The organism is Frankia sp. AgB1.9, from assembly GCF_016786355.1.
Taxonomy (GTDB): Bacteria; Actinomycetota; Actinomycetes; order Frankiales; family Frankiaceae; genus Pseudofrankia.
This window is the reverse complement of record NZ_JADWYX010000012.1, coordinates 1-54,068: the sequence shown is the minus strand read 5'-3', so window position 1 is coordinate 54,068 and position 54,068 is coordinate 1. Positions and strand designations below refer to the sequence as shown.

The 54,068-nt window shown below is 70.1% G+C and carries 41 protein-coding genes; 22 read left to right on the top strand and 19 right to left on the bottom strand.

The window, feature by feature from the left end; translation table 11 throughout:
* Nucleotides 1-1,043: CCA tRNA nucleotidyltransferase (locus I6A60_RS06490; RefSeq protein ID WP_203055574.1), on the top strand; the 1,043-nt coding region annotated here is incomplete at its 5' end.
* Here I6A60_RS06490 and I6A60_RS06485 read toward each other — a convergent pair.
* The 3 genes from I6A60_RS06485 to I6A60_RS06475 all read right to left on the bottom strand — a co-directional run bounded on the left by I6A60_RS06485 (nucleotide 1,040) and on the right by I6A60_RS06475 (nucleotide 5,140).
* Nucleotides 1,040-1,849, bottom strand: a complete 810-nt coding sequence (locus I6A60_RS06485; protein ID WP_238434891.1) for an AfsR/SARP family transcriptional regulator — start codon at nucleotides 1,847-1,849, stop codon at nucleotides 1,040-1,042. The genes I6A60_RS06490 and I6A60_RS06485 overlap by 4 nt on opposite strands.
* Nucleotides 1,831-3,309, bottom strand: coding sequence for a hypothetical protein (locus I6A60_RS06480; protein WP_203042249.1), 1,479 nt, complete (start codon nucleotides 3,307-3,309; stop codon nucleotides 1,831-1,833). The genes I6A60_RS06485 and I6A60_RS06480 overlap by 19 nt, the downstream gene beginning before the upstream one ends.
* A gap of 445 nt (nucleotides 3,310-3,754) precedes the next feature.
* On the bottom strand, nucleotides 3,755-5,140 hold the full coding sequence (locus I6A60_RS06475; protein ID WP_203024776.1) for an MFS transporter: 1,386 nt from the start codon (nucleotides 5,138-5,140) through the stop codon (nucleotides 3,755-3,757).
* Between the two features lie 286 nt (nucleotides 5,141-5,426).
* Here I6A60_RS06475 and I6A60_RS06470 point away from each other — a divergent pair, with 286 nt between their 5' ends.
* Complete coding sequence (locus I6A60_RS06470; protein ID WP_307873549.1) at nucleotides 5,427-7,199, top strand: substrate-binding and VWA domain-containing protein; 1,773 nt, start codon at nucleotides 5,427-5,429, stop codon at nucleotides 7,197-7,199.
* Nucleotides 7,200-7,211: 12 nt separating this feature from the next.
* Here I6A60_RS06470 and I6A60_RS06465 read toward each other — a convergent pair whose 3' ends face one another.
* Nucleotides 7,212-7,646 (bottom strand): DUF5318 family protein, encoded by a 435-nt coding sequence (locus I6A60_RS06465; RefSeq protein WP_203024774.1) that lies wholly within the window; start codon nucleotides 7,644-7,646, stop codon nucleotides 7,212-7,214.
* Nucleotides 7,647-7,954: 308 nt separating this feature from the next.
* Here I6A60_RS06465 and I6A60_RS06460 point away from each other — a divergent pair, with 308 nt between their 5' ends.
* The 3 genes from I6A60_RS06460 to I6A60_RS06450 all read left to right on the top strand — a co-directional run bounded on the left by I6A60_RS06460 (nucleotide 7,955) and on the right by I6A60_RS06450 (nucleotide 13,257).
* Nucleotides 7,955-8,629 (top strand): PadR family transcriptional regulator, encoded by a 675-nt coding sequence (locus I6A60_RS06460; RefSeq protein ID WP_203024773.1) that lies wholly within the window; start codon nucleotides 7,955-7,957, stop codon nucleotides 8,627-8,629.
* Nucleotides 8,630-8,705: 76 nt separating this feature from the next.
* On the top strand, nucleotides 8,706-9,779 hold the full coding sequence (locus I6A60_RS06455; protein ID WP_203024772.1) for an inositol-3-phosphate synthase: 1,074 nt from the start codon (nucleotides 8,706-8,708) through the stop codon (nucleotides 9,777-9,779).
* Nucleotides 9,780-10,689: 910 nt separating this feature from the next.
* The gene (locus tag I6A60_RS06450) at nucleotides 10,690-13,257 is read left to right on the top strand and encodes a transglycosylase domain-containing protein (RefSeq protein WP_203024771.1); all 2,568 of its coding nucleotides are present in this window, start codon (nucleotides 10,690-10,692) and stop codon (nucleotides 13,255-13,257) included.
* A 108-nt stretch (nucleotides 13,258-13,365) separates the two neighbouring features.
* Here the strand turns inward: I6A60_RS06450 and I6A60_RS06445 are convergent, their stop codons facing one another.
* Nucleotides 13,366-13,884 (bottom strand): hypothetical protein, encoded by a 519-nt coding sequence (locus tag I6A60_RS06445; RefSeq protein WP_203024770.1) that lies wholly within the window; start codon nucleotides 13,882-13,884, stop codon nucleotides 13,366-13,368.
* Between the two features lie 433 nt (nucleotides 13,885-14,317).
* Between I6A60_RS06445 and I6A60_RS41325 the strand changes: the two genes are divergently transcribed.
* Entirely contained in the window at nucleotides 14,318-14,740 is a 423-nt protein-coding gene (locus I6A60_RS41325) for a hypothetical protein (RefSeq protein ID WP_238434890.1), read from the top strand.
* A 90-nt stretch (nucleotides 14,741-14,830) separates the two neighbouring features.
* Here I6A60_RS41325 and I6A60_RS06435 read toward each other — a convergent pair whose 3' ends face one another.
* The 6 genes from I6A60_RS06435 to I6A60_RS06410 all read right to left on the bottom strand — a co-directional run bounded on the left by I6A60_RS06435 (nucleotide 14,831) and on the right by I6A60_RS06410 (nucleotide 20,411).
* Nucleotides 14,831-16,102, bottom strand: coding sequence for a cytochrome P450 (locus I6A60_RS06435; protein WP_203024768.1), 1,272 nt, complete (start codon nucleotides 16,100-16,102; stop codon nucleotides 14,831-14,833).
* 9 nt (nucleotides 16,103-16,111) lie between these two features.
* Nucleotides 16,112-16,561: a nuclear transport factor 2 family protein gene (locus I6A60_RS06430; RefSeq protein WP_203024767.1), complete on the bottom strand. Its 450-nt coding sequence runs from the start codon at nucleotides 16,559-16,561 to the stop codon at nucleotides 16,112-16,114.
* Nucleotides 16,558-18,180, bottom strand: coding sequence for a long-chain-fatty-acid--CoA ligase (locus I6A60_RS06425; protein ID WP_203024766.1), 1,623 nt, complete (start codon nucleotides 18,178-18,180; stop codon nucleotides 16,558-16,560). Before I6A60_RS06425 ends, I6A60_RS06430 begins: the two co-directional genes overlap by 4 nt.
* Nucleotides 18,181-18,222: 42 nt before the next feature.
* Nucleotides 18,223-19,038 (bottom strand): phosphopantetheine-binding protein, encoded by an 816-nt coding sequence (locus I6A60_RS06420; protein WP_307873548.1) that lies wholly within the window; start codon nucleotides 19,036-19,038, stop codon nucleotides 18,223-18,225.
* A gap of 245 nt (nucleotides 19,039-19,283) precedes the next feature.
* Nucleotides 19,284-19,616, bottom strand: a complete 333-nt coding sequence (locus I6A60_RS06415) for a hypothetical protein (RefSeq protein ID WP_203024764.1) — start codon at nucleotides 19,614-19,616, stop codon at nucleotides 19,284-19,286.
* 408 nt (nucleotides 19,617-20,024) lie between these two features.
* Entirely contained in the window at nucleotides 20,025-20,411 is a 387-nt protein-coding gene (locus I6A60_RS06410; RefSeq protein WP_203024763.1) for a hypothetical protein, read from the bottom strand.
* 888 nt (nucleotides 20,412-21,299) lie between these two features.
* Here I6A60_RS06410 and I6A60_RS06405 point away from each other — a divergent pair.
* The 13 genes from I6A60_RS06405 (at nucleotide 21,300) to I6A60_RS06345 (ending at nucleotide 36,592) form a co-directional block, all read left to right on the top strand.
* Nucleotides 21,300-25,034, top strand: coding sequence for a hypothetical protein (locus tag I6A60_RS06405; RefSeq protein ID WP_203024762.1), 3,735 nt, complete (start codon nucleotides 21,300-21,302; stop codon nucleotides 25,032-25,034).
* A 280-nt stretch (nucleotides 25,035-25,314) separates the two neighbouring features.
* Nucleotides 25,315-26,187 carry an AMP-binding protein gene (locus I6A60_RS06400; protein ID WP_307873555.1) on the top strand — a complete coding sequence of 291 codons (873 nt, stop codon included), beginning with the start codon at nucleotides 25,315-25,317 and terminating at the stop codon, nucleotides 26,185-26,187.
* Nucleotides 26,188-26,195: 8 nt separating this feature from the next.
* Nucleotides 26,196-26,564 carry a nuclear transport factor 2 family protein gene (locus I6A60_RS06395; RefSeq protein WP_203021231.1) on the top strand — a complete coding sequence of 123 codons (369 nt, stop codon included), beginning with the start codon at nucleotides 26,196-26,198 and terminating at the stop codon, nucleotides 26,562-26,564.
* A gap of 160 nt (nucleotides 26,565-26,724) precedes the next feature.
* Complete coding sequence (locus I6A60_RS06390) at nucleotides 26,725-28,767, top strand: glycosyltransferase family 87 protein (protein ID WP_203021230.1); 2,043 nt, start codon at nucleotides 26,725-26,727, stop codon at nucleotides 28,765-28,767.
* Nucleotides 28,764-29,954 (top strand): hypothetical protein, encoded by a 1,191-nt coding sequence (locus tag I6A60_RS06385; protein WP_203021229.1) that lies wholly within the window; start codon nucleotides 28,764-28,766, stop codon nucleotides 29,952-29,954. Before I6A60_RS06390 ends, I6A60_RS06385 begins: the two co-directional genes overlap by 4 nt.
* A 396-nt stretch (nucleotides 29,955-30,350) precedes the next feature.
* Nucleotides 30,351-30,893: a hypothetical protein gene (locus tag I6A60_RS06380; RefSeq protein ID WP_203021228.1), complete on the top strand. Its 543-nt coding sequence runs from the start codon at nucleotides 30,351-30,353 to the stop codon at nucleotides 30,891-30,893.
* A gap of 244 nt (nucleotides 30,894-31,137) precedes the next feature.
* Nucleotides 31,138-31,467, top strand: a complete 330-nt coding sequence (rpsF, locus tag I6A60_RS06375) for a 30S ribosomal protein S6 (RefSeq protein ID WP_255355191.1) — start codon at nucleotides 31,138-31,140, stop codon at nucleotides 31,465-31,467.
* A gap of 53 nt (nucleotides 31,468-31,520) precedes the next feature.
* A complete protein-coding gene (locus I6A60_RS06370; protein WP_203021227.1) occupies nucleotides 31,521-32,123 on the top strand; it encodes a single-stranded DNA-binding protein in 603 nt (200 codons plus the stop codon).
* 89 nt (nucleotides 32,124-32,212) lie between these two features.
* On the top strand, nucleotides 32,213-32,449 hold the full coding sequence (rpsR, locus tag I6A60_RS06365) for a 30S ribosomal protein S18 (RefSeq protein ID WP_007516941.1): 237 nt from the start codon (nucleotides 32,213-32,215) through the stop codon (nucleotides 32,447-32,449).
* A gap of 16 nt (nucleotides 32,450-32,465) precedes the next feature.
* Entirely contained in the window at nucleotides 32,466-32,912 is a 447-nt protein-coding gene (rplI, locus tag I6A60_RS06360; RefSeq protein WP_203021226.1) for a 50S ribosomal protein L9, read from the top strand.
* Nucleotides 32,913-33,586: 674 nt separating this feature from the next.
* Complete coding sequence (gene dnaB, locus I6A60_RS06355) at nucleotides 33,587-34,945, top strand: replicative DNA helicase (RefSeq protein WP_203021225.1); 1,359 nt, start codon at nucleotides 33,587-33,589, stop codon at nucleotides 34,943-34,945.
* Between the two features lie 3 nt (nucleotides 34,946-34,948).
* On the top strand, nucleotides 34,949-35,965 hold the full coding sequence (locus I6A60_RS06350) for a GTP-binding protein (protein ID WP_203021224.1): 1,017 nt from the start codon (nucleotides 34,949-34,951) through the stop codon (nucleotides 35,963-35,965).
* Between the two features lie 126 nt (nucleotides 35,966-36,091).
* Nucleotides 36,092-36,592, top strand: coding sequence for a GNAT family N-acetyltransferase (locus I6A60_RS06345; protein WP_203021222.1), 501 nt, complete (start codon nucleotides 36,092-36,094; stop codon nucleotides 36,590-36,592).
* Between the two features lie 1,064 nt (nucleotides 36,593-37,656).
* On the opposite strand, the gene I6A60_RS06340 is transcribed toward I6A60_RS06345, so the two are convergent.
* Together I6A60_RS06340 and I6A60_RS06335 are read right to left on the bottom strand one after the other, a co-directional pair.
* Nucleotides 37,657-38,316: a hypothetical protein gene (locus tag I6A60_RS06340; protein ID WP_203021220.1), complete on the bottom strand. Its 660-nt coding sequence runs from the start codon at nucleotides 38,314-38,316 to the stop codon at nucleotides 37,657-37,659.
* A gap of 29 nt (nucleotides 38,317-38,345) precedes the next feature.
* Nucleotides 38,346-38,699: an antibiotic biosynthesis monooxygenase gene (locus I6A60_RS06335; RefSeq protein WP_203021218.1), complete on the bottom strand. Its 354-nt coding sequence runs from the start codon at nucleotides 38,697-38,699 to the stop codon at nucleotides 38,346-38,348.
* 130 nt (nucleotides 38,700-38,829) lie between these two features.
* Here I6A60_RS06335 and I6A60_RS06330 point away from each other — a divergent pair, with 130 nt between their 5' ends.
* Both I6A60_RS06330 and ilvD read left to right on the top strand, forming a co-directional pair.
* Entirely contained in the window at nucleotides 38,830-41,436 is a 2,607-nt protein-coding gene (locus I6A60_RS06330) for a WD40 repeat domain-containing serine/threonine protein kinase (protein ID WP_203021216.1), read from the top strand.
* A 349-nt stretch (nucleotides 41,437-41,785) separates the two neighbouring features.
* Nucleotides 41,786-43,639, top strand: coding sequence for a dihydroxy-acid dehydratase (gene ilvD / locus I6A60_RS06325; RefSeq protein ID WP_203021214.1), 1,854 nt, complete (start codon nucleotides 41,786-41,788; stop codon nucleotides 43,637-43,639).
* A gap of 95 nt (nucleotides 43,640-43,734) precedes the next feature.
* Here ilvD and egtD read toward each other — a convergent pair whose 3' ends face one another.
* The 4 genes from egtD to egtA form a co-directional block, all read right to left on the bottom strand.
* Nucleotides 43,735-44,964, bottom strand: a complete 1,230-nt coding sequence (egtD, locus tag I6A60_RS06320; RefSeq protein ID WP_203021212.1) for an L-histidine N(alpha)-methyltransferase — start codon at nucleotides 44,962-44,964, stop codon at nucleotides 43,735-43,737.
* A gap of 14 nt (nucleotides 44,965-44,978) precedes the next feature.
* Nucleotides 44,979-45,899, bottom strand: a complete 921-nt coding sequence (gene egtC / locus I6A60_RS06315; RefSeq protein WP_203021210.1) for an ergothioneine biosynthesis protein EgtC — start codon at nucleotides 45,897-45,899, stop codon at nucleotides 44,979-44,981.
* A 50-nt stretch (nucleotides 45,900-45,949) separates the two neighbouring features.
* On the bottom strand, nucleotides 45,950-47,491 hold the full coding sequence (gene egtB, locus I6A60_RS06310; RefSeq protein ID WP_203021208.1) for an ergothioneine biosynthesis protein EgtB: 1,542 nt from the start codon (nucleotides 47,489-47,491) through the stop codon (nucleotides 45,950-45,952).
* A 119-nt stretch (nucleotides 47,492-47,610) separates the two neighbouring features.
* Entirely contained in the window at nucleotides 47,611-49,200 is a 1,590-nt protein-coding gene (gene egtA, locus I6A60_RS06305) for an ergothioneine biosynthesis glutamate--cysteine ligase EgtA (protein ID WP_203021206.1), read from the bottom strand.
* A gap of 441 nt (nucleotides 49,201-49,641) precedes the next feature.
* On the opposite strand from egtA, the gene I6A60_RS06300 reads away from it, so the two are divergent.
* Nucleotides 49,642-50,442, top strand: a complete 801-nt coding sequence (locus tag I6A60_RS06300; protein WP_203021236.1) for a nuclease-related domain-containing protein — start codon at nucleotides 49,642-49,644, stop codon at nucleotides 50,440-50,442.
* Here I6A60_RS06300 and I6A60_RS06295 read toward each other — a convergent pair.
* Together I6A60_RS06295 and I6A60_RS06290 are read right to left on the bottom strand one after the other, a co-directional pair.
* Nucleotides 50,439-52,367, bottom strand: a complete 1,929-nt coding sequence (locus tag I6A60_RS06295) for a conjugal transfer protein TraC (protein WP_238434889.1) — start codon at nucleotides 52,365-52,367, stop codon at nucleotides 50,439-50,441. The two genes, I6A60_RS06300 and I6A60_RS06295, sit on opposite strands and share 4 nt — an antisense overlap.
* Before the next feature lie 26 nt (nucleotides 52,368-52,393).
* Nucleotides 52,394-53,896, bottom strand: a complete 1,503-nt coding sequence (locus I6A60_RS06290) for an SCO6880 family protein (protein ID WP_203021202.1) — start codon at nucleotides 53,894-53,896, stop codon at nucleotides 52,394-52,396.
* Nucleotides 53,897-54,068 lie beyond the last annotated feature (172 nt).

Below are 54,068 nucleotides of genomic sequence, written 5' to 3'. Positions count from 1 at the left end.
CGGGGGCGGCCCCCGACCAGGTGTTGGTCGACCTCTGCGGCGGCAGGGCCGACCGGGCCGGGGGGGTGCTGGGCACCCCCGGCCCGCCCGAGGTCTCCCTCGACGACGACCCGCTGCGCATCCTGCGCGCCATCCGGTTCGAGGCGAAGCTCGGGCTCACCCCGACGCCGGAGCTGGTCGAGGCGATGCGCGCCCGGGTGGACCGGCTGCGGATCGTGGCGCCCGAGCGGGTCCGCGACGAGCTGCGCAAGCTGATCGTGTCCGCCGACCCCGATCGTGGGCTGCAGCGGCTGGTCGACGTCGGGGCGGCGGCCGTCGTGCTGCCGGAACTGCCCGCGCTGCGGATGGAGATCGACGAGCACCACCAGCACAAGGACGTCTACACCCACACGCTGACCGTGCTGCGCCAGGCGATCGAGCTGGAGGACGGCGGCCCGGACGAGGTGCTGCGCTGGGCCGCGCTGCTGCACGACATCGGCAAGCCGCGCACTCGCCGGCACGCCGCCGGCGGCGGTGTCTCCTTCCACCACCACGAGGTGGTCGGTCGGGACATGACCCGCAAGCGGCTGGCGGCGCTGCGTTTCCCGAAGGACGTCGGCGACTCGATCACGCTGCTGGTGTTCCTGCACCTGCGCTTCCACGGCTACGGCACAGGCGAGTGGACCGACGCGGCGGTGCGCCGGTACGTCCACGACGCCGGCCCGCAGCTGGAGCGGCTGCACAAACTGGTCCGCTCCGACTGCACGACCCGCAACAAGCGCAAGGCCGCCATGCTCGCCCGGCACTACGACTCGCTGGAGGAACGGATCTCGGCGCTGGCCGCGCAGGAGGAGATCTCCGCGATCCGGCCGGAGCTCTCGGGGGACGACATCATGGAGGTCCTGGGCCTGCGGCCGTCCCGGCTCGTCGGCGAGGCACGTCAGCACATGCTCGACTTCCGGTTCGACATGGGCCTGGTTGGCCGGGACGCGGCCGTCGTCGAGCTGCTGCGCTGGGCTCGCGCGCGCGGCCTGGAGGTTCCGGGCGAGACCTCCGAACCCTAGGTTGGCGATCCTTCTCGGAGGATCTTCACCTCGAGATCGCGAAGAGTGGGACCGGCGTCGACGCCCAGTTGTTCGAGAAAGTAGCGCCGGGTTTCGCGGCAGACCTCCAGAGCAGCGGTCGTCCGGCCGCAGTCGTGGAGAGCGGTCACCAGAAGCAGCCGCAGTTCCTCGTCGAACGGGAACTCGACCACGGCGTCGAAGAGCTCGCCGATGGCCGGTTCCCGCATGCCCAGGGCGAGGCGTGACTTGGTGCGCCCAAGAAGGGTCCGCCTACGCAGTTCGGTGAAGCGGGGCCGCCAGGTCCGGGCCAGCGCCGGCGCGAGGTCGCCGAGCGGCTCTCCTCGCCAGAGATCGAGGGATCTGCCAAAGCTCTGCAGGGCGACGTGATGGTCGTTGTCGGCCGCGGCTGCCAGGCCCTCGGAGAGGTGCTCTTCCGCCCGCGCGACGTCGACCTCCTCGTCTGTCACGACGAGCCGGTAACCGCCGGGAGAGGTCTCGATTACCTCCCGCTCGCGCGCCGACGTCTGGAGTGTCCTTCTCAGCTCCGCCACCAGGTTTCGAACCTGCGGGACGGCCGTCGCCGGCGGTGCCTCCCAGATCGCCTCGACGAGACGGTCAAGACGTACGACCTGGTTGCGTTGGAGCAGAAGCGAGGCCAGCAGGGAGCGTGCCCGGATGCCGGTCACCGGGGCCCTGGCACCGGCGACCGCCATCTCGAGCGGGCCGAGCATCGCGAACCAAAGGAACGGTCCGTTCGGGTCCGGGAGCCCTTCCGCTGAGAACGACCTCAGTGGGGCGACCGACATTCATCTCTCGCTCTCGGTGTGCAATCGCTGGTTACAGGGAGTGCGATCCGGGATGGTGATGCCGTCTTGGCGTACTGACTGTAACGAGATGAGAGCGGAGTCGCGACTGATCGCCCCAAGCGGTTCCTGGGCCGTGGGCCTCGGCCAGTCTGGTCTATGTCTGCGCCTGCCAGTCCGAAGGTCTCCAAGGAGAAGGCGAGGACCAGGCCGAGAAGCGGGAGAGCCGGCGGGACGTACCGATAGTCGAACCCGGCCGTCATCGGAGGCAACAGAATGGACAGGACGGCGAGCATGAGGACGAGCCCCAGCCGAGAGGACTCCCGGCGGCGGATGCGCCCGACCACCAGACCGATTAGCCCGGCGATCAGAAGAACGCCGATCAGCGGGGCTGGCAGGTAGACGTGGCGCTGGTACGAGGAGATCCACCCGGCGGCCGGATTGTAGGAACGGGTGACGAAGTCGCCATGGTCGTACGCCCGGAGATCGTTCTCGATCTGCGCACGGTTGTTCCTGCCGTCAAGCGAAGGCGGCGGTGTGCCGAACAGGTACTGGCGCGAGACAGACGCGTCGGGGTAATCATCGAGGCGGGAGCGGAACGTCCGTAGGAAATCGTTCACGACGGCCTTGGCATAGTCGTCCGGCTGCGCGCGGATCGCGCGCAGCGCGAAATCCATCGCCAGTCTTTCCTTCGCGGGATCGAACGTGCCGCCGGGAACCCGGTACAGCGGCGAGTCCGCGTGCCAGAGGTAGTACGAAGAGGTCTCGCGGCGCCCCGCCGGCTCGGTCACGCAGAGCACGCGCAGGCGGCGTGGTGGATTCATCCTCGCGCAGTCCGCGAACGGCGCCGTCCGCGAGTACAGAAAGATCCCGGCGCTGCCGGACGTGTTGAACGAGCCGTTTACCGAGGAGTACCAGGCGCAGTAGGACACCACCGGGATGGCGAGCGCGCAGCTGAAGGCGGCGCACGTCCGCCAGCCAGGGCGCCGCGCGAGAAGCCACAGGCCCACCGCCGCCGCCAACGGCAGCCCGATCGACCGAGTGATGGCCGCGCCGGCCAGGCATAACCCCGCGACGACGGCGATGCCGGGCCGTGGCGTGCGATCCCACAGCAGGCTCGCCACGGCCACGGCTATGAACGCCGTATAGAGCGTCTCCGAGAGAACGAGATGTTCCAGCTGAATCTGATATCCGTCGAACAGCACCGGGGCCGCCGCGAGCGTTGCCGACCAGGCGGGGAACGAGTGCCTCCGAAGGAGCGCGTAGATCGTGACGCCCGTGAGCAGCCCGAGGAGATGCTGCGCCACGGCGACCAGGAGAAAGCTGTGGAAAGGCTCAAGCGCCCGCAGGAACAAGGAGTAGCCGGAGGGTCTGACCACATAGGGGGACAGCCGCAACGCGCCGCCGACGTACTCGTAGCTGTCGTTGAACCAGGCGGCCGGCCGATAGCCGGCGACCGCCACCGCTCGCACCAGCGTCGCCGTAGTCAGGGAGAACAGGAACAGGCGGTGGTTCAGGCTCGAGGTGAGGACCCGGCGCCAACGTTCGGATGCGCGTTCCCCGACGCTCTCGGGCGCGCGCCTGGTCAGGACGCCCCCATCAGCGGGCGTCGGACCCTGTCAGGGCGGCGTCTGGTCCGGCGCCGGTTGACGGGCGCGACCCGGCTTGCTCCAGGTCGCAAAAAGGGTGTTTTGCGGGCATCGGGGCAATTTTGTCAGCGCGACATAACCGGAAGATATGTGCGACATAACTGCCCTAGGCGTTTGAGATGTTACCCAAAGCGATCGCCGCCGAAAGAGAACCAGTCGCTGCGGGCGCCGACTCGGGTTCGAGCGTGCCGACATGCGCCGCGGGCGCTGGCCCGGTCCGGGACCCTTTTGGGACCGGGACCTTTGGGTGCGTGCTCGTTCAGGGAACCGAGACGTCCGGGCTGGCCGGCGCACCCGCCACCACGGCGGCCGGTGGCGCCGGCTCGGACGCTCCAGGCCCGGTCGCGGCGCCGTCCATGTGAATCCGCAGGTCGGACGCGTGCCGGCGCGCGGCCAGGTAGTAGATCACGCCGGCGAGCAGGTACCCGGCTCCGGCCGCGACGATCGTGCCGGGCGAGTGGCCGTTCTTCGGCACCACGAGCGCGGCCACGGCGCCGGCACCGGCGAAGGCGACGTTGAACAGCAGGTCGTAGAGCGAGAAGGCCCGGCCGCGGTAGGCGTCGGGGATGTGCTCCTGGACGATTGTGTCCACGCAGATCTTGCTGGCCTGCGCGGAGAAGCCCAGCGGCAGCCCGGCGAGGACGAACAGCACGGAGGAGTAGGGCAGCCCAAAGGCGATCTCGATGACACCGCCACCGACCAGCACGATCAGGATCCAGCGTGCCCGCGGGATCCGCGCGGTGACGGCCGGCGTGGCCACGGCCGCCAGCACCGTGCCGATCCCGCTCGCCACAGCGACGGCCGCGAGCCCCCAGAGACGGCCGTCGCCGCCCTTGAAGTAGTTGGCGTAGAGCAGGATCGTCATGAACAGCACCAGCCCGTAGGCCGCCCGCGACGCGGTCAGCGCGGCCAGCGCCCGCCGGGCCGGGCCGGCCCGCCACAGCACCCGCGCCCCGTCCGCGAAGTCGAACGCCACCCGCCGCAGCTGCTCGGTGCTGCCGGCCCAGTCGCCGGCCTCGACCGGGCCGAACATCCGCCGGTCTGCGAGCGTTGCCGCGGTCGCGGCGGCGCCCAGGTAGGCGAGCCCCGCCAGGCCGGCGACGAGCGCGACCGAGGCGTCGTGGCCGCCGGTGAGCCCACGCACGCCGGTGCCGATGCCACCGCCGACGAGCGCGGCGACAGTGCCCGACGTCACGGACAGTGAGTCCGCGCTGACCAGTCGATCCAGGTCCACCACCATCGGGAGGCCGGCCGAGAGCGCCGCCAGCACGAACCGGTTGACGCTGACGGCGCCGAGCGCGACGACGTAGAAGTCCGCGCCGGTGTGTCCGGCCGCGATCAGCACCGCCAAGATCGCCAGCAGGGCCGCGCGGACGAGCGAGCAGTAGACCAGCACCCGCTGGCGCGACACCCGGTCGAGCACGATGCCGGCGAACGGCCCGATCACGCTGAACGGCAGCACCACGATGGCCAGCGCCGCGGCCAACGCACCCGGCGACGTGGCCCGCTCCGGCGAGAACAGCACGTAGCTCACCAGGGTCGCCTGGAAGATCCCGTCGGCGGTCTGGGACGTCAGCCGGGAGGCATAGAGCGCCCGGAACCCGGGGACGACCAGCAACTCCCGTAGTTTCCCCGCCCGCGCCATATCTCGACAGCCTAGAAGCCCCAGCGGCCATCAAGGGCCGGAGGTCGTCTGGTGCGCGGCGTGCCTAGAGCGTCACACCATGTTGTCAGCAACCGGCGAAGTGCGCCCAACCCCATCACAACCAGTGTTGCGTTTGGCAAGGATTCTTCACTAGGCGTTATGTTCGGGCCTCTCGTACCCAGTGTCGCGGAGGTCCGGTCCGATGGCCGACGCACGTCACCGCCCCCGTCACCGTCCTGCCAGTCGGTCTGTTGCTCCGGTCAAGATTTTCATCGCGGCCATCGTTGTGCTGCTGCTGGCGGGTGGCGGCTATGTCGCGAGCACCAGGCTGGTGAGCCGCGACGAGGCGAGGGCCGGCTGTGCCCAGACGATGCCGCTGACGGTGCGCACCGGGTCCACGCTCACCGCTCCGCTCACCCAGATCGCCGCCACCTACAACGACGAGCGGCACCAGGTGCTGGGCAAGTGCGTCCAGGTCAAGGTCGAGACCGTCGACAGCGGGCAGACGGCCGAGGCGATCGCCTCCGGCTGGACCGATCAGCAGTACGGCCAGGCGCCGGACGTGTGGGTCCCCGAGTCAGCCGATTGGGTCGCGTTGGCGAAGGCGAGCCCGGCCGGGGTGAAGATGCTCGGCGACGCGGGGGCCGTGGTGGCCAGCTCCCCGGTTGTGCTCGCGATGCCACGGCCGATGGCCGTCGCGCTCGGTTGGCCGGACCGGCAGCTCAGCTGGGCCGACCTGCGCGCGAACGAGAACTCGACGTCCTTCTGGGCCGGCCGCGGGCACCCGGAGTGGGGCGACTTCAACATCGGGTTCGCGAACCCGCAGACCTCCGCCGTCGGTCTCGCCGCGGTGCTGAACGTGGTGGCGAGCACCGTCGGCCAGCCGTCGTCGGCGCTCACCGCGGCGCAGCTCACCGGCGACCTGAACACCAAGGGCGCGATCCTCACGTTCGAGCGCGGCGCCGACCTCGTCGCCGACTCGGACACCGACCTGCTCAGCTCCTACGTCGGCTGGGGCAAGAACGCCCCGGCGCAGATGTCCGCGCTGGTCATGCCGGAAAGCATGGTGTACCAGGCGAATGTCGGGACCAGCGCCACGGTGGCCAGCGACGACTCGATCAGCGCGGGGGCGTTGCGGCCCGCGGCCGTGCCGCTCGTCGCCGCCTACCCGACCGACGGCCTCGTCGTCGACGAGGCGAGCTACCAGCCGCTCGGTCTTCCAACCGGCTCCGACCGGGCCGCCGCCGCGGCCGACTTCCGCGCCGAGCTGACCGGCTCCGAGGGCCAGGCGGCGTTCCAGTCGGCGGGGTTCCGCTCGCCGGACCGGCAGAACCCCAAGCTCACCCAGAGCCTCGGCCTCGTCCCGACGCTGCGCACCGAGCCGCGCGCGGTCCTCGACGGCAAGGCCATCGCCGCCGCCCGGAACACCTTCATCGGCATCCACCGGCGCGGGAACACGCTGGCCGTGTACGACACCTCCGGCTCGATGGACCTGCCGGTCGCCAACAGCGGTGGCAAGACGAGGCTGCAGATCGCCGTCGGCGCGGCCGACGCGGCCATTCCCCTGTTCGCCAAGGACAGCCGGCTCGGCCTGTGGCAGTTCTCGACCAACCTCGACGGCACGAAGCCCTACCGGGAGCTGGTGCCGGTCGGGCTGATGAGCGACGAGGTGGGCAACGGCACCCGTGAGGAAGCGCTGGTGGCCGCCGTCAACGGGCTGAAGGCGAAGGGCGGCACGGGGCTGTACGCGACGGCTTTGGCGGCGTTCGAGAGCCTCTCCGCGCAGTACCAGCCGGACAAGCCCAACCAGGTGGTGCTGCTCACCGACGGGCAGAACGACGACCCGACGAGCTCGATGACCCTCACGCAGCTGATCGCGACCTTGAAGGCCGAGTACAACCCGAAGGCCCCGGTCCACATCATCACGATCGGCTACGGAGCTGACGCCGACATGGACGCGCTGCGGCAGATCTCCGCGGCCACCGGCTCGAAGACCTACCCGGCCCAGGACCCCAACTCGATCTTCCAGGTCATGGTCAACGCCCTCACCGACCGGTAGGCGCCAACCGCCTCATTCGGCGCGGCGGCTGATCCTTCGGACGGGCGTACCGCCGGTCCCGATGACATACGACATCACCAGGTGGTTCCAGCCGCACTCGGCGCAGACCTCGACGACGTAGATCCGAAGCTCACTGAAGCGACCGGCCAGGGCAGGCAGGTCGGCGCTCGCCCACGCCCGCCCCGAGGTGTCACCCAGCTCGTCGCCGTAGCCGTAGGTGACGTTCACCAGCGGATCGCCGGGTTTCGGCCGCTCCGGGTCGCCCGCGTGGCAGACCGGGCAGCTCCTGGTGGTCGGCTCGCCGTGGTGGCGCGCAGCCCGCAGCAGGTACGGGTTGGCGTCGCAGAGCTCCGGCCGGGAGACCCGGCCGGCACTCAGGTCGGTCAGCACCGCCCGGCGGGCGAGGGCGTAGTCGATGATCGACCTCGCTCCCGGCCCGGGTCCCATGGATGCCACGGTACCGCCACACCCTGACCCGGCAGCCACCGTTCGACGGCTCCGGGCGCCTTTGCACCCGGAGTTGCGAACTGTCCGACACCGCGGGAATCGGCGGGGGCTCCGCGACTGCGCGACGTCTGCCTGGAAGGTCATCACGGCGCCGCCGTTCGGACACCAGTGAGACATCCCCTGTTGCCATGGTCGTCCCGAGTCGTCTAAGGTCGATGTATCGGCTCGATATGTTGTGTCGACACATTGGCTCGACATGTTGGTACGACATATCGGGGACACACCGGGGCGGAGGGGAGGGCGGCGCGATGTTGGAGCTCGCGGTGCTCGGCATCCTCTCCGAGAGCCCGATGCACGGGTACGAGCTGCGCAAGCGGCTGGCGGCCGTGCTCGGGGCCTTCCACCGGTTCAGCTACGGGTCGCTTTATCCGCTCCTGCGCAAGCTGCAGGCCGAGGGCTTCGTCACCGCCGACGACGCCGGTGCGGCCGCCCGGATCGGTGGGCGCAGCCGGGTCGTCTACACCCTCACTGCCGAGGGGAAGGAACGCCTCACCGAGCTGCTCGGTGAGGGCGGCCCGGCCTCGTGGGAAGACGAGATGTTCGGCGTCCGCTTCGCCTTCTTCGGGAAGACCGACGCCGCGGTACGGCTGCGGATCCTCGAGGGCCGGCGCACCCGGCTGGAGGAACGACGGGAGAAGGTTCGTTCGGCGCTTTCCCGCACCCGGGAGCGCTTCGACGCGTACACCCTTGAGCTGCAGCGCCACGGGCTGGAGTCCGTCGAACGTGAGGTCCGTTGGCTCACCGAGCTGATCGAAACGGAACGCGCTCACGGTCAGCCCGGTATGGCGGATCTCGGCTTGCCGGAGCCAGCGCCGCAGCCGCAGGCCGCAGTTCGGCCCGCCGCAGTTCGGCCCTTGGTGCCACCCACGGCGCCATCCGCAACATCCCAGGACCCCGACGGTGAGGTCCCCGGGCCCCGGTGAGCGCCGCAGACTGACGCGGCGCCCCGCTGGCCCACTGTCCCGCATGCATTCCGCGTAACTAAAGGAGTAGACCGTCATGGGTTCGGTACGTGTCGCCATCGTTGGCGTTGGCAACTGCGCCGCGTCTCTCGTCCAGGGGGTCGAGTACTACCGCAGCGCCGACCCGTCCGACCAGGTACCTGGGCTCATGCACGTCCAGCTCGGCGACTACCACGTCTCCGACATCGAGTTCGTCGCCGCGTTCGACATCGACGCGAAGAAGGTCGGCCGTGACCTGGCCGAGGCCATCGGCGCCAGCGAGAACAACACCATCAAGATCGCGGACGTCCCGCCGACCGGCGTGACCGTCGCTCGCGGGCACACCTACGACGGCTTCGGCAAGTACTACCGGGAGACCGTCGAGGAGTCCGACGAGGAGCCGGTGGACGTCACCGCGATCCTGCGGGAGACGCGGGCCGACGTGCTCGTCTGCTACCTGCCGGTCGGGTCCGAGGACGCGGCCAAGTTCTACGCCCAGTGCGCGATCGACGCGGGCGTCGGCTTCGTCAACTGCCTGCCAGTCTTCATCGCCGGCGTGCCGGAGTGGGCCGAGAAGTTCCGCGCCGCCGGCGTTCCGATCGTCGGCGACGACATCAAGTCGCAGGTCGGCGCCACCATCACCCACCGGGTGCTGGCGAAGCTGTTCGAGGACCGGGGCGTCATCCTGGACCGCACGATGCAGCTGAACGTCGGCGGCAACATGGACTTCAAGAACATGCTGGAGCGCGACCGGCTGGAGTCCAAGAAGATCTCCAAGACCCAGGCCGTCACCTCGCAGGTGTCGCACGACATGGGCGCGCGCAACGTGCACATCGGCCCGTCGGACTACGTCGCCTGGCTGGACGACCGCAAGTGGGCGTTCGTCCGGCTCGAGGGCCGCGCGTTCGGCGACGTCCCGCTGAGCCTGGAGTACAAGCTCGAGGTCTGGGACTCCCCGAACAGCGCCGGTGTGGTCATCGACGCGGTCCGCTGCGCCAAGATCGCGCTGGACCGCGGCGTCGGCGGCCCGATCCTGTCGGCGTCGAGCTACTTCATGAAGTCCCCGCCGGAGCAGTACCGGGACAGCGTCGCCCGGGACAAGGTCGAGGCCTTCATCCTCGGCGAGGAGTAGTCGTCCCCGCGCACTCCTGAGTACGCACAGCGACGAGGGTCGGGCAACCGGAGGGGGTTGCCCGACCCTCGTCGTGTGTCGGGCCTGGCCGGCGCAGCCTTCCCGCGCAACCCGCGGCGCATCCCGGGCGTCCAGCTTTCAGGCAGTCTCCGCATGGTCGCGATGACTCCGCCCGGAGTCGCGGTCCGTTGGGGTTCGTGACGGTGGGCGGCGGCGAACCGTCGCAACCACCCGGAACGGACTGTGACGAACCGCCTGGACCTGACAACGCTGTAGATGCAAAAGGGGTTACCCAGGGGCGCTGGTCGGGCCCGTGTCCCGACATGAGACCCTGGGTTGCCATGTACCGAACGCGACCGAACTGTCTATATTGTCCCAGTCCTGGTCGCGGTGCGGGAAGGACGGGACGGCTTTGAGCCTGCCGAATGATCAGGAACCGCCCCGGCGGCGTCCGACGCCCCCAGGGGGCGCGCCGCGCGGCTTCGAGGACCTGGACGACAACCGGGGGCGTCCCGGCGGCCCGCGCCCCGGTCGCTACGGCCGACCCGAGTGGCCGGCCGACGAGGGCACCGATCGCTCTGCGCGGCCGCCGAGTGCCGACCGCGGTGTGCGGCCCGAGCGGCCGCCGGTAGCCGACCGTGGTGAGCGGCCGGTAGCCGGGCGCGGTCCGCGCCCAGGCGGCGCCACCGGTGCCCGTCCGCCCGCCGGGCGTGGCGACCTGCCCGGCGCGCGTCCCGCCGCCGATGATGGTGTTCCGCCGACCGACCGGCCCTCCTACCATCCGCGGGCCACCGCCAACCGGACTGGCGCGACAGGCGCGACAGGCGCCCGGCCGAGTGGCCCGCGCACCGGCGCCGGCCGCCCGAACGGCCCGACCGGTGCGCGCGCCGGTGGAGGGGTCACCGGCACCATGGCGATCGGCGACCGAGGCCGTGGCGTCTCCGACCGGAGCCGTGGCGTCTCCGACCGAGGTCGGCGTCCCCTGCACCCGGCCGAGCGCGACGCCGTCTACGACACGGTCGACCAGGCCGCGCTCAGCAAGATCGAGGTACGCGACCGCGACGAGAACGCCACCACCTACCGCCGCGTCGGCGCCGACGGCACCGCCCTGGCCCCCCGCAGGCCAACCGGCCCCGGCGGCCATCGGCGTCCCGGCGGGCCGAACGACCCCAACGCGGCCCCGGACGGCCCGGCCCGCCCCGGCCGCAAGGTCGGCGCGCACGGCCCGCGGATCTGGCGGGAACGGCCGCTGTGGCTGCGGCGCCTGGTCCTCTTCGGCTCGCTGGGCACCTTCCTGTTCTTCATCGCCGGTTGCGCGATCCTGTACTCGGCGACCAAAGTGCCGTTGCCGGCCTCGATCAAGACCGACCAGTCGTCGATCATCTACTTCTCCGACGGAAGCACCCAGCTCGCCAGGTTCGGTACGACGAACCGGACCGACGTCCCGTTGTCGCAGGTCTCCAAGCCCGCGCAGCAGGCGGTCCTCGCGGCCGAGGACAAGAACTTCTACACCGAGCCGGGCATCTCCTACCGCGGCATCGCGCGGGCGCTGCTGGTCAACCTCAAGAGCGGCAGCGTCCAGCAGGGCGCGTCGACGATCACCCAGCAGTACGTCAAGAACGCCTACCTGACGCAGGACCGCACGTTCTCTCGAAAGATGAAGGAGATCGTGATCTCGGTCAAGCTGTCGCACAAGTACTCGAAGGACGAGATCCTCCAGTACTACCTGAACACGATCTACTTCGGCCGTAACTCCTACGGCATCTACGCCGCCTCCGAGGCGTACTTCGGCATCCCGCCCAGCCAGCTGACCGCCGGACAGGGGGCGATCCTCGCTGGGCTCATCCGCCAGCCGAACTACCTCGACCCCGCGGTCCACCCGGACGACGCGAAGGCGCGGTGGAAGGAGGTCGTCAACACGATGATCTCCCAGAAGTGGCTGAGCTCGATGCCGGACTTCCCGCTGGCCACGGTGAAACCGAAGGTCGACGTCTCATCGACGAACGGTAACGTCCAGAACCGGTATATCCAGGACCAGGTGGTCCAAGAGCTCAAGGACCACGGGATCTCAGAACAACAGATCGAGACTGGCGGGCTACGGATCAGGACGACCATCGACCCGGCCCGCCAGCAGGCCGCCGTCGACGCGGTCAACAAGATCATCGGTCCCGTTTACCCGAATCCGATCACAAACTTGAAGACGGGTCTCGTCGCGCTCGACCCGGCGAGCGGAAAAATTCTGGCCTGGTACGGGGGATCACAGTACGGAAAAAATCCGCAGAGTCCAGACCCGAATTATGCGTCCTTCATAGATACGGTGACCCTTCCGATCCCGTCGGGTTCGACCTTCAAGGCGGTCACCCTCCTGACGGCGCTGTCCAACGGCGAGAACCTGAATTCGACGTATGACGCATCCGACCCGCAGAAGCTGCCCGGCAGCAACGGCAAGGACTACGTCATCAGCAATGACGAGGGCGATGCGAAGAAGGACTCCGCGAACCTGATCGAAGCGACCGGCGAGTCGTTGAACACGGTTTACGTGCCGCTCGGCTTCAACATCGGCGGCCCCGGTCTCGGCATCTCGAAGATCATCACGATGGCGAGGAGTCTGGGAATCTCGGCCGACCTGAAGCCTCAGGCGGGTATCACGCTTGGTGAGGACTATGTCCCCCCCATCGAGATGGCGTCCGCCTACAACTCCATCGCAAGCGGTGGGTACCGGACGACCCCACACATCGTCGACACCGTCTACAACGGCTCGAACCACCTGATCTACCAGGGGCAGCCGAGCCCGAAAAAGGTCCTCGAGCCCGGAGTCGCCGCCGACGCCAGCTTCGCGCTGCAGGCAGTGCTCAAGACCGGCGGCACGGCGGCGAGCACGGCGCCGCTCAGTGGGAGCCGCCCCGCCGCGGGCAAGACCGGTACGGTGCAGAGCTACCAGAGCGCGTGGTTCTGCGGCTTCACGCCTGGCCAGCTGACGGCCTGCGTGGACATGTACCGGGACCGGGCGCTGCTGGACCCCACCGCGGACCCGGCGAACCCGAAGCCTGCGAAAGATGAGGCGCTGACGGGAATCCCCGGTGCACCCAAGGGGACCGTCTACGGCGGTGGCATGCCGGCGAAGATCTGGAAGGCGTTCATGGACGCCGCGCTCAAGAACCAGCCGGTCAAGCAGTTCCCACCCCCGGTCTTCGGCGGGACGATCAACAACTTCACGCCGACCGACTCACCTACCCCGACGCCCACCGCGACGAGCATGGACCCGGGTGACCTCTTCGACCACCCGTCGAACTCCCCGTGGAACCCGCTGGCCAGCCTCGGCTTCGGCCAGAGCCACGGCACCACCAGCACCAGCAGTAGCGGAAATGGTGGCAATGGCTCAGGCGGTGGTGGCGGAGGCAACAGACCACCGACACCAACACCGGCGCCGACACCGACGACCCGAAGATCCGGCGGCCTCCTGATCGGATCTGGCTAGCAGAGCAACAGACGAAGCCGGGCAGGTCCTGGGATCTCCCAGGACCTGCCCGGCTCTTTCACGCAACGAACCGGCGCACTCGAGGGTTATCGCAAACCCCCTGGGTTCCTAACACATGACGCCAGTAAGATTTTCCGCCTCCCAAAACTCATTGATGCCCGTACCGGTCTTTGACGCACCGGCGACGCTGATGCCCGCACCGCAGTTGGGCGCGGTGGGTAGAGTGCTGCATCCCGTGCCGCCCGGGCCGATCGAGCAGGTCCGGTGGTACACGGGCGAGTCGTAGAAAGCGTTGGCGCTCGTGCCGGCTGGAAGGGCGCCGCCCATTTGCAGGTAGGCCCAGCCGGTGTTGCAGCGTCGGCTGTACTTCGTGTACAGGGTGCCGGGTGATCCGGTGGCAGTGCTGTAGCTTCCGGGGGCCAGCGCCCTGCTCCCGATCACGATCGCGTCCGACGTGTCACACGCGGTCGCCCGTGCGGCGGTCCCCTGTCCGGCCGGGCTGGTGGTAGCCGCGAACGCGGTACTGGACCAGCCCGCAACCACCGCCGTAGCGACCGCGCCTACTGTCATGAAACGCGCAGGCACGGCCGACGCTCCGGGATTGGGCGAGAAGAACTGAGTAGGCATAGCCAGCACTCCAAGGTCGACGGAAAGATGAAGACGGAGCGAAATGGCGGGAGTTTCTCGCGTCTATCAAGCCTAAGGCGTGCCTAACCGAGGGTCAGCACATGACGCCAGAAAGAGTATCCGAGGTCCAGAAGTCGTATCCCGTACCGAATTTTGTCGCATCGGCGGTACTGATGTCCGCGCCGCCGTTGGGCGCGGTGGGTGGTGTGCTGCATCCTGTGCCGCCGGGGTTGATCGTGCAGGTCCGATGGAATTGGACCAGCCCGCGACCAACGCCTCCGTTATCAAGGCCCAATGCGGGAAGGATCAAAATTAACACAAAACGCCCTCGACGGTGCCTGACTCCCATCCACCGCTTGGGGCGAACTTGAATCCGGACCCTGAAGCGATGCCCGCACCGCAATTGGGGGTGAGGGGGAAGGTGCTGCATCCCGTGCTGCCCGTGCTGACCGTGCATTGCTGCTGGAACACCGGCGAGTTGTATGTGGCGCCGGCGGTCGCACCGGATGGAAGGGCGCCGCCAAGATGCAGGTACGCCCAGCCGGTGTTACAGCTTCGACTGTATTTCGTTTGCACGGTGCCGGGCGATCCACTGGACCCGATGAGGGGATTCAGGGCCCCGCTTCCGATCACGACCGCGTCCGACGTGTTACACGCGGCCGCCCGCGCGGCGGTCCCCTGCCCGGCCGGGCTGGCGGTGGCCGCGAACGCGGTACTGGACCAGCCCGCGACCACTGCCGTGGCGATCGCGCCTACTGTCATGAAACGTGCGGGAATGGCGGACACTCGGGCGCTGGGAGAAAAGAAATCAGTGGGCATGGTCGACCATCCAGGTGGGTTCGTACGGATTGAGTAGAAAGCTCGTGCGGCGACAGTCTCGCTATAGCCGAAAATCCGCGGCAAGCGAATCAGGGCCGGGTTCTTGCGGGCTCGCCTCTCTTTGCTCTCAGGGCGGATTTGGTGTCGTGCTGGCGGGGAGGTGTGTGAGGGCGTTGACGGTGATCGACTGCAGGCACTGTGGTTCGCCGGTAATGGTCAGGTCTGGGAGGTGGTGGAAGGTTTCGCGGAATAGGGCACTGATTTCGGCGCGGGCGAGGTGGGCGCCGAGGCAGTGGTGGGGGCCGGGGCCGCCGAAGCCGAGGTGGGGGTTGGGGGTGCGGGTGAGGTTGAGCCGGTCGGGTTGGGTGAACAGGTTGGGGTCGTGGTTGGCGGCGGTGAAGCAGAGGGCGATCTTTTCGCCGGCTTTGAGGGGGTGGCCGGCGAGGGTGGTGTCGTGGGTGGTGGTGCGGCGCATGAGGACGACGGGGCTGGTGTAGCGGATGAGTTCTTCGACGGCGGTGGGTGCGAGGCGGTCGAAGTCCGCGGCCCAGGTGGTGCGGGCGTCGGGCTGGGTGTGTAGGGCCCACAGTCCGAGCGAGATGGTGTTGCGGGTTGTTTCCTGGCCGGCGAAGGTCAGCAGGGTGAAGAACGAGGCGATTTCACTGTCCGCGAGGGGCCGCCCGTCGATCTGTGCGTGGGTGAGGGTGGTGAGCAGGTCGCCGGTGGGGTGGGTGCGGCGGAACGCGGCGAGGTCGGTCGCGAGGTTGGCGAGGTAGGTGCCGGCGTCGAGGACGGCGCGGACGGGGTCAGGCTCGCCCGGGAGCAGGTTGGGGGCGCCCGCGGAGGCGATGAGAGTGGAGGCCTCAAGGACGCGGGCGTGTTGGCTGTCGGGGATGCCGAGCATCCCGGCGATGACCAGGAGGGAGAACGGTGCTGCGAGGTCGGTGACGATGTCGAACTCGCGGCGGGTCGCGACGGCATTGACGGTGTCCGCGGCGGCTTGATCGATCTGGCTGCGTAGCGTGCGTAGGTTCTGCCGGGTGAACGTCTGGGCAACGATGGCGCGGAGTCTGCGGTGGCCGGGGTCGTCCATGGTGATGATCGAGCCTAAGAGTTCCCCGAACCCTGTTGGTAGATCGTTGATAAATAGGGAGCCCTGGCCTGAGCGGAAGGCGGCCGGCCGGCGGATCGCCTTGATGACGTCGGCGTGGCGGGCCACCGCCCGATAGCCCACACCGAGAGGGAGACCGGGGACGGACGGCTCGTCGAACAGGGGGAAGCCAGGAGCCTCGCGGAGCTGAGCGAGGTGGTCAAGCCTTCGTTCGAGCGGGGCGTCACGGAACTCGCGGCTGGTCGGGGCGACGAGGGCAGAGGCCTGGCTCTGGGCGGTGAGCGGCATGGGTGAAGGTCAGGTCCTGTAGGTGTAGGTGAGGTTCGGGGGCTGGCCGAAGAAGGACACGATGGCAGCCAGTTGTCCCACCGGGGTGAATCGAACGAACTCGATGCCGGCCAGGGCCGTCTGACCGCGCCGATCCCGCATGGCCCAGGAGTAGCACGCGGTGTCGTGGTGCACGTCGAGGCCCGAGGTGCGGAAGGGCAGGTACCCGGGGTACTCCCCGGCCAGCCGGGTGATCAGCTCGGCGAGGGCACGGACTCCCGTGCTGGCGGCCAGCGGATTCGCGTAGGTGACGTCCTCGGCACACACCTCGGAGAGTCGGCCCGCGCGCTCATCGGCGTCGGCGGAGCGCCAGGCGTCGTGGACGCGGCCTATCGCCGCGGCGATAACCTGGGCGATCTCGCTGGTGGCGCCCTGGCCGACGTTAATCGGAATCTGGTGGCTGACCGATCCGCCGCTCACAGGGGTTGCCCCCACCGTCGCGCCGCGTCTGCGCGCTGGAGCTTGCCGGACGGCGTCTTCGGGATCGACCCCGCCGGTACGGCGCGCACCGCCGCGGGCCGGGCTCCGACTGTGGTGAGCACGGCCGCGGTGACCCGCGCGCAGACATCCGCCTCGTCGTGGCCGGGCCGCAACTCGAAGACGACCATGACGCTGTCGGTCCTAGCGTTCGGACGGCGGGTCGCGAACGCGACCGCGTTGCCCGCGCGGACTCCGGGAACGGATGTGGCGGCCTGCTCGACCTCCTCTGGGTGGATGTTGCGACCCCCCATGATGATCAGATCTTTGGCGCGGCCGCAGATGACCAGGTCGCCGTCGACCAAGTAGCCGAGATCACCGGTCGCCAACCAGCCGTCGACTGGTGGCTCGCCGAGGTAGCCGGCCACCGATGGCCCCGCGACCTGCACCTCACCCACCGTCCGCGGCGCGCAGTCGGCCCCGGTGGTCGGATCGACGACCCGGACCTGCATGCCGGGCAGGGGTGGTCCCAAGCAGGTCAGGCGGCGGGCCCGCCGGCCCGGCCGAGCAGGCACGGCGAGGTGGTGTTCCGCGAGGGTGTCGGCGTCGACGTCGTCGACTGTGAGACCGCGGTCAGGTTCGGGCGCGGTGACGGCGAGGGTGGCCTCGGCCAGCCCGTAGGCAGCTACGAACGTCTCCGGCCGCAGGCCATGGCGCAGCGCGGCGTCGAGAAAGCCCTCGATCGCCTCCGGATCGACCGGCTCACCGCCCGACAACACCTGCCGCACGCAGGACAGATCGAGAACCGGGCCAGCGCGCAGCAGCCGGCCGGCCAGCGCGTAAGCCGACGGCGGGCCCATCAACACCGTCGCCCGAAGCCGGGCGGCGTTGCGCATCCACGACGACGGCGACGCGAGATAGTCGCTCGGCGAGCCGACCAGCACATCGCACGCACCACAGGTCAGCTGCGATGCCAGCGCCCCGATCAGCCCCATGTCATGCGAGAAAGGCAGCCAGCTTAGCAACCGACCGTGTACTTCGCCATGCCGCAGCCGCTCCTGGACCGCCGCGATGTTCGCCGCGAGATTCCCATGGCTGACCTGGACAATCTTCGGATCGGACGTGGTCCCACTGGTGAACTGCAGAATCGCCGGATCATCGTCGGTGAGATCAGGCACCTTCCACACGCCAGCAGGGCTGGACGCGAGTACCTCCGTAAGAAGCGCCACCCGCGCCCCATCAGCCGTGAGCACGCCGGCCAGGTCCTCATAAGGCGCACCAACCAACACGACCGGATCACCAAGCGCGCCGAGCCGCGCCAGGGTCTGCCCGACGTAGCTCTCCACCGACACGGTCCGCGCCGGAGTCGGCGCACAGGTCAGGCTCGCGCCCGCCATCCACACCCCAACCAGCCCGGTCACCACCGCACGCGACGGCAGCCCCAGCAAGACCACCCGATCCCCGGGCCCAATCCCCCGAGCGTCGTGTAGCCACACCGCGACCTGCTCCGCCTCTGCGAATAACTCAGACCACGTCAGGGTCTGTTCATCGTCCTCGCTGAGAAAGGTGATTCGGCCTCTCGCGCGCTGAGCCCGCGCGAACCCATCCAACAACCCGACCACGACTCACCTTTCGTGTCGGACATCACCGTCAAGGGGGTCTGGTTAGCCGGCGAACTCGCCGGAGAATGCCGGCTCCTGCCCGGGCCGGTAGATCGCGAGGATCAGCCGATCCCACCTCCGGCCCCGGTAGTAGTCGTGTCCCCGTAGCCGCGCCTCCACCGACAGCCCGCGGCCGATCGCACTCGCGAACTGTGTGAAGTTGAACTCGGGGAGCTCCAGGTACAGCTTCCTCAGAGGCCACACGTCGAACAAGTAGCTGACAAACAGCTGTACCGGTTCAGCCGCAATACCCGAACCGAGGTACTGCCCCGCCATTGCTGCCCCCACGTAGGCATGGCCCAAGTTCAGGTCCGCGTTGTAGCACATCACATGCCCAGCGGGTTGGCTTGTTTGCACCGACTCCACGAGGAACTGTGCGAACACTCCCTGCCACAGGTCGTTCTCGAACTGGGCGAACGGTGGCACCGATCCCCGGTACCGCCAACGAAAACCTACGTCAGGGCTCACCGCGAGATCGTAAAGGAACGGCGCGGCCTGTGGGTGCACTGGCACCAATCGGAAGAATTGGCCGGCGAGCTGCGGCGGACCTACAAGACTCTCGGAACCGCCCGCTGTCTCTGCCTCAGTTTCGCCGGCCGGCGCGGAGAAAGACCCGATACGCTCCCGATAGCAGGCATACAACCCGCCGATCGTCCCCGCCTCTAGCCACTCCCGCTCCTCGATATTTGCCCCGAGGTCCGTAAGTGACGCCGCTAGTTCCAGTAGGCCGAATGAGTCAAGGCCCAGATCCGTCTCCAGGCGGGAAGTCGTGTCCAGGATTTCCCGCAGTACACCTGTTCGCGTACTGACCAGATCCACGAAATCATCCTCAGTTAGCATCTGCTCCCCACCGCCCCATCTCCTGTTCGGCTAGCTTCAAATCCCAGAAGTCGGTGATGTAGTGACGGTCGATTTTAGCCGCCAACTTCAGCAGCTAGACCGTCAGAATGAAGCTCGCGAGCGGCCCCACGGCGACCGAAGACACGGTCCGCGCCTGGCTCCACTTCGAAGGACCTGTCATGCACACGAGAACTCCTGTCGCCATCGCTCGCGGGGGTACCTCGTCAGGTGGCGAAGAGCTCGGGATCGTACTGAACGGCGGCTTCGAACAGAGCAGCCACGAGAAGACAGCCGAGGCCGATCGTCCAGCCGATCCAACGCTTTCCTCTTGCTCCGATCACGGCCGCTAGTAGCGCGGGAAGAGCTGCCAACAGACCAACCTCCAAGAAAAGCCCGGCATGCGTTCGAATGTCGACCGGGCCGCCCCAGTTGACGTGGAAGTGTCGGTCCCGACGTGCAGCCCAGCGCAGAAGAAAAAATGTCAAAATGGGGCTGGCCACGGCACCGGCGACTGACAATATGTCCTGGAAGTCGCGCCATCGCGAGGAAGGCTTCACGAGCAGTAGATCCTCCCACCGTCATCGTTCGCACCAGGCTACGACTTCAAGGTGAAAGTGTCGACCCTGGCTCCGCTGTCCGAAGTAAGCTGCGACCGGCGTGACGAGGCCATCGAGAGTGAGGTCGACGGTATCGCCGCCGTCGGGTTTCCTCGTGGTGAACTCTGTAGGTTGCCGTCGCCTTGTTGTTTCGCTGGGACCGGTCTGCTGTGTGATGGGCCGAGGTTTCGAGGCGGAGGCGTGGCGAACGGACATCAGGACGCGTAGCCGTAGCTTGGCGACGTGGCTGCGGTAGATCGTCAGGATGAAGTCCGGCACCTCCATGCAGATCTTTCGTAGGTCCCAGACCTGGATAGATAGCGTAGGAGCATCCCGGTGGCGATCATCGGCAGGCTGCTGGCGATTTTCTCAGGAGCGGCCAGGTCGTAACGGAAAGCCACGTACTCGGGGGCTGACCGGGCGCAGGGCAACTGTGCGCTGCGCAGAACCGGGTGAGAAGGCCTCGACTCGGGCCTGGAAGCGACGGTGCCTGCCTGCCCCGACGCGGGCGATGTCGATGGCATCGATGGCATCGACGAGGGCCTGTAGGTCGCCGACGGTCCGCGGCCCGCTTGGCGGCAGGGCGGCGAAGGTCAACCCCCTCAGGTGCGAGCAAGCTTGTAGTCCAGGGCGCTGCAACGAGTCGAGGCCGAGCTCGTCCCGGAGACTGGCGGAAAGAATGGTCATAATCGGGTCGACGTTCAGCATGCTCGCAGGAAGGTCCTGGACGGCGGTGCATTGCAGTTCACTGAGCACGGACGCTCCAACACGTGAGCCAGCGGGACGCATCCTGAAACAGATCCGCCGACGAAGTCCTATTCCAGCGTTCAGGAGCGGGTTCCCGGAACAGGACGTGGTGCGAGCGCCGATCGGTGGGCTGAGGTAGGGGCAGCGGGGCCCAACATAGCAGCGGTGACCCGGCTGCGCGCAAGCCCTATGTGCAACTTTCTCTTGGTCGGTCTCCGGCACGCCTTCCAGGTCGCGGACTACCAGCGACTATGACTCACGGTAGTCAATTCCGCTTCCCCTTAGGGCGCTAACGGCGCATCGATATAGCTGGTTGTAAGCGCCAACTCGATGCGAATCACTTTCAGTGAGCGTCTTGCCGGCAAAGACCCTGCTCAGCCGCTTGTCGCGTCAACGGCCCCCGGGAGAGGATTCTGGCCACAGAAAGTAGTCGCGAGCGGGCGTGGGTTGCTGGTTGACAGCGATGGTCCGGGTCCGCATAGTCATGCCTCATGTGAGTATGTCGTAATTCGCAACCCGGCTCCCGGCTCTGGTCGGGCGGTCGTGGCAGGTCCGTGCGCGCCTGCGTGATCAATCGAGCGCACGTCTCGCCCACTCGACAGCCCAGGCGCTGAACCTCATAACGATCTGTTTCAGGAGATCGTCTCGCGGTTTTTCATGCGTCTTTGTTCGGCTGCCCGGGGGTGCGCCCACAAAGAGGTCGCCAATGTGGCAAGCCGACGCGCGGAAGTCTCTGTGGTCTCGCATCCTCCTCAACACCAATGATCAACGACACGGATTGTTTGTCTTAGCCGCGCGCCGCTGCGCGACTCCGCTGTCGTCTAGATGCCTGATCGAAGCAGAGGAAGAGCCTTGCCTCGAACGCGTAGGTACAAGCTTCTTTTCGCAGAGACCATCGTGATCGTGATCTGCCTGGCGCTGGCGATGTCGAGCGGCCTCCCCGGCCTCACCGGCACCGCCCTCGCGGTGGAAGCCTCGCCAGGTGGGGGATCCGCGCCCGCCGCCGCGACCGGCGGGGGTACGTCGGCGAGCCCAACCCAGCCCGGCGCCGGTGGCCACGTCCCAGTGCCGGCCGGGGACGTCGCGGCGCTGGCGGTCGGAACTCCTGACGGAGTGAACGTCCTGGTGCCGAACTCCGCCGCCGACGGCGGCTGGCGGGAGCTGACCAACCTCTCGGTCCAGGGCTGGGACACCCCGCTGTGGACCGAGTTCCACTGCGTGACGGGCGACGGCCGCTACCTGGCGGTCACCTTCGCCCCGATCGGCATGGCCGACGACGAGACGCTGAGCGACGAGGGCGCGTTCGGCGCGATCGTCGACCTCAAAACCGGCGGCCGGTGGGTTCTGCCGGTCAGGGTCGGACTCAAGTACTACTCGCCCGGCTGCGGCACGGGCACCGACGTCGTCTTCAGCCGTAACACCGGCACCGACCACGCGAACACCGAGCTGATAAGGGTCGACGCCGCGGGCAGTAAAATCCGGGACCGCCGGACCGTCACCGGTCGGGTCGCATCGGCCGTGCCGACGGCGAAGGGCGTAGCTGCCGCCGACGGATCCAGGGTGATCTCGGTCGCCGCCGACGGTGGCAAGTCGACCCTGGAGACGGCGCCCGGCGCGGTGTTCGACCTGCGCCCGAGTTCTGGCGATGGGCTCGACTACCTCTCCGTGACGGGCTCGACGACCTCGAAGGCGTTCCGCCGGAGCAGTGGCGGCAAGGTCGCCGAGCTGGCCGAGGGACCGCTGCAGAACCTGGCGCTCTGGCAGGGCCGGGGCGGCAAGAACCACCTCGTCGGCCGGACAACTCGGGTGGCCGGCGGAAACCCGATCGATGTGCTCGGCACCGACTCGCAGCCGGTTGACCTGTCTCTGGACGGCGGCCTAGTCGTCGAAGGGGAGGACGTGCCAGGCGCGACCGCGCCGACCAAAACAACCAGCGCCATAACGATCAAAAACCGGCCCCGGTCGGGCGGTGCGACCACGACCACCCAGGTCACCGCCGCCGCACCGGATCAGGCACCCGCGGTGAGCACCAGCCCCCCGCCATCCAGCCTGGGGCCTGGCACCCTGAAGCCGAACACCATTCCGAGTGGCGGAGCCGCCGGTTCTGGCTCGCCGTGCGCGGTCGCGCCGCTGGATCCGGCGATGCAGATCATCCAGCCGTCGCCAGCGCAGATCGAGTGGGCCGCCTACCGCGCCGTCTCCGGTGGCCTGACGGCTCAGCGGCCCGCGAACTGGGAGAAGCACGGCCTTCCGGCCTATACGCCGGCGTCGCTCATCCAGGTCGCGAACCTTACAGGCGTCCCCAGTGGGGGCCACATCCCAGCCCAGGTGCTGATGGGCGTGCTCGCGCAGGAGTCCAACTTCAGCCAGGCCAGCTGGCACTCGCTGCCGGGCATCGCCAGCGACCCGCTCATCGCCAACTACTACGGGACGGCTTTCAGTTCCGATGCCACCCTCATCACCGGCGCCAATCCGAGTAACGCCGACTGCGGTTATGGTGTCGGCCAGATCACGTCGGGTATGACGGCCGCGGCCACCAGCCCCTGGGCGAGTGACACCGTGAAGCTGGCGATCGCCACCGACTACGAGGTGAACGAGTTGGCCGCCGTCAAGATGCTCACGGACTTCTGGAACCAGCTGTACGGCATGGGCATCCTCGCCAACAACAGCGATCCGAACAAGATCGAGAACTGGTATTTCGCGCTCTGGGCCTACAACACCGGGGTCCACACCAACCCGTTGCCGAGCAACTACCACTCGATCGGCCTCGGCTGGACCAACAACCCGGCGCAGAACGACTACCCACCGAACCGGCTGCCTTTCCTCAGCGCCAGCTACGCCGACGCCGCCCATCCCTCGCAGTGGCCCTACCAGGAGAAGGTCCTGGGGTGGGCCGAATACCCTCAGCTTAACCAGACGGACGGAAGTTGGAAATACACGCCAAGTTCCGCCCTGAACCTTCCGTCGAACTATTTCCTCTTCTGCACGACAGCGAATAACTGCAGCCAGACGAACACCTCTGGCGGCTACTGCAATAACACTGATCGCTCGTACTGCGCGTGGCACACGGCGGCCAACTGGAGCTCTTCGCTGCATTCCGAGAATGACGACGGAGACATCGGGGGCGGCGAGCCGGCAGTCGCCGATCCGTACCCGGCGTCATGCTCCGCCGCAGCGTCGCCCGTCGTGCAGACGCCGGGAACCACCGCCCTACCGGGTGGCGCCGTGATCGTCGACGACCTGTCGAGCTCCGCCACGAATCTCGCGGGATGCGGGACCACCTCGTCGGCGGGGAGCTTCTCCCTCGCCTATGGCACCGACAGCTCTGGCCATCCGCTTGGAGCCATCGACACCCATCAGCTGGGCGTCGGATACATGGGTCATACCTACTTCTCGCGTACCATCGCTCTCGCCCGCGCCTCGTCCTCTCCTTCCGTCGGCGTAACCGGCACCTGGACGCCGCCATCCAGCGTGACCGGCTGGCAGCGAATCTGGGTGCACATCCCGAACAACGGCGCCGACACCGCGCAGGCCGACTACATCATCAACACGGGCACGACGACGAAGGACCGGATTGTCAACCAGCGGTGGAACCAGAACGCGTGGTTCGATCTCGGCTCGTTCCAGCTCAGCGCAGGTGCCTACGTCTACCTGACGAACGTCACCAACAACGACTGGAACCACACCGTCGACATCGCATGGGACGCGATCGCCTTCACCCCCTCGTCGAAGCCCGCCGTCAGTTACGTCGCTTTCGGCGACTCCTATCAGTCAGGGGAGGGCGTCGAGCCGTATTACGACAACTCTGACAGGCCGGCGTTCAACGGAATAAAGGATGCTTGCCACCGCAGTCCGCAGGCGTACTCAAACGCCGTTTTCAACGCGCTGCGGGCCGCTCGTCCAGGCAATGACGAGTTCCACTTTCTCGCCTGCAGCGGAGCTGTGATCAACGATGTCAACGGTCAACTCTACGATCAGGGTGAAGTTCCGCAGATAAACACAAACTGGCTGGACGAGAACACCACGAACGTAACAGTGGGAATCGGCGGAAACGACTCCAGATTCTCCACGATTGTGAAGGCATGCATTGAGGGTGAAATACCACTCTCTACTAACTGTATATCGCCCGACTACCATCTGACCGTTTCCGGAGTCGTCGACCCGCAGCCGCTCACCACCCAGGAACCGGCCGTGATCGACGCGCTCAAACCTAGGCTCGTCGCTCTCTACCAGCAGATCCATACACTCGCTCCGAACGCGCAGATAACCGTAGTCGGTTATCCACATATCGTGACGACTGGGCTGCTCGACATCGATCCAGTGTGTGACACCATCAACCCCAACACCGCGCAATGGTTTGCGGACATGGCAGACCGGTTGGACTCCGTGACCTCCCAGGCAGTCACGCAGGCAGGGGTCGGCGCGACCTTCGTGAACCCCGCGACCGTCTTCAACGGACCCCCGGATCACGGGGCATGCACCTGGAATCCGAGCGATGCATGGATCAACGAAGTGATCCTTGGCAGTAGTTCTGGAAGTGGAAGCGACACCGAGGGGCCCGGCAGCTTCCATCCGAAGGCAGTCGGCCACACGGCGACCGCCGGGCTTATCAACGCCTCGCTCGGTGTGTAGGAGCGCCCGTTCCGGCAGAGCCTAGGACTGAATCGCCTCCTCGTTCCGCGGCCGTCGGTGGCCGCGGAACGAGGAGGCCTCGGCTTCCGAAACAACGAAAGGAATAGCAGAGCGAGGTACGCGGAAGAGCTGTGTGCACTGCTGACCGGGGGGGTTCGTCGATGTGGACGTCGACCTGACGTCGACGCGCCCCTGGTGTCGACGGGAGCCCTGGACTCGCTGGAGCAGGTCCGGCTGGTCGGGACGTTGACCGACCGCCGCCGAGCCTCGGGTCCAGACGATCGTCGGCCCGACGTCCGCGTACGCGCTCGCCGCACGGCTTCTTCCCTTCGGTCCTAGCCTGGACCCCTCGACGATCACCGGTGTGATGTCCGGCGGTGAGCAGATCGACCCGGACGCGATCGAGGCGTTCCTGACCGCTGCGGCGCCGCACGGCCTCGGCCTGCGGAGGTTCCTGCCCGGATATGGCCTGGCGGAGGCGACCTTCGCCGTCACCGTCCCCGGCCCGATGCAGGGCCTGCGGGTCGACGAGGTCGATGCGGACAGCCTGGCCCGCGAAGGCGTCGCGACGCCGCCGGCCCCTGGCGCGCCGGCGCGCCCTCTGCCGCTGCTCGGCCGGCCGACCGCCCAGACCAGCCTGCGGTTTGTCGACCCGGTGAGCCATCAGCCGCTACCCGACAGGACGATCGGCAAGGTCGAGGTTCACGGCCCGGCGGTATCCATCGGTTACGACGATGCGCAGCCCATTGAGGAGGGTTCCGCCGACGGATGGCTGCGCACCGGCGATCTCAGCTACCTCGTGGACGGCGAGCTCGTGCTCTGCGGCCGGGAGAAAGTTCTGATCATCGTCGGAGGTTGCAACATCTATCCTGAGGACGTGGAGCGCGCCGCTGGGCAGACACCCGGTGTCCGAGCCGGCAATGCCGTCGCGTTCCCGGTGTCGCGGCCGGGCGGCCTTGGCGAGGGCGTCGCCGTCGCAGTCGAGTCTCGCGTCCCGGACCCCGACGCCGTGCGCCGAGCGGTGACGGACAGGGTCCGCACCACGATCGGCATTCAACCGGTCGCGGTCTACGTCCTGCCTGCCGGCTCGATCCCGAAGACGCCCTCGGGCAAGCTTCAGCGCGCCGAGGCGGCCCGGCGGTTCGCGTCATGACCAGCCCGGTGGCCCGCAACGACATCGTCGTCGGCACCGGCGCCGATCCCGCGGTCGCGGACACCATCGTGGAACTGCTCACGCTCGGGCTTTCCGCCTGGACCGAACACGATGCCGACCGGCGCAGGAAGATCTTGGCCGACTGCTGCGCTCCCGACGTGGTGTATGTCAGCCCACTGGGCGCGGCCACCGGGCTCGACCAGTTCACGGACCTGATTGGCGTCGGCCAACGCAGCTACCCCGGCTACCGACCGGTCCGAACCACTGCCATCGACCTCCACCACCGGCACGCCCGTCTCGAGTGGGCGTTCCGCGACAGCGCCGGCGGACCACTCTTACCGGGCTCGACATCCTCGTCTTCAGCGACGAGCCCTTGATCGTCGCCATGACCGCCTTCTACGGCCCCACCCCGCCGATCCGCTACACATATGGGTGCGCCGGGCTGCCCCGCTGAGGGCACGCGTGGTGGCCGGCGAAGCCCAATCGCGCATGTACCACAATGGGTTGCATGAGTGGGGTGCGGATGAGGTGGCGGGGATGACGGCGGCCGACGTCGTGGACGTCACCGTCAGCCCTAGCGACGAGGACCCTGTCGTCCGGGGCGCGAGTGAGCTGGTCGGTGGGCCGCCCGGGCGGCATGCGGCGTTGCCCGCGTCGACCTGGTGGACGCCGCTGCGGGTGCTGCTCGCCTTGACGATCGTGGTCTGCGGCCTCGGTTACACGCAGAAGGCGACCTGCCGGGACACCCGCAACTGGGCGCACGAGTACCAGTACACCCGGATGTGTTACTCGGACGTCGTCGCGCTCTACTCGCAGGAGGGCCTGTCCGGCGGTAAGACGCCCTACCTGGACTACCCGACCGAGTACCCGCCGCTGATCGGCCTGACGATGGAGGTCGTCGGGGCGGTCTCCCGGCTCGCTCCCACCCAGCACCCGGTCTACAAGAAGGTCAACGGCCAGCAGGTCGTCGATCACTACACGATGGACAGCCGGTCGGCCCTCTTCTACGACCTGACCTGGGTCCTCTTCCTCGGCCTGGCCTGTGTCACCGTCGTCGCGACCGCGCTGACCGCCGGCCGAAGGCGGATCTGGGATGCGGCGCTGTTCGCGCTCGCGCCGACCATGGTGCTGCATCTCCTGACGAACTGGGACATCATCGCCGTCGCCTTCGCGGCACTGGCCATCTACGCGTGGTCGCGACGGATGCCGGTGGTCGCCGGGGTGATGCTCGGGTTGGGCGTGTGCACCAAGCTCTACCCGCTCTTCTTCCTCGTCGGGTTGTTCATGCTGTGCCTGCGGACCGGGTACCTGCGTACCTTCGCCCGCACGGCGATAGCCACCGCCGCGACCATTGTGGCGATCATGCTGCCGACCTGGCTGGTCGCCGGCTATTTCGTCGGCACGCAGAAGGTGCAGGACGGCATCCTGCCGACGTTCTTCTCGGGCGGGGATTGGCTCAGCCTGCTCGGCGGCCACGGCCCGGACGGCTCGCGCAACGCGGTCGAGCAGTTCTTCCACCTGAACGAGACCCGTGTCGCCGACTGGGACTCGGTCGCCTTCGCCCTGCAGTGGCTCTCCGGCGCGCACGATCCAGGCTGGCTCGGCGGCCTGCACCTGGTGGTCGTCCTGCTGAGCGGACTCCTGCTGGCGGGGGCGGTCGTCCTCGTCCGATATCGCGCCGAACGAGCGCGGTGGGCCGCGGAGCCCGGAGAACCGGAGCGCGCCCCGGGCCTGCTCGACGCGCCGCGGGTCCAGGTGGCCCTGGCCGGCGGGACGTGGCTCGTCATCGTCATCGCGACCCCGCTCGTGCTGACCGCGATCCGTGAGCACGGCATCCCGGTGCACGTGCTCAACTGGGTCACCGCGGTGGTGTTGCTCGCGGTCGTCGCCGTGATCTGCGCGCTGTGCTGGTTCGCGCCGCGACGGCCCCGCCTGCCGCAGGTGCTGTTCCTGCTCGTGGTGGCCTTTCTGGTCACCAACAAGGTGTTCTCGCCGCAGTACACGCTGTGGCTGGTGCCGCTGTACGCGCTCGCCCGACCTAAGTGGCGAGCATTCCTGGTCTGGCAGGCAACCGAGGCCTACCTGCTCTTCATGCGGTTCATGCACTTCATCTACAACGACACGTCCGGTGGGCGAGGGGTCGCGCGCGGCTGGTTCGTCGGCGCGGTGGCGCTGCGCGACCTGATGCTGCTGGTGCTCGCGGGCCTCGTGGTCCGCGAGATCCTGCGCCCGGAGCTGGACGTCGTGCGTGCCTCCGGGCTGGATGACCCGGCCGGCGGCGTCCTCGACGGGGCGGCGGACGTCGTTCCGGGCCGCGGCCGGGCCGTGCGCCGGGACTACGCGCCGCCCGACCGGCCGCCGGTCGTCGAGCCCAGCCCGACCGTGCCCGAGTACGCCGAGACGGGACCGCTCCCGTCACTCGGCCGGCTTTGGCGACGCGCCGAGGCGGTCGGTGACGCCGGCGCGACCCAGACGGGGACGGGAACGTCCGGCCGCGGCGACGAGACCGGCGGGGATGACGGCCTGAGCGAGCCGGGTGCGCTGTTCAAGCCGCGCCGAACGGATCCCGACGTTCCGTGACGTCGCTGCTCACGCCGGGGGAATCGGTCGAACCAGGGCCGTCGGTCTCGGCCGCGCGGACCTGGTGGGCACGGCTGCCGGAGGCGGTGCGTGCCACCCTGCCGGTCTGGTTCGCCAGCAGGGTCGGGGTCGCGGTGCTGTCGTACGCGGCCGCGCGGGTCGCGGTCGAGGGCGCGCTGGGCCGGCAACCGACGTTCCTCGCGCTGTGGGACCGCTGGGACGTCGGCCTGTTCACCAAGGTCGCGCGCTACGGCTACGTCTCGCCGCACTATGCCGACCAGACCGAGGTGGACTTCCCAGCCTTCCCGCTGGCGATCCGGCTGGTCCACCTGTTCACCCGCAGCTGGCTCGCGTCCGGGCTGATCGTCGTCTTCCTGGCCGGCGCAGTGGCGATGGCGGCGATCTGGCGGCTCGCCGCGGACGAGGACGGGCCCCAGGCTGGCCGGGCGGCGGTGTTTGCCGCGATCTTCGCCCCATATGCGGTCTTCCTGTTCGCCGGCTACTCCGAAGCGTTGTTCCTCGCCTTCGCCAGCACCGCCTGGCTGGCCGGCCGGCGTGGCCACTGGTGGGTCGCCGGGCTGCTCGCCGCCGGCGCCACCGGCACCCGGATCACAGGCATTCCGCTGTGGTGCGGGCTGGTCGTGCTTTACCTGGTAGAACGTCGGGCCGCCGCGCAGCCGGTGCTCGCCCGACCGGCGTTCGCGCTGGCGTTACCGCCGCTGCCGGTCTTCGGCTTCCTCTGGTATCTGCACGGTAAGACCGGCGAATGGAACGCCTACACGGTGGCGATGCGGGCCGGCTGGCACCGCTGGACCGACTGGCCGTGGTCCGGCTGGCGGGCGACGTGGCATACGGCCTTCCCCGGTCCGGACGGGTCCACGACGTTCACCTGGTTCTGGCGGGCCGAGCTGCTCGCCGTCGTGCTGGGTGTCGTCGTGACCCTCCTGTTGCTGCGCGGCCGGCGCTGGGCCGAGGCGACGTTCGTCGGCACCGCGACCCTGCTGATGGCCGCGACCAACTACTACGCCTCCGGGGTGCGCACGATGCTGGTCGCCTTCCCGGTCTACCTGCTGTTGGCCCGGCTCGCCGGCCGGTACCCGCGGCTCGCGCCGGCATACCTTTGGCTCTCCGGGCCGGTCATGGCCGCGTTCGTTGTCGCCTTCACCCAGGGCCACTGGGTCGACTGACCGCCGTGAGGGCGCGCGTTACTCGGACTGGTGGCTACGGTCGGTAGCGCGTGGGGTGGTGCGAGGACGCCCTGGATGACCATGCCGAAGCCGAGGACGATCCCGGTACCGAGCAGGGCCGCGGCGGCGATCGCCGGGTATGGCATGGGCGGTGGTTCGGGCTCGTGCTGCGACGGCCAGCTGTCCCAGACCTCCACGGCCGTCCCCCGTCCGCGCTCCGCCGCCGTCCGTCGGCCGGAAAGATAACGCACAGTGACGATCGTTCGGACCGGCCGTCGGGGCCCGGCCAGCCCGGGCACCCGGTACGGGTCCACCGGAAGCGTCGCCTACCGCAGAAGCACCACACCAAGGACGCCAATGAAGGTGATCGGCGCGTTGGTAGGCCAGGATGGGGCGATGAGTACGGACGGCGACCTAGCCGGCCCGCCGGCCGACGGTGCCGCGGCCCACGAGCCCCGGCCCGCCCCGGCCGATCGGGCCGGGATCGAGGCCGGTGACGCGGCGCTCGACGACGTCGGGCCAGGCGCGCCAGAACGCCCGGGCGGTGGTCACGGGGCCGGTTCCCGGCGCTGGAAGGCCGCCAGGCCGCCGGGTGCTGGATCGCGGCGGGACGCCGGTCCTCGGCGCCACTTCACGGAGCGCGAGCGCGCGATCAACGCGTTGGCCTATCCGGTCGCGGGTACCGCGGCGGCAGCGGTGGTGGTCGTCATCGTGGTCGCGCTGGTCGACCCGTCACCCGGGCGGCATGTGCGCGGGCTGCTGATCCTGCTCGCCCTGGTCGGGCTGCTGGCGGCGGCGTGCGGCTGGGTGCGCACGGTCTGGCATGGACCGACGGACGGGCCGGACGCCGAGGCCCCGCCGGACGGGTCCTCGTCCCCTGCGCACTCCGCCGCGCGGCCGCGCGGCGGCGAGCGTCAGATCGTCCGACACGTCGAGTAAGCTCAACGCGACGTGACGCCCGCTCCTATATCGGGTGTCGACGGCACATCTTCGCGTGTAGGGCGTCAGCTGTACGGCGTCAGCTTCAGGGCCTCAGCCTCACGGCCGCACTGCCAACGATGTGCCGAGCGTCTGCTCTGCTGGCGGAGCCGCTCGTTCGAGTGGGTCTTCCGTCGGTACAGCACTGTCCTCCTGCCACGGGTACGTCCCGCGGCCGCCGAGTCCACAGGAGGTGGGTTCAGCCTTGGCACGTCATTACGAGCTCATGGTCATCCTCGACCCCGATCTCGAAGAGCGCACCGTCTCCCCGTCCCTCGACCAGTTCCTCAGCGTCGTCCGCAACGGCGGCGGCGCGGTCGAGAAGGTCGACGTCTGGGGCCGGCGTCGGCTCGCCTACGAGATTCGCAAGAGCCACGAGGGCATCTACGCCGTCATCGATCTGCACGCCGAGCCGGACGTGGTCGCCGAGCTCGACCGGCAGCTCACGCTCAACGAGTCGGTCATCCGCACCAAGGTCATCCGACTGCCGGAAGCGAAGAAGCCGCGCGCCGCCCGTCGGCCGGTCGCCGCTTAACACCGTGTCAATCGAGGCCAACCACAGGCCTTGCGGGACTGGGGGCACAAGCCATGGCCGGTGAGACCGTCATCACGGTTGTCGGCAACCTGACCAGCGATCCGGAGCTGCGGTTCACCCCGAACGGGGCGGCTGTCGCGAGCTTCACCATCGCGTCGACCCCGCGCACGCTCGACCGCGCCACCAACGAGTGGAAGGACGGCGAAGCGCTGTTCCTTCGCTGCTCGATCTGGCGGCAGGCGGCCGAGCACGTCGCGGAGTCGCTGCAGAAGGGCGCCCGGGTGATCGTCCAGGGCCGTCTCAAGCAGCGCACGTTCGAGACCCGCGAGGGTGAGAAGCGCACCGTCATCGAGCTCGACGTCGATGAGATCGGCCCGTCGCTGCGGTACGCGACCGCCAAGGTCGTTCGCGCCGCGCGCGGCGGCGGCCCAGGCGGTGGCGGCGGCTTCGACGGTGGCGGCTACTCCGGCGGCGGCCCCAGCGGTGGTGCAGGCGGCGCCAGCTCCGGCGGAGCCGGCGGTGGCGGTGGCACCGGTGGCGGTTATCGGGGTGGAGCCCAGGGCGGCTCCTCGTCCGGTGGCGGCTACTCCGGTGGAGCCGTCGACGATCCCTGGTCGCAGTCGGCTGGCGGCTACTCGGACGAGCCCCCTTTCTAGGCACCACCCTCGGTGCCCACGGGTGCGCGGCGCCCGTTGCGCGCTCTTGCGCGCCCTCATGACGTTTGTCTGAACCTAGGAGTGCACACATGGCCAAGGCGGCTGTGCGCAAGCCCAAGAAGAAGGTTTGCGTTTTCTGCAAGGACAAGACCGAGTACATCGACTACAAGGACACGTCGCTGCTGCGGAAGTTCATCTCCGACCGCGGCAAGATCCGTGCCCGCCGCGTCACCGGCAACTGCAGCCAGCACCAGCGCGACGTCGCAATCGCGGTGAAGAACAGCCGCGAGATGGCGCTGCTGCCCTACACCTCGACCGCTCGCTGAGGAGGGTGACGCCGACATGAAGCTCGTTCTCACCCACGAGGTGCCCGGCCTCGGCAGCCCCGGTGACATCGTCGAGGTCGCCGACGGCTACGGCCGTAACTACCTGGTCCCGAAGCAGTTCGCGATCGTGGCGACTCGCGGTGTCGAGCGCCAGGTCGACCAGATCAAGCGGGCCCGCTCGGCCCGCGAGGTCCGCGACCTCGGCCACGCGCAGGAGATCGCCGATCAGCTCAAGGCGCTGTCCGTCACGTTGATCAGCCGGGCGGGCAAGGAGGGCCGACTCTTCGGCTCGATCACCGCCGGCGACGTCACGGACGCCGTCACCCGGGCGGGTGGCCCGGCGCTCGACAAGCGCAAGGTCCAGCTGACCTCGCCGATCAAGTCGCTCGGGCAGCACACCGTCGCGGTGCATCTGCACCCCGAGGTGACCGCCCAGGTGACGGTCCGCGTCTCCGCGGCCTGATTTCTGGTCCAGGTCTCCGGGTTCCAGCCCCTCCGGGTCATCGGGCTCGGAGTCCCGCTCGACCGTCGTTCGACCACTGCCCGGTGCCCATAGATGGGCTGTGTTCGTCGTGCAGACGATTCGTTCGCGGGTTTCGACGGACTTTTCTCTGTCCACAGGGTCTGAGGGCAGATGACCAGCCCAGCGGGGGAATTTGAACGGAACGTGACCTAGCCGTCCACAGCTCATCAGTCGTCGTCCCGAGGCTTTCCCCAGGTACTACCGGCGTTGCCCACAGGTTATCCACACAAGTCTGTGGATAACTTTTTGCCGGGCGTGCCTGCCAGCCCCTAAAGTCGGTCTTCGGTCGTACGTGCGTTCGCCGTCGCAGGCGGTGCGCGGTCCCTCGCTGGTGCCTCCTTGACAACGGGCCGCCTTGCCTCGAACATTTGTTCGAGAGTTGGGTTCGGGCTGTTACGACGATCCGGGCGGACGGCTCCGGGCGGACGGGTCCGGGCGGACAGCTCCGAGTGGGCGGTCGGCGCGGGCGGCCGGGGCGGCATCCTCGGGCGACAGGCCCAGGGGGCGCCTCTGAACGGAACGTCCGGGCGGCATCGTCGCTCGGTGCGTCCGGGCGGTCCGAGACGACCAGTGCGGGCATCGGCGCGGGATGATCGAGGACAGGGGTGAGGCGGGTGACGGTCACCGACATCTCGCGCGGCGGCGGTCAGCCGCTGGAGCTCGACCGGACGCCCCCGCACGACATCCCGGCCGAACAGAGCGTGCTCGGCGGCATGCTGCTGTCGAAGGACGCGATCGCGGACGTCGTCGAGGTTCTCCGGGCGACCGACTTCTATCGTCCGGCGCACGCGACCGTCTTCGAGGTCGTCGGCGACCTCTACGGCCGCGGCGATCCCGCCGACACGGTGAGCGTCGCCGCGGAGCTGGGCCGCCGTGAGCTCCTGGAACGGGTCGGCGGCGCCGGCTACCTGCACACCCTCATCTCCAGCGTGCCGACCGCGGCGAACGCCGGTTACTACGCCCATATCGTCGCCGAGAAGGCCGTACTGCGCCGGCTCGCCGAGGCCGGCACGCGGATCGTCCAGCTCGCCTACGGGCCGGCCCACGACGTCGACGCCCTGGTCGACCGCGCCCAGGCCGCCGTCTACGACGTCACCGAGCGCCGGGGCACCGACGACTACGCACCCCTCGGGGACCTGCTCAATCCGGCGCTCGAGGAGATCGAGGCGATCGCCGGGCACGAGGGCGCCCTCACCGGTGTCCCCACCGGCTTCGCCGACCTTGACGAGCTGACGAACGGTCTGCACGGCGGACAGCTCTGGATCGTCGCCGCTCGGCCCGCGGTCGGTAAGTCGACCTTGGGGCTGGACTTCGCCCGGGCGGCCTCGATCAAGCACGGCATGGCGTCGGTCGTCTTCTCGCTGGAGATGAGCCGCATGGAGATCACCATGCGGCTGCTCTCCGCCGAGGCGCGGGTCTCCCTGCAGAACATCCGGACCGGGCGGCTCACCGACGAGGACTGGGCCCGCCTGGCACGGCGGATGGGTGAGGTGGCCGAGGCGCCGCTGTTCATCGACGACAGCCCGAACCTGACCATGATGGAGATCCGGGCGAAGGCCCGCCGGCTGCGGCAACGCAACGACCTGCGCCTGATCATCCTGGACTACCTTCAGCTGATGTCCTCGCCCAAGCGGGTGGAGAGTCGTCAACAGGAGGTCAGCGAGATCTCACGGTCGCTCAAGCTGCTCGCCAAGGAGCTGGAGATCCCGGTCGTCGCGATCTCCCAGCTGAACCGTGCGTCGGAACAGCGGGCCGACAAGCGGCCGCAGGTCTCGGACCTTCGTGAATCAGGATCGCTTGAGCAGGACGCCGACGCCGTCATCCTCCTCTACCGGGAGGACACCGTCGAAAAGGAATCGGCGCGGGCCGGCGAGGCGGACCTCATCATCGCCAAACACAGAAACGGCCCGACCGGCACCGTGACCGTCGCATTCCAAGGGCATTACTCCCGCTTTGTCGACATGGCCAACTAGGGGATGAGCCCACGGGTGCCTGTGATCGCGCTCACGGGATACCTGGGCGCGGGCAAGACCACCGTGCTCAACCACCTGCTCCGGGCACCAGGGGCGCGCATCGGGGTGGTGGTCAATGATTTTGGCGCGATCAACGTCGACGCCGCCCTGATCACCGGTCAGGTGGACGAGCCGGCCGCGATCACGGGCGGCTGCGTGTGCTGCGTGCCGGACACGGACGGTCTGGACGACGCGCTGGAGAGGCTCACCCAGCCTCGGCTGCGGCTGGACGCGGTGCTCGTGGAGGCCAGCGGCGTCGCCGACCCTCCGGCCCTGGCCCGGCTCATCCAGTTCAGCGGCGTGCGGCGCGTGCGCCCCGGTGGCCTGGTCGATGTGATCGACGCGGCCGCCTACTTCGACACCGTCGACAGCGGCGGGCCGCCGCCGGCCAGGTTCGCGGCGGCCTCGCTCGTCGTCATCAACAAGACCGACCGCGTCCCGGCCGCGGTCCGGGCTGAGACGGTGGCCCGGATCGCCGCCCGGGTGCGTGCGGGCAACCCTCGCGCGCACCTCGTCGACACGACCCACGGCCGGCTCGACCCGGCGCTCGTGTTCGACGCCGCCAGCACGGAAGACCCGGTCGACGAGCTCCCCTTCGCGGCCGCGGCCAGGCAGGACCCGGGCGAGGAGTCCCACCGGCACGTCCACGCGGTGACGGTGCCGGCTACCGGTCCCATTGACCCCGGTCCGCTGGTCGACCTGCTGGAGGACCCGCCGACGGGGGCCTACCGCCTGAAGGGCACCGTGACGGTGGACACCGGGCGAGGCCCGCGCGGCTTCGTCGTCAACATCGTCGGGCCGCAGATCCACGTCGCGGCAAGGCCCGCCTCCGACGGTCCCGACGGCCTGGTCGCGATCGGCCTGCATCTCGACCAGACCGCTGCCCGGGCCCGGCTGGAGGAGGTTCTGCGGCCCTGCGCCGGCCGCCCGGCGGCCGAGGGCGTGCGTCGTTTCGCCCGCTACCGCCGCCTGAGTGCCTGAGTGCCTGACGGCGGCGTAGATCCGGCCGGGACAGGCGCGGCATCGGGCGTAATACCGTGGCGTCGCCGGCGCTTGGTCACGGTCGCCGCCCGGTGCCAGGAGACGCCCACGGCGAAAGGTCTGCCCATGCTCGAGACGGACCGGTTGACGCTCCGTCCGCTGCGGCTGGCGGACGTTGACGCGTTCCTGGCCCTGCACGCCGACGACCGGGTGAACCGCTTCGTCGGCTCCTACACGCGGGACCAGGCGCTGGTCCGGCTGGAGACAGTCGAGAAGCAGTGGACGAACCGAGGCCACGGACTGTTCGCCGTGCAGTTGAAGACGACCGGCGAGTTCGTCGGCCGGATCGGGCCGCAGTTCTGGGACGAGTTCGGTGAGGTCGAGATGGCCTGGACCCTGCGCGCCGAAGCGTGGGGCCGCGGCTACGCCACCGAAGCGGCCCAGGCCTGCATCGACTGGGCCTTCGAGCACCTAGCCGAGAACTACCTGGCTGCCTACATCCACCCGGAGAACGCGGCCTCCCACCACGTCGCGCGGCGGCTGGGCTTCTCCGTGCTCCGTGACGACATCCTGTTCGACAAGCCCGTAATCGTGTACTCCCTGCACCGCCCGACCCCCCACGCCTGACTGAGCCCGGGCCAGCCCACGCGGGCCACGCGCCAGACCCCGTCGCCCCACCCATCGCTGTGGCCACGGCGACCGCTGCGACGTGGCCGTCCCGTCGGCGTGAGACCGCGCCCGATCGGCGCCCGACCTCCGACCAGCCCGGCGCCAGCGTCGGCCGCTCGCCCCGCCCCGCACCGCGGCGCCGCCCGTCCCGTCCGCCCCGCCCGCGCCGCTCAGCCCCGCCCGGCTGCGGCGTGTTCCGCGGAACGCGGAGATCGTCGCACCCTGCGCGCGATGCGTTCCCACGACCCGGAGAGTCGTCTGTGGCTCGGTCGCGTTCCGCGGAACGCGGAGATCCGTCGCGCCCGCGCGCACTGCGTCCAGGACTCGGTGGGTCCGCCTGTGGCTGGGTCGCGTTCCGCGGAACGCGGAGACCGTTGCAGGCGTTGGCTGGTGAAGCGTGCCGGGGATCGCGGAGATCCGTCGTGCCCGCCGCGTGCAGTGCGTCCTGGACTCGGTGCGTTCGCGTGAGGCTAGGTCGCGTTCCGCGGAACGCGGAGATCGTTGGCGGCGCCCGCGCGCCGCTGCCTCCGGTTGTTCCTGGAATGCAAGATCGCCTGTCGTGCCTGTCGTGCCTGTCGTGCCTGTCGTGCCTGTCGTGCCTTTGCGCGTGCGTCTGGGGCCGTGGGGATCGTTTGCCGTGCCTGCGCGCACGTGTCCGCGCCGCGAAGATCGCCTGCCGTGGCCGGTGTGCGCACGCGTCCGCGGGCTGCGGGAATTGCCCGCAGGGCCTGTGCGGGTATGCGTCGGCCGGGCCGCGGAGATCGTGCCGCGCCTGCGCGCGGTGCGTTCACGGGTCGGGTCACCGTCAGCGTGCATGTGAGCCGGTCGGTCCGGCTGGATTGGAGATCGTCCGGTGGACCGATGCGGCGCGTTCACTGGAGATTGGTCCGCATTCGGGCACAGCCGAGGCACCGTTTGTGGTGCTGTGCGGCTCGGTCTGGGGATGTTGCCGCCGGCGGTCCTGGCCCGGCTGCGACGGACGATCTCCGCGTTCCGCGCCGCACGGTGATCGTCTCGGGTGACTACTCCGGCTGGGTGGTCGGGGGGGCGGGGTCGGCGGGCGGGGGGACGACCCAGGGCACGCCGGGGGTGCGCGGCTGGTTGGGGATGCCGTCAGCGTCGGGGTGCGTGGGCGGCTGGTTGGGCGGTTGGTTCGGCGGCACGGGTTGCGGCGGACCGTAGGCCGGGTACCCGGGATAGCCAGGATGAGGCGGGTAACCGGGCTGCTGGCCGTAGCCCTGCGGGCGGTACGCGGGGTGACCGTAGCCCGGCTGGTTCGGCTCGGGGTAGCCGTGCTGGTTCGTGCCGGGGTAGCCCGGTTGTTGTCCAGCCGCGACTCCTGATCCGTTGGGTCCGCCCGGATTGCGTCGGGGGAAGCGGGTGCGCAGCAGTCGGTTGAGCCACCAGGCCAGCGCCAGGGACGCGAGCATGCCGACGAACGGTCCAGCTTGGTGGTGCCTGTCGCCGGTCTTCGTCCGCGAACCGGCGACGAGCAGATAGATCGTCATGATCGCGATGAAGACGTAGCCACTGACGAAGAAGTGGAAGAAACGTAGCCGCAGTCGGGCGACAATGTCCCGCAGGAACACCGCCGGCAGGATCCAGATGCCGAAGCCGAACACGGCCGCGGTCAGTGGAGAGAAGACCAGGAACCCGAAGAACTGCTTGAAGAACTCGCCCATGCCGGGCCCCGCCGCTTAAGTCCGTGCCGTCAGACGGCGCCGGCCGTGGCGTCGGCCGCCGTCTCGACGCTGGCGACGTGCTCGACCGACGGCGTGCCGGCGAAGAACGGACCGATCGCCGCGCGCCAGCGCCCGAAGCCCTCGGAGCCGCGGAAGCCCTCGGTGTGTGCCTCCAGGCTGGCCCACTCGACGATCAGCACGAATGAGCTCGGCGACTCGACGCCGCGGCTCATCCGGATCGATCGGCAGCCTGGCGTGGTGGCGATCTCATGCCGAACCGTGCGGTAAGCGACGACGAAGTCGCTCTCCGTACCTGGTTTCACGTCAAACCTTGCGATCTCCGTAACGGGGGTGCCGCCCGCCGCCGGCCCGGTAACGCTCATGCCGCAAGTCTGGCACCCGTGCCGCGGCCTCCGCTGCCCACCCGCAACTCCGATACCGATCAGCGATGTGTCTACATACGGACTGGTACGCGAACCCGGGCCACCGCGCGGACCGCGGCGAATATCCTTCGTGCTGAAGATCCAGGGCGACGGAGGCATCGGCGCGACTGCCGGAGCCAGCATGGTCGTCGGGGACAGCGCGATCGGGAGCCAGCTGGTGGAACCGCTCGACGAGGACGACCCGAAGCGGCTTGGCCCGTACCTTCTGCTGGGTCGCCTTGGCCAGGGCGGGATGGGCACCGTCTACCTAGGTCGCCGGACGGGAGTGGACGGCTCGGGCCATCTGGCCGAGGCCGCGGTCCTGAGCCCGCTGGACGCCGGCAAGGCGGGCGAGAACGGGACCGGCCCGTTGGTAGCGGTCAAGATGGTCAGGCCCGACCTGGCGCGGGAGCCCGAGTTCCGGGAGCGCTTCGGGCGGGAGGCGACGGCGGCCCGGCGGGTGGCCCGGTTCTGCACGGCCGAGGTGCTGGACGTGGACGTCGAGTCCCGCCGGCCGTACCTCGTCACCGAGTACATCGAGGGCCGTACCCTGGCGGCGACCGTCCGTCAAGACGGGCCGCTGCCCAGCGCCGAGGTGGAGCGGCTGGCGGTCGCCGTCGCTTCAGCGCTGACCGCGATCCATGCCGCCGGGCTGGTCCACCGAGACCTGAAGCCCGGCAACATCATGCTTTCGCCGTCCGGAGCCCGGGTCATCGACTTCGGGATCGCCCGCGCGCTGGACGCGACGACGACGTTCACTCATGCCGGCGTCGGAACTCCTGCGTTCATGGCGCCAGAACAGGCGCTCGGTGCCGTCGTCGCCCCGCCGGCCGACATCTACGCCTGGGGTGGCGTCGTGCTCTTCGCCGCGACCGGGCGGCTCCCGCATGGCGAAGGACCGAGCCCTGTCATCCTCTACCGGGCGGTCAACGACGAACCTGACCTCTCCGGCCTCGAACCGGGTCTTCGGCAGCTAGTCGCCCGCGCGATGGCGAAGGACCCGGACCGCCGGCCCACCGCGCAGGAACTCCTCCTGCATCTCGTCGGCGCCCGTCCCCTCGACGGCCTGGACGAGCCGTCCGCGGCGGACCTCGATTCCGCTCGGGCCGACCTCGACGAGGCACTGGCGCTCGCCGCCGAGATCGCTCGCGACTTCGGCGACGACACTCTCGGCGCCCGCGACGCGTCGAGCCCTGGTGACCAGATTGCCCCAGGTGACCCGGCTGCCCTGGGCGACCCGGCTGCGCCCGGTGACGCCACTGCCCCCGGTGACGCCACTGCACCTGGTGGCGTGACTGCCCCTGGTGGCCCGGACGCGCCCGGCGACTCGACTGCGCCCGGCGACCCGACCGGCCCCGCCGGTGGCGAGTCGACCACGCCGACGGACCAGAATTCGCGATTGCGGCCCGCTTCAGGCCCCGCCCCTCGGACACCCGGCGGTCCTGTCACGCCGGCTGCCGCGCCCTCGCGGCGGGCAGTGACCACCGACCCGCCGACCCGGGATGCGACCACGTTCGTCCCGTCGCACCTGCGTCCCGGCGGCAACGCGTCGGACGAGCCGTTTCGTCGACGCGACGCGGAGCCGGTCACCGGTGTGGCGGCGCGACGCAGATCGGGGCGGCTGTTCGCCGGCCGGCGCGGTGCCGCGGGCACCGTCAACGCGACCCCGCTCGGCGAGCCGCTGGCCGGTCATTCGGGTCACGTCGAGTCCGTGGCCTTCGCGCCGGGAGGCGGCATGCTTGCCTCCGGCAGCGCGGACGGCACCATCCGACGCTGGCGGTTGGCCGAGGAGGCGGCCGGGCTCGACGCGACCATCCCGCTGGGGGATCCGCTGCGCGGCCACGAGGGTCGCGTGCTCGCCGTCGCCTATGCCCCGGACGGGACCGCACTGGCCACGGCTGGCAGCGACCACACCGTCCGCGTCTGGCGGCTGCCGGCGGCCGAGGCCACCGGGCCTGCCGCCGGCCTGCCCGCGATCGGGCTCGGCCACACGGATCAGGTGACGGCGGTGGCGTTCTCCCCGCTGGGACGGTTCCTGGCGACCGGGAGCCTTGACGGGACGGCCCGGCTGTGGGAACTGGACCCGGCGGCGTCCGGCGCCGGAGTTGTCCGCGGGACGGCCCGGCTGTGGGAGCCGGCGGCGTCCGGCCAAGGCGTGCTCCGCCAGCTCGGGCAGCCGCTGGGCGGCCATCAGGGGAAGGTGCTCGCCGTCGCGTTCTCGCCCGACGGCGGGATGCTGGCGACGGCCGGGACTGACCACACCGCGCTGCTGTGGGACCTGACCGCCACGGTCCCGCGCCCGGTCGGCCCACCGCTGGCCGGCCACCGCTGGCACGTGCAGTCGCTCGCGTTCACGCCTGATGGCCGGGTCCTGGTCGCGGGGGCCGGCTTTGGCGCCGTCCATCTGTGGGACGTGGACAAGCCGGACCGGCTGTACCCGTTGGCGCAGGTCACCAGCAGAGGCAACGGGCAGATCCGGTCGGTCGCACTCAGTGCGGACGGGCGCACCCTGGCCGCCGCGGGCGGCATCGGCGCCGCCGTCCAGCTGTGGACGCTCGACGACCTCACGAGCCCGGAACCTCTCGGGCAGCTGGCCACCGGCCACGTCGGCACCGTCCGCGCGCTCGCCTTCTCCCCGACGACCGAGACCCTCGCAACCGCGGGCGACAACACCGTCCGCCTGTGGCAACCGAGCTGATCCCCCGACCAAAGCGGGGAACGGGCGAGTCGAGTCCTATGTGGTGGTCGGGAGTGTCGAGCCCTCCGGCGACCACCACGTAGGACAGGGAGCCCAGCCAAGGCCGGAGGGCCGCGATCGGTGTGAGGCCGGACACAGGGGTTGGGCAGGGCAGCAGATACGCTGGTGGACGGTGCGCCGCCGAACCGAGGCGTGCGTCCACGCGTACTGGCGGCCTCGCGCCGGTGAACCCTCCGAGGCAGGTGCGCGTCCGCCCGCGAGTGCGGCGACCTGGCCCGCGCGAACCCGCGCCCGCTGTGGGGCCCCGCCTCGCGTTCGTACCGCCGTCGAAGGTCCTGAGGTTACGAAGATGCCCGCACTGCGTTCCCGTACCACCACCCATGGCCGGAACATGGCCGGTGCCCGCGCGCTCTGGCGGGCGACCGGGATGACCGAGGACGACTTCGGCAAGCCGATCGTGGCGATCGCCAACAGCTTCACCCAGTTTGTCCCCGGCCACGTGCACCTGAAGGACCTGGGCCAGCTGGTCGGCGACTCGATCGCGGCCGCCGGCGGCGTCGGGCGTGAGTTCAACACGATCGCCGTGGACGACGGCATCGCGATGGGCCACGGCGGCATGCTGTACTCGCTGCCGTCGCGGGAGATCATCGCCGACAGCGTCGAGTACATGGTGAACGCGCACTGCGCGGACGCGCTGGTCTGCATCTCCAACTGCGACAAGATCACGCCAGGCATGCTGCTGGCCGCGCTGCGCCTCAACATCCCGACCGTGTTCGTCTCCGGCGGGGCGATGGAGTCCGGCAACGCGGTGGTCCAGAACGGCACCGTGCACTCCCGGCTCGACCTGATCGACGCGATGAGCGCCGCCGTCAACCCGGATGTCTCGGACGCCGACCTCGGGATCATCGAGCGTTCCGCCTGCCCGACCTGCGGGTCGTGTTCCGGCATGTTCACCGCGAACTCGATGAACTGCCTCACCGAGGCGCTGGGCCTCGCCCTGCCGGGCAACGGCTCGACGCTGGCGACCGCCGCGGCCCGCAAGGAGCTGTTCGTCGAGGCCGGGCGTCTCGTCGTCGACCTCGCGCGTCGGTACTACGAGAAGGACGACGAGGGCGTGCTGCCCCGCTCGATCGCGAGCGCCGCCGCGTTCCGCAACGCGTTCGCCGTCGACGTAGCGATGGGTGGCTCGACGAACACGGTGCTGCACCTGCTCGCCGCCGCCGTCGAGGCCGAGGTGCCGGTCGACCTGCACGACATCGACGAGATCTCGCGCCGGGTGCCGAACCTGTGCAAGGTGGCCCCGAGCTCGACGAAGTACTACATGGAGGACGTGCACCGCGCCGGCGGCATCCCGGCGATCCTCGGCGAGCTGGACCGGGCCGGGCTGCTCGATCGCGGGGTGCACAGCGTGCACTCGGCGAGCCTGCGGGAGTTCCTGGACCGGTGGGACATCCGCGCCGCGAGCCCGTCGCCGGACGCGGTCGAGCTGTTCCACGCCGCGCCGGGCGGGGTGCGCACCGTCGAGCCGTTCAGCTCGACCAACCGCTGGGAAACCCTCGACACCGACGCCGTGGACGGCTGTATCCGCTCCGCCGAGCACGCCTACTCGGCCGAGGGTGGCCTGGCCGTGCTGCACGGCAACCTGGCCGATGACGGCGCGGTGGTCAAGACCGCCGGCGTCCCGGAGGCCCAGTGGGTGTTCGCCGGGCCGGCGGTCGTCGTCGAGAGCCAGGAGGCGGCCGTCGAGGCGATCCTCGGCAACCGGGTCAAGCCCGGGGACGTGGTCGTCGTCCGCTACGAGGGGCCGCGCGGCGGGCCGGGCATGCAGGAGATGCTCTACCCGACGGCGTACCTGAAGGGGCGCGGCCTCGGGCCGAAGTGCGCGCTGATCACCGACGGACGGTTCTCCGGCGGCAGCTCCGGCCTGTCGATCGGGCACGTCTCGCCGGAGGCCGCGCACGGCGGCACGATCGCGCTGGTCCGCGACGGTGACCGGATCGAGATCGACATCCCCGCCCGGCGGATCGAGCTGATGGTGCCGGAAGCTGAGCTCGTCAGCCGCCGAGCCGAGCTGGAGGCGGGTAACGGCTACCGGCCGGTGAACCGTGAGCGCACTGTGTCCGCGGCGCTGCGCGCCTATGCCGCGATGGCCACCTCGGCCGCGACGGGCGCCGCCCGGGACGTCAGCCTGCTCGGCGGCTGAGACCGGCGCCGCCCCACCCGACGAAGCCCGGTCCGCGACTACTGGTCGCGGACCGGGCTCGGCTGTTTCCTGAGGGCTAGCCGGCTTCCCAGGCGCTATGTGGCGATGGCGAGGGATAGGGCGTAGTCGCCGTCCGGGTCCGTCCACCACTGCGCGAGCCGCCAGCCGGCGGCGGCGAGCTCACGTTCGACCATGGCGTGGTCGAACTTCGCGCTGATCTCGGTGCGGATCTCCTCGCCCTCGGCGAACTCGACGGTCAGATCGAGGGCCGTCACCTTCACCGTCTGCGCCTTGACCGAGCGCAGCCGCATCTCGATCCAGCGGTTCTCCGCGTCCCACTGGGCGACATGGGCGAACCCGCGCAGGTCGAAGTCCGCGCCCAGCTCCCGGTTGAGCACGGTGAGCAGGTTGCGGTTGAACGCGGCGGTGACCCCCGCGCTGTCGTCGTAGGCGGCGACGAGCCGAGCCGGCTCCTTGACCAGGTCCGTCCCGAGCAGCAGCGCCTGGGCCCGGCCGCCGTGCTCCCGCGACCCGTTCGCCTGGTCGAGCCCGGACCGCAGCTCGGTCAGCAGCGCCGCCCGCTCGGGCGGGCGCAGGTTGCCGATCGTGCCGCCGAGGAATGCGACGAGCGTGCCGCCGGCCGGCTGGGCGGGCAGCAGGCCCAGATGCTGGCGGAAGTCCCCGACGACGGCGTGCACCGCGAGCCCCGGGTGGGTCGCGCGGGCAGCGGCACCGGCGCGGGAGAGTGCTTCCGCGTCGACGTCGAACGGGATGAACCGCCGCAGCCGGCCGGTGCCGGCGAGCGCGGCGAGCAGCGTCCGGGTCTTCTCGGAGGTCCCTGAGCCCAGCTCCACGAGCGAGTCGACGCCGCCGGGGACCGCTGTCTCGAGCTCGGCGGCCAGCTGCGCGGCGTGGGTGGCGAGGATCGCCCGCTCGGCCCTGGTCTGGTAGTACTCCGGCAGTTCGGTGATCTTGCCGAACAGCATGCTGCCGGTGGTGTCGTAGAACCAGGTGGGCGGGAGCTCCTTGGGCGTGGCGGTCAGGCCGCGGCGGACGTCCGCCGCCAGCGCCGCCGTCCGCTGCGCGTCGGTCAGGTGCCGCTCGATCGTCATACCGCCGCGGGCCTTCAGCAGGGCGGCCACATCGGCCGGGGTCGGAGTACGCGCGGCCCGTGCTTGGCCAGGGGTGTGCGCGGCCCGGTTCTGGCCAGGGGTTTGCGCGGTGCGTTCCTGGTCAGGGGTGTGCACGGCCCGTTCTTGGCCAGCGATGACCGCGTCCGGGGACTGGACGGTGTCCGCCCCCGATGTCGGTGTCCTCGAAGTCATACGGACGCCCTCCGTCAGGTGGTGAACCCAGAGTAACCGTCCTGCGAGATCAAATTACTTACAGTTACTTTGCGTGTGTCGGCTACGAGCAGGCGGTGGTTCGGGACTTCCACCCAGACGTCCGTTCCGCTGCCTGGGTGCGTTTCGGCGGCAGGGTGGCCTTCGGTGGCTGGCTGGCCTTCGGCGGTGGAGCGTCCCTCGTTGACGGATTCGCCACCCGGTGCTCGGACCATCGGAGCGTCGTCGTCAGGCTCGCTCGCGACCAGGACGCCAGCCGACGAGACCCGGTACCAGAGCGTGTCGTCCCAGGTGGTGGCGACGATCTGCCGGCCGTCGGTGACCAGCACGTTCAGCCGGCTGGGCGACTGCTGGCCGGCGTCGCCCGCCGCCCGGCCGGCCTCCCGCGCGGCCGCCTTCGCGCCGACCGTCGTCACGACCTCGGCCACCGCGTCCGCGAGTGTCAGCCCGGCGAGCGCCCGCTCCCAGACCAGTGCGGCCAGGAGCGCCGAGTCGCACCGGGAGTCCGGCGGCGGGGCGTCGGGCCGACCGGCCAGCAGGGCGAGCAGAACGTCGACGCTCACCCGCCCGTTGTGGCTGAGCAGCAGCGGTCCATGGGTGAAGGGCGCGGTCGAGGTCTCCTCGATCGGCATGCCCACGGTCGCGTCGCGCACCGCGGCCAGGACGCAGCCCGACGTGACGACCTCCGCGAACGAGGCGAACGACGCGTCGGTCCACATCGGCACCGCCCGCCGGTAGCGCGCGGGCTGCGGGCGCAGGGCCGGCGCGTACCAGCCGACCCCGAAACCGTCGGCGTTGACCCGGCCGTGCCGTTGCTGCCTGGGCGCCCAGGACTGCTGCAGCAGCCCGGACGGCCGGCGCAGCAGCAGGTCGGCGAGCGTGCTGTCGGCGCCGAGCCAGGCGAGGTGTCTGCACATGTGGTCGTCGGCCCTTCACTCGGTCTGGTTCGGCCGGGTCCGGCCGTCCCTCAGTCCGCGTCCCTGGCCAGCCGGAAGCCGACGAAGATCTGGCGGCGGATCGGGTGGTCCCAGTTGCGGAAGGTGGCCCGCGCGGCGCTCGGGTCTGCGGCCCAGGAGCCGCCGCGCAGCACCCGGTAGCCCCGGAACTGCTGGTCTGGGTCGGCGTCAGCCCGCTCGGTGCCGTCGGGCTCACGGAAGAAGACCTCGCTGTACTCCCGGTAGGGGAACGAGACGAAGCCCGGGTACGCGGTGAAGCCGCTCGACGTCCACTCCCAGACGTCACCGATCATTTGTTCGACGCCACTCGCGCTGGCGCCGTCCGGATAGGCGCCCAGGGGAGCCGGCCGGGCGGCACGATGGCCGAGGTTCGCGCGGCGCGGCGTCGGCGGGTCATCGCCCCACGGGAAGCGGCGCGACCGGCCGGACGCCGGGTCGTACGCGCAGGCCTTCTCCCACTCGGCCTCGGTGGGCAGACGCCGGCCGGCCCATCGGGCGTGTGCCTCGGCCTCGTACCAGCAGACATGCTGCACCGGCTCGTCGAGCGGCAGGGCCTCGTCGCGGCCGAATCGGCGGCGCAGCCAGCCGCCCGCGCCGTCGCGCCGCCAGAACAGCGGGGCCTCCAGCCGCTCGCGGCAGCGCCAGGCCCAGCCGGCCGGCGACCAGAGCCGTTCGTCGTCGTAGCCACCGCCGTCCAGGAACGCCAGCTGGGCCCGGTTCGAGACGGGCAGCCGGTCGATCCAGAAGGCCGGTACGTCGACACGATGGGCCGGGCGCTCGTTGTCGTAGGCCCACGGGTCGGTGCTGGTGCCCATCGTGAACGGCCCGGCGGGCACGAGGACGTCGCCGCCCGCCGGTCGGCCCGCCGGCAGCGCCGCGCCCTCGTCGACGACCGGGTCCTGCGCCGGTCGTGGCTGGGTGCGCGCCGCGGTGGCCAGCTGCAGCGTGGCGAGCAGCGTCTCGTCGTGCTGGTGCTCGTGCTGGACGACCATCCCGTAGACGAACCCGCCCGACAGCAGCCGCGTGACGGGGTCGTCCCGCCGGCCGCCGTCGACGGCCCGGGAGCCCAGGGCCGCCATGGCGTCGAGGACGCGGGCGCGGACCTCGGCGATGTAGCCCCGGGCCTGGTCCGGGGGAAGCAACGGGAGAGCCGGCCGGTCGGCGCGCGGATGACGGAAGGCGTCATACAGGTCGTCGATGCCTGGACGGAGCGGGTCCGCGCCGGTCAGCGCGCGAAGCAGCCAGAGCTCCTCGTAGTTGCCGATGTGCGCCAGGTCCCAGACCAGCGGCGACATCAAGGGGGAGTGCTGGCGTATCAGCAGATCGTCGTCGAGATTCGTGTACGCCAGCGTCCGGCGCCGGCTGTGTTCGAGGGCCTCGGCCCAGCCCGCCGGGTCGGCCGGTACGGGGGCCGGATGCGACCCACCGGCGGCGAGTCCGGCCGAGAGGTCTGTCCGCTCCTTGGCCGTCGCCGGTTCGGCCGTCGCTGGTTCGGCCGTTGTGGGCCCGGCCGTCGTTGACCCGGGGTGTGCCGACGCCGCCGATCCCGCCATCTGCATCTCCGTCCGTCCATGAGCAGCTAAACACCGGGCGCCGGATTCAGCCTTGAAGTGCACAGATTTTGGGCAAATTTGACAGACAGTGCCGATCTCGGTGCGGAGTTGCCCGCTCCTCAGCGGAACTGGTCGCGGAGCAGGCCGGCGGGGCCGACCTGGGTGAACCGGTCGGCCAGGTCGTCGGCGGGGGTGCGGCCGCGGGCCGGATGGCGGTCCCGGAACCGGGCCACGGCCGCGCGGGTGCTCTCGTCGGCGCCGAGGCGGACCAGGGCGTCCAGCGCGAGGTCGACGCAGCTGACCGCGGCCCGGCGCAGGGCGTCGTCGCGCAGGCCGAACGCGCTGGCCTGCCGCCAGCCCGCGTCGGCCTCGCGGCAGGCGGCGAGCGCGCCGGCGGCGGCGACCGGGTCGTCGAGCAGCGCCGTGGTCACCGCGACGGGCACCAACCAGCCGTCGCCCGGCTGGGCGTCCAGGTAGCGGATCTCCAGCCAGCCGCGCGGGCGGACCGGCGGGAAGATCGTGGTCGCGTGCAGCACCAGGTCGTCGTAGACCGGCGGACGGTCCGTCGGGCCGGCGCCGCGCAGCCAGTCCCCGAACGTCGTGCCGTCCCGCACGGCGACCAGCCGCTGCTGACGGCCCGGACCGGTCCGGGAGCCGGGTCCGGTGCCAGAACCCGGGCCGGCCGAGCCACCGGCGTTCCCATCGGTGTCCGGCGCAACGTCGATCATCATCAGGCGGGCCGCGAGCAGGTACTCCGCCCACCGGTCGGCGAGGTCGGCCGCGGCCACCTGTGTCGGGCCGACCTGGACCGTCCTGGTCGGGTCCAGCGACTCCCACATCCGGGTCCGGGCCGAGCCGAAGCCGGTCAACCTGCCCAGCCGGGCCGGCGACGCGGCGAACATCGCGACCAGCACCGGACGCAGCCGGTGGGCCAGCCGCCAGCGCCGGACGATGTCGAGCGGGTCGGCGCCCGCGTCCAGGTTGATCTGTACGGACGCGCTGGAGCACATCATGATCCGACCGGCGTCGTGGCCGCTGGCCTCCCAGTACCCGGCCATCGAGGCGTAGCGGTCGTCGGTGAGCCAACGGGTCGGCGGGCGCAACGGGTCGAGCCCGAGCCCGACCAGGGCCAGTCCTGCGTCGGCGAGCGCCGCGCGCACCCGGGCGAGATCCGCGAGCGTCGCGGCCAAGGAGGCCGACAGCGGCAGCGGCGCGCCGGACAGCTCCAGCTGGCCGCCGGGCTCGAACGTGAGCCTGCTGCCGCCGGCCAGCACGGCGCCGGTCGCGTCCAGAACGGCTCCCGCCGGTCCTCCGTTTGACCCGAGAGTGGCGAGGAGTGGGGCCAGCGCCGCGGATGTCCGCTCCGGCGGCACCGGCGCGTCGTTCGCGGCCCGGTCGACGACCAGCCACTCCGTCTCGACGCCGACGGATCGCGGCCCCGGCCGGGCCGGTAGGCATCCGGCCGAGAACCTCAGCACGTCGTCCACGGTCAGGCCGGCGAGCGACCGCCGCCGGGGGCCGCGCGGCCCGGTCGGGCGGCCGGCGGGAGCCTTGGGTAGCCCGGCAGCGTTGGACGGCCCGGCAGCCTTGGACGGCTTGGTGGGCCGCGTCGCCACGTCGGGGGGCGCGGCCAGGTACCGGGGCGCAGCGAGCGTCGGGCGGGTGCTCGCCGCGGCGGCGGAGGGTGCCGAGATCGGACGGGGTGGCATGAAATCCTCCCGGGACCGGTCCCACCGCGCTGACACGGGCGGGAGCTGGCGTTCGGGGCGCGGTTCGGAACCTTCCACGTCGGGCGCGGGAGCGCGACCGCCCGCCGATCGGCCAGGTACCCGGCCCGGCAGGCGGGCCACTCACCCCTCGCTCGATACACCCGGATCGGGGCGGATAAACCGGCGGAGCCTGGCTTTTCGGTCGACTGAGCGTGACCGCCAGGCCCGCGAACCGAGTCAAGAGGGACCGCTGGTCAACCAGTGTGCAGTACGTGTGCTGTCCTTGGCTTACCGTGAGGATTCGATGGAATGCTGGTCATCGGACCAAGAACTGCCGATAGCACGTGGTGACCACCTCGCGGCAGAATCGTGGCACGTGGTGCTGGAAGGTGGTGGCGGTTGAGCGCGGGGCTGGACCGGACGGCTCCTGGCCGGTCGGCCATGGCGGAGTATCGGCGGCGCCGGGCGCTGTACGTCGCCGAACGGGACGACAGGCGGGCCAGGGCCGCGATCATCGCCGGTTCGGCCGCCGTCGGCGCCGCGCTCGTCGTCGTACTGATCGGGATCTCGCTGCACGGGGCCGCGGCGGTTCTGGTGCGCTCAGGTGTCGCCGCGGCACTGCTCGTTCTCGTGGTGGCGGCCGTCCGGTTCTTCCGGATCCCGCCCGAGATCGAGGCCTGGCGGCGGGACGCGGGCGCCGAGCGGCGCACGGCCCGGGTCCTCGACCGGTTGAACCGGGCCGGATACACCGTCCTGCACGACCGGTCCACCGCCGACTCGGCCGGCAACATCGACCACCTGATCATCGGCGCGTCCGGGGTCTGGGTGATCGAGACCGACGCCCACCGCGGCCCGGTCCGCTCCAGCGGCGGCGGGGTGTGGGCTGGCAAGGCGCCGTTGCGCGCCCGGCTCGGCCTGGTCGCCTGGACGGGTGAACAGGTGAGCACCGCGCTGCTCGCCGAGCTACCCGACGGCTGGCAGCTGCAGGCGCAGACGGTGCTCGCGTTCGCCCGGGCCGACGTGCCCGGCGGTCTCGCCCTCGTCGACGGCGTGCTGCTGCTGCCGGCGGCCGGGGTCACCGAGTACGTGTTGTCCGCCGGGGTGGTCCTGCGTCCGCTGGACGTCGCGATGCTGGTCGACGTCGCCCAGCGGGCGCTGCCCGCCTACGAGGTCGCCGGCCCGCCGCCCACCTGGTCCGCGCTGGCCAAGCTGCGCGGCCTGCGACGCCGCGAGCAGCTTTAGTAGCTCTGGTAGCCGGGCGGGACGCGGACGCCGGTGCCGTCGGGCTCCTCGTCGTCCCGGTAGACCGAGACGTCGAAGGCGTCCTCGCGCTCGACGTCGTCGGCTTCGTCGATGATCGTCGGCTCCCAGTGGCCGCCGGCGAAGTCCTCGGGGCTCATGCCCGGCGGGTCCAGCTCGCGCGGGTCGAGATCCTCGGGGGTGAGGTTGATGTCGTCGACCTCGCCGTGCATCTTCGAGCCGTTGAGGACGACCGGGATCTCCATGTCGCCGACGACGTGCTCGACGTAGAAGGCCCGCTGGCCGATCAGCCAGAGCGCGAAGCCAGGGTCGAGCCGGGGGAGCAGGTCGGCGGCGACGTCGGTCAGGCCGAGCGCCTCCTGGGTGGCCGACACCTGGTCGGTGGCCTGCTTGTAGAGGATGCGGGTCGACGTCTCGGCCAGCAGGCCCTTGGCGATCTCGACCGAGTCCGGGGACGCCGAGAGCAGGTCGGAGATGCGGTGGGCGACGATCGCGTTCGCGCAGCCCCACTGGCGGGCCAGCTTCTGCTGGGCCGAGAGACGCCGGACCAGGCCGGCGAAACGCATCAGCCGCCAGCACTCGTCGTAGACCACGTAGCGCTGGACGCCGTCCTGGCGCATCAGCGCGGCCTCCATCCAGCCCTGCGCGCACGTCATGATCAGCGCGATCATCTCGTCCGAGCCCTGGACCCGCTCCAGGTTCAGCACCGCGATCGGCTTGTCGAAGTCCAGCGGCGAAGTGGTCGGGCCGTCGAACAGGCCGCCCAGGGCGCCGGTGGTGAGCCGGCGCAGCGTGAGGGTCGCGTCCCGGGAGGCGTCGCGCAGCTCGACGGCGGTCATCGGCAGGCCGGTGCAGTCCGCCTCGGTCGGCTCGGTCATCGCGTCGAGGACCTGGCCCAGCAGCGGCGTCGCCCAGCGGTCGGTCGTCGCGCCGGTGATCTGCCGGGAGACGACGTCGAGGGCCAGGTCGATCGCGGTGTGCTCCGGCGGGGTCAGCGGCACGCCCTTGGCCGTCTCGATCAGCGACGCGAGCAGTGACGAGCGGGCCCGCTTCACCTCGCGGGCCCAGTCGTGGTCGTGGATGCCGCGCGGCCGGGGCGGCGCGTCCAGCGGGTTCAGCCGGGTCGACATGCCCGGTCCGATGTAGGTCGGCTCGCAGCCAAGCCGCCGGGCCAGCCGGGTGTACTCGCCCTTCGGGTCACACGGGACCGCGGCCTGGTAGCCGAATGCGGCGCCGCGCGACATCAGCGTCTTCAGCAACGACGATTTGCGCGAGCCGACCGCGCCGAAGACCGCGAAGTTCGGGTTTTCGATGACCTGCTGGCGGTAGAGCTCGAAGACGTCGAACACGAACGAGTTACCGGACCAGACGTGCCTGCCGATGAACATGCCCGGTGCGTCGAGGCCCGAGTCGACGACGAACGGGTAGATCCCGGCGATCTGCGCCGTCGTCTCCATGTGCGCGGGTAGCCGCAGCTTGTGGAACGTCTGGCCGTGGAACGGGCCGTGCAGCTGGGTCGGCTGGGCGCCCCGGCGCCGCGACGACTCGGCGCGTCGCGTCGCGGCCCGGTCGGCCGCGGCGGCCGACTTCTGCGCCCGGCGACCGGACCGGGCCGAGCCTCGGGCTGGCTGGCCCGCTCGGCGGCCGCGACCGCCGCCGAGGTCGTCGACATACTCGCCGGCGTCCCGGCCCGGGTCGTAGTCCGGTGGGCGGACCGGCCCCTGCGCGGGCGGCGCCGGCACGGGCCAACCGTCGACCACCGGTTCGTCCTGGCGGGCGACGACGCCGTGACCGCCCTGGCCGTCCGGGTCGGCGGCGTACTCACCGCTGTCGTAGCCGTCGTCGCCGACCGGGTCGCCGGCCAGCCACGTCTCGGTTTCATTGACCGCCAGGTGTCTTCCGGTCATCGCCCGGCCAGCCGGGTCCTGCGTGGTCACGAGACGCCCACGGCGAGCGGGAGCGCGCCGACGTTGAAACCCTGGTCCTGCTCGCCGACCAGGCGCACCATCTCCAACCGGCTGCGCGAGGCCAGCGTCTCCGCCTCGCCGCAGGCGTCCGCGAGGCTGTCCAGGTCGTCCGCCGAGACCGTCACGAAGCCGTGGAAGCGGAAGGCACCGAAGCCGGCGACGAGCTCCTGCTCGCGGCGCTCCACCTCGTCCGCCTCGGTGGCGTCGCGCTGCGTCGTCACCTTGCCGATCTTGTCCCGCATCTGCTGCTCGCCGAGGTGCGCCATCCGGCGGCGGTTGACCGCCTTCTCGGCCTTGCGCCCCGGCAGCGGCTCGACCACCAGCGAGACCGTGCGCCGGCAGGTCGTCTCCATCAGCAGTGGGGCCAGGAACGCGGCCGGGGACGGTATCCGCGGCCAGCCGTTGATCCAGTAGGTGGTGTGGAAGCCCGAGTCGGTGCGGTAGTGGTCCCAGGCCGCGACCGCGCGGACCGGGCCCGCGACGGCCGGGTCGATCCCGGACGGCAGGCCCTTCAGACCGCCAGCCAGGTCGGTGGAGGCGCCACCGCGGGCGTCGATCATGTCGACCGAGTACGGGTCATAGGTGGTGCGGATGACGGCCGCGAGGGCCCGCGGCGGCAGCCAGCCCACCGTGCTGATGGACGCCCTGGCGAGCGCGGCCTCCATCGTGCGCAGCTCGCCCAGCAGCACCGCGCAGGCGGCCCTGTCGCCACCGCCGGCCCGCTGGATCGCCCTTCTGGCGTCCCTGGCGCGTAGCTGGAACGACAGGAAGGTCTCGTGCCGCTGCGCCACCGGGCCGGCCGCGTCGATCACTTCCTGGTAGGCCTGCGCCGCCCACGAGTCGTCGTGGTGCCCGCGCACCCGCCAGTGCCGCTGCAACTGGTCGCCCGAGTCGGGCAGCGTCCGCTCCAGCCACTGGATCCGGGCCAGTCGCCCGCCTCCGGAGGTCAGCCCCGCGAGCAGCTCGCCCCAGGCGTCCACCCTGGCCTGCTGGTCACCGGACTCCAGAAGGGCGAACTGGCTGCCCTGCACCTGCAGGACGGCGGTGTAGGTCTGCTTGCCGGTGTCCTTCACGACGGCCACGTAGCGGCCGTTCCCGACTGGCACCGACAGCATGACGAGGCTGGCCAGGGGTCCGGGCAGCACCGTCCTCGTGATCTGGTCCTCGTCCGGACCAAGCCGGAACACGCCGCCGCGGAACACTGTCTCGCCCGTCACCTTCTGCATCGTGTAGCCGAACAGAATCGGCACCCACTGGTCGAGATTACGGTCCTCGACCCGGACGAACGCCACGAAACCCAGTGCCACCGCGACCAGCAGCCAGGCCGGCGCCAGCAGGATCGGTGAGCGCAGCGCACCGATGACGCAGACCATCACCCCGACCAGCAGGCCGAGCTGTGGCCAGCGCAGGCCGAGCAGGATCCCGCCGCGTTCCAGCGGGCCGAACCGATAACTGCGTTCCGCGACCATGACCCCTATTCCAACGCAGTCCTAGAAGAGCAACGCCGGCAGCCCAACGCTGGGTGCGAGCAACCGGTCGCCGGGCGGCGCGGGGACGTCCCCCCCGCCCCGGGGGTGGGCCGGCGCCCCCCCCCACTCGCGCGCGTGCGCCCGGGCCCGCCGGGGGGGGGGCGCGGGGGGG

What these genes read in the sequence shown, in the direction of transcription:
- egtA (WP_203021206.1), bottom strand. Translation starts at nt 49,200, where the DNA reads ATGCCACCCCGTCCGATCTCGGCACCCTCCGCCGCCGCGGCGAGCACC.
- I6A60_RS06380 (WP_203021228.1), top strand. Translation starts at nt 30,351, where the DNA reads ATGAGTACGGACGGCGACCTAGCCGGCCCGCCGGCCGACGGTGCCGCG.
- I6A60_RS06460 (WP_203024773.1), top strand. Translation starts at nt 7,955, where the DNA reads ATGTTGGAGCTCGCGGTGCTCGGCATCCTCTCCGAGAGCCCGATGCAC.
- ilvD (WP_203021214.1), top strand. Translation starts at nt 41,786, where the DNA reads ATGCCCGCACTGCGTTCCCGTACCACCACCCATGGCCGGAACATGGCC.
- I6A60_RS06335 (WP_203021218.1), bottom strand. Translation starts at nt 38,699, where the DNA reads ATGAGCGTTACCGGGCCGGCGGCGGGCGGCACCCCCGTTACGGAGATC.
- egtB (WP_203021208.1), bottom strand. Translation starts at nt 47,491, where the DNA reads ATGGCGGGATCGGCGGCGTCGGCACACCCCGGGTCAACGACGGCCGGG.
- rpsR (WP_007516941.1), top strand. Translation starts at nt 32,213, where the DNA reads ATGGCCAAGGCGGCTGTGCGCAAGCCCAAGAAGAAGGTTTGCGTTTTC.
- egtC (WP_203021210.1), bottom strand. Translation starts at nt 45,899, where the DNA reads ATGTGCAGACACCTCGCCTGGCTCGGCGCCGACAGCACGCTCGCCGAC.
- I6A60_RS06300 (WP_203021236.1), top strand. Translation starts at nt 49,642, where the DNA reads ATGGCGGAGTATCGGCGGCGCCGGGCGCTGTACGTCGCCGAACGGGAC.
- I6A60_RS06445 (WP_203024770.1), bottom strand. Translation starts at nt 13,884, where the DNA reads ATGCCTACTCAGTTCTTCTCGCCCAATCCCGGAGCGTCGGCCGTGCCT.
- I6A60_RS06295 (WP_238434889.1), bottom strand. Translation starts at nt 52,367, where the DNA reads ATGACCGGAAGACACCTGGCGGTCAATGAAACCGAGACGTGGCTGGCC.
- I6A60_RS06465 (WP_203024774.1), bottom strand. Translation starts at nt 7,646, where the DNA reads ATGGGACCCGGGCCGGGAGCGAGGTCGATCATCGACTACGCCCTCGCC.
- I6A60_RS06475 (WP_203024776.1), bottom strand. Translation starts at nt 5,140, where the DNA reads ATGGCGCGGGCGGGGAAACTACGGGAGTTGCTGGTCGTCCCCGGGTTC.
- I6A60_RS06435 (WP_203024768.1), bottom strand. Translation starts at nt 16,102, where the DNA reads ATGCCGCTCACCGCCCAGAGCCAGGCCTCTGCCCTCGTCGCCCCGACC.
- I6A60_RS06350 (WP_203021224.1), top strand. Translation starts at nt 34,949, where the DNA reads ATGAGCCCACGGGTGCCTGTGATCGCGCTCACGGGATACCTGGGCGCG.
- rplI (WP_203021226.1), top strand. Translation starts at nt 32,466, where the DNA reads ATGAAGCTCGTTCTCACCCACGAGGTGCCCGGCCTCGGCAGCCCCGGT.
- I6A60_RS06345 (WP_203021222.1), top strand. Translation starts at nt 36,092, where the DNA reads ATGCTCGAGACGGACCGGTTGACGCTCCGTCCGCTGCGGCTGGCGGAC.
- I6A60_RS06290 (WP_203021202.1), bottom strand. Translation starts at nt 53,896, where the DNA reads ATGGTCGCGGAACGCAGTTATCGGTTCGGCCCGCTGGAACGCGGCGGG.
- I6A60_RS06390 (WP_203021230.1), top strand. Translation starts at nt 26,725, where the DNA reads ATGACGGCGGCCGACGTCGTGGACGTCACCGTCAGCCCTAGCGACGAG.
- I6A60_RS06455 (WP_203024772.1), top strand. Translation starts at nt 8,706, where the DNA reads ATGGGTTCGGTACGTGTCGCCATCGTTGGCGTTGGCAACTGCGCCGCG.
- I6A60_RS06370 (WP_203021227.1), top strand. Translation starts at nt 31,521, where the DNA reads ATGGCCGGTGAGACCGTCATCACGGTTGTCGGCAACCTGACCAGCGAT.
- egtD (WP_203021212.1), bottom strand. Translation starts at nt 44,964, where the DNA reads ATGACTTCGAGGACACCGACATCGGGGGCGGACACCGTCCAGTCCCCG.
- I6A60_RS06485 (WP_238434891.1), bottom strand. Translation starts at nt 1,849, where the DNA reads ATGTCGGTCGCCCCACTGAGGTCGTTCTCAGCGGAAGGGCTCCCGGAC.
- I6A60_RS06450 (WP_203024771.1), top strand. Translation starts at nt 10,690, where the DNA reads ATGGCGATCGGCGACCGAGGCCGTGGCGTCTCCGACCGGAGCCGTGGC.
- I6A60_RS06340 (WP_203021220.1), bottom strand. Translation starts at nt 38,316, where the DNA reads ATGGGCGAGTTCTTCAAGCAGTTCTTCGGGTTCCTGGTCTTCTCTCCA.